This is a genomic window from Acidovorax kalamii, from assembly GCF_002245625.1.
In the GTDB taxonomy this organism is placed as follows: Bacteria; Pseudomonadota; Gammaproteobacteria; order Burkholderiales; family Burkholderiaceae_C; genus Acidovorax; species Acidovorax kalamii.
In genome coordinates this window covers 56,292-107,728 of record NZ_NOIG01000005.1, presented here as the reverse complement: position 1 = coordinate 107,728, position 51,437 = coordinate 56,292, and the positions used below count along the sequence as shown (strand labels likewise).

The 51,437-nt window shown below is 65.2% G+C and carries 68 protein-coding genes, 1 tRNA gene and 1 riboswitch (2 of these 70 cut by a window edge); of the genes, 51 read left to right on the top strand and 18 right to left on the bottom strand.

Annotated elements, in window-relative coordinates:
• The 5 genes from CBY09_RS08170 to CBY09_RS08150 all read right to left on the bottom strand — a co-directional run.
• Positions 1 to 837: the 5' portion of a DnaB-like helicase C-terminal domain-containing protein gene (locus CBY09_RS08170; protein ID WP_094288325.1), read on the bottom strand. It extends 129 nt beyond the left edge of the window; only the first 837 of its 966 coding nucleotides appear in the window; its start codon is at positions 835 to 837; its stop codon lies off the left edge, out of view.
• Entirely contained in the window at positions 825 to 1,178 is a 354-nt protein-coding gene (locus CBY09_RS08165; protein WP_094288323.1) for a hypothetical protein, read from the bottom strand. The genes CBY09_RS08170 and CBY09_RS08165 overlap by 13 nt, the downstream gene beginning before the upstream one ends.
• A complete protein-coding gene (locus CBY09_RS08160) occupies positions 1,175 to 1,867 on the bottom strand; it encodes a hypothetical protein (RefSeq protein ID WP_094288321.1) in 693 nt (230 codons plus the stop codon). The genes CBY09_RS08165 and CBY09_RS08160 overlap by 4 nt, the downstream gene beginning before the upstream one ends.
• 112 nt (positions 1,868 to 1,979) lie before the next feature.
• The gene (locus CBY09_RS08155; RefSeq protein WP_094288320.1) at positions 1,980 to 2,261 is read right to left on the bottom strand and encodes a hypothetical protein; all 282 of its coding nucleotides are present in this window, start codon (positions 2,259 to 2,261) and stop codon (positions 1,980 to 1,982) included.
• 282 nt (positions 2,262 to 2,543) lie between these two features.
• A complete protein-coding gene (locus CBY09_RS08150; RefSeq protein WP_094288318.1) occupies positions 2,544 to 2,750 on the bottom strand; it encodes a hypothetical protein in 207 nt (68 codons plus the stop codon).
• A gap of 136 nt (positions 2,751 to 2,886) precedes the next feature.
• On the opposite strand from CBY09_RS08150, the gene CBY09_RS08145 reads away from it, so the two are divergent.
• Positions 2,887 to 3,102 (top strand): hypothetical protein, encoded by a 216-nt coding sequence (locus CBY09_RS08145; RefSeq protein ID WP_133066257.1) that lies wholly within the window; start codon positions 2,887 to 2,889, stop codon positions 3,100 to 3,102.
• A gap of 47 nt (positions 3,103 to 3,149) precedes the next feature.
• Here the strand turns inward: CBY09_RS08145 and CBY09_RS08140 are convergent, their stop codons facing one another.
• Complete coding sequence (locus CBY09_RS08140) at positions 3,150 to 3,359, bottom strand: hypothetical protein (RefSeq protein WP_240515641.1); 210 nt, start codon at positions 3,357 to 3,359, stop codon at positions 3,150 to 3,152.
• A gap of 71 nt (positions 3,360 to 3,430) precedes the next feature.
• On the opposite strand from CBY09_RS08140, the gene CBY09_RS08135 reads away from it, so the two are divergent.
• From CBY09_RS08135 to CBY09_RS08110, 4 genes are all read left to right on the top strand, one after another.
• On the top strand, positions 3,431 to 4,123 hold the full coding sequence (locus CBY09_RS08135; protein ID WP_240515640.1) for a S24 family peptidase: 693 nt from the start codon (positions 3,431 to 3,433) through the stop codon (positions 4,121 to 4,123).
• 34 nt (positions 4,124 to 4,157) lie between these two features.
• Complete coding sequence (locus tag CBY09_RS08130; protein ID WP_094288314.1) at positions 4,158 to 4,769, top strand: hypothetical protein; 612 nt, start codon at positions 4,158 to 4,160, stop codon at positions 4,767 to 4,769.
• 304 nt (positions 4,770 to 5,073) lie between these two features.
• Positions 5,074 to 5,301, top strand: a complete 228-nt coding sequence (locus CBY09_RS08120; RefSeq protein ID WP_094288312.1) for a hypothetical protein — start codon at positions 5,074 to 5,076, stop codon at positions 5,299 to 5,301.
• Positions 5,302 to 5,756: 455 nt separating this feature from the next.
• A complete protein-coding gene (locus CBY09_RS08110; RefSeq protein WP_094288308.1) occupies positions 5,757 to 6,119 on the top strand; it encodes a hypothetical protein in 363 nt (120 codons plus the stop codon).
• A gap of 82 nt (positions 6,120 to 6,201) precedes the next feature.
• Here the strand turns inward: CBY09_RS08110 and CBY09_RS08105 are convergent, their stop codons facing one another.
• The gene (locus CBY09_RS08105; RefSeq protein ID WP_094288306.1) at positions 6,202 to 6,510 is read right to left on the bottom strand and encodes a hypothetical protein; all 309 of its coding nucleotides are present in this window, start codon (positions 6,508 to 6,510) and stop codon (positions 6,202 to 6,204) included.
• The gene (locus CBY09_RS08100; RefSeq protein WP_094288304.1) at positions 6,507 to 7,202 is read right to left on the bottom strand and encodes an SOS response-associated peptidase; all 696 of its coding nucleotides are present in this window, start codon (positions 7,200 to 7,202) and stop codon (positions 6,507 to 6,509) included. The genes CBY09_RS08105 and CBY09_RS08100 overlap by 4 nt, the downstream gene beginning before the upstream one ends.
• Positions 7,203 to 7,254: 52 nt before the next feature.
• On the opposite strand from CBY09_RS08100, the gene CBY09_RS08095 reads away from it, so the two are divergent.
• The 28 genes from CBY09_RS08095 (at position 7,255) to CBY09_RS23835 (ending at position 22,860) form a co-directional block, all read left to right on the top strand.
• A complete protein-coding gene (locus tag CBY09_RS08095) occupies positions 7,255 to 7,554 on the top strand; it encodes a hypothetical protein (RefSeq protein ID WP_094288302.1) in 300 nt (99 codons plus the stop codon).
• Between the two features lie 651 nt (positions 7,555 to 8,205).
• Positions 8,206 to 8,550: a hypothetical protein gene (locus CBY09_RS08090; RefSeq protein ID WP_094288300.1), complete on the top strand. Its 345-nt coding sequence runs from the start codon at positions 8,206 to 8,208 to the stop codon at positions 8,548 to 8,550.
• A 9-nt stretch (positions 8,551 to 8,559) separates the two neighbouring features.
• Positions 8,560 to 8,823, top strand: coding sequence for an Arc family DNA-binding protein (locus tag CBY09_RS08085; protein ID WP_108723913.1), 264 nt, complete (start codon positions 8,560 to 8,562; stop codon positions 8,821 to 8,823).
• On the top strand, positions 8,820 to 9,017 hold the full coding sequence (locus tag CBY09_RS08080) for a hypothetical protein (RefSeq protein ID WP_094288296.1): 198 nt from the start codon (positions 8,820 to 8,822) through the stop codon (positions 9,015 to 9,017). Before CBY09_RS08085 ends, CBY09_RS08080 begins: the two co-directional genes overlap by 4 nt.
• Positions 9,018 to 9,248: 231 nt before the next feature.
• Positions 9,249 to 9,704 (top strand): hypothetical protein, encoded by a 456-nt coding sequence (locus tag CBY09_RS08075; RefSeq protein WP_165773882.1) that lies wholly within the window; start codon positions 9,249 to 9,251, stop codon positions 9,702 to 9,704.
• Complete coding sequence (locus tag CBY09_RS23665; RefSeq protein WP_133066255.1) at positions 9,688 to 9,885, top strand: hypothetical protein; 198 nt, start codon at positions 9,688 to 9,690, stop codon at positions 9,883 to 9,885. The genes CBY09_RS08075 and CBY09_RS23665 overlap by 17 nt, the downstream gene beginning before the upstream one ends.
• Positions 9,882 to 10,244, top strand: coding sequence for a hypothetical protein (locus tag CBY09_RS08070; protein ID WP_133066254.1), 363 nt, complete (start codon positions 9,882 to 9,884; stop codon positions 10,242 to 10,244). The genes CBY09_RS23665 and CBY09_RS08070 overlap by 4 nt, the downstream gene beginning before the upstream one ends.
• The gene (locus tag CBY09_RS23840) at positions 10,241 to 10,414 is read left to right on the top strand and encodes a hypothetical protein (protein WP_165773881.1); all 174 of its coding nucleotides are present in this window, start codon (positions 10,241 to 10,243) and stop codon (positions 10,412 to 10,414) included. The genes CBY09_RS08070 and CBY09_RS23840 overlap by 4 nt, the downstream gene beginning before the upstream one ends.
• Positions 10,411 to 10,944 carry a MotA/TolQ/ExbB proton channel family protein gene (locus tag CBY09_RS08065; protein ID WP_094288292.1) on the top strand — a complete coding sequence of 178 codons (534 nt, stop codon included), beginning with the start codon at positions 10,411 to 10,413 and terminating at the stop codon, positions 10,942 to 10,944. The genes CBY09_RS23840 and CBY09_RS08065 overlap by 4 nt, the downstream gene beginning before the upstream one ends.
• On the top strand, positions 10,941 to 11,150 hold the full coding sequence (locus CBY09_RS08060; protein WP_094288290.1) for a hypothetical protein: 210 nt from the start codon (positions 10,941 to 10,943) through the stop codon (positions 11,148 to 11,150). The genes CBY09_RS08065 and CBY09_RS08060 overlap by 4 nt, the downstream gene beginning before the upstream one ends.
• Positions 11,147 to 11,503, top strand: a complete 357-nt coding sequence (locus tag CBY09_RS08055) for a hypothetical protein (RefSeq protein WP_094288288.1) — start codon at positions 11,147 to 11,149, stop codon at positions 11,501 to 11,503. The genes CBY09_RS08060 and CBY09_RS08055 overlap by 4 nt, the downstream gene beginning before the upstream one ends.
• 182 nt (positions 11,504 to 11,685) lie before the next feature.
• Entirely contained in the window at positions 11,686 to 12,573 is an 888-nt protein-coding gene (gene bet / locus CBY09_RS08050) for a phage recombination protein Bet (protein ID WP_094288286.1), read from the top strand.
• Between the two features lie 8 nt (positions 12,574 to 12,581).
• Positions 12,582 to 14,363 (top strand): YqaJ viral recombinase family protein, encoded by a 1,782-nt coding sequence (locus CBY09_RS08045; RefSeq protein WP_094288284.1) that lies wholly within the window; start codon positions 12,582 to 12,584, stop codon positions 14,361 to 14,363.
• A gap of 117 nt (positions 14,364 to 14,480) precedes the next feature.
• The gene (locus CBY09_RS08040; RefSeq protein ID WP_094288282.1) at positions 14,481 to 14,708 is read left to right on the top strand and encodes a hypothetical protein; all 228 of its coding nucleotides are present in this window, start codon (positions 14,481 to 14,483) and stop codon (positions 14,706 to 14,708) included.
• 130 nt (positions 14,709 to 14,838) lie between these two features.
• On the top strand, positions 14,839 to 15,243 hold the full coding sequence (locus tag CBY09_RS08035) for a hypothetical protein (protein WP_094288280.1): 405 nt from the start codon (positions 14,839 to 14,841) through the stop codon (positions 15,241 to 15,243).
• Entirely contained in the window at positions 15,240 to 15,893 is a 654-nt protein-coding gene (locus CBY09_RS08030; protein ID WP_094288278.1) for an HNH endonuclease family protein, read from the top strand. Before CBY09_RS08035 ends, CBY09_RS08030 begins: the two co-directional genes overlap by 4 nt.
• Entirely contained in the window at positions 15,890 to 16,180 is a 291-nt protein-coding gene (locus CBY09_RS08025) for a hypothetical protein (RefSeq protein WP_094288276.1), read from the top strand. The genes CBY09_RS08030 and CBY09_RS08025 overlap by 4 nt, the downstream gene beginning before the upstream one ends.
• A 75-nt stretch (positions 16,181 to 16,255) precedes the next feature.
• A complete protein-coding gene (locus CBY09_RS08020; RefSeq protein ID WP_094288274.1) occupies positions 16,256 to 18,013 on the top strand; it encodes a DNA cytosine methyltransferase in 1,758 nt (585 codons plus the stop codon).
• A 67-nt stretch (positions 18,014 to 18,080) separates the two neighbouring features.
• On the top strand, positions 18,081 to 18,761 hold the full coding sequence (locus CBY09_RS08015; RefSeq protein ID WP_094288272.1) for a hypothetical protein: 681 nt from the start codon (positions 18,081 to 18,083) through the stop codon (positions 18,759 to 18,761).
• A gap of 31 nt (positions 18,762 to 18,792) precedes the next feature.
• Positions 18,793 to 19,254 (top strand): phage N-6-adenine-methyltransferase, encoded by a 462-nt coding sequence (locus tag CBY09_RS08010; RefSeq protein ID WP_240515639.1) that lies wholly within the window; start codon positions 18,793 to 18,795, stop codon positions 19,252 to 19,254.
• The gene (locus CBY09_RS08005; RefSeq protein WP_094288268.1) at positions 19,251 to 20,162 is read left to right on the top strand and encodes a hypothetical protein; all 912 of its coding nucleotides are present in this window, start codon (positions 19,251 to 19,253) and stop codon (positions 20,160 to 20,162) included. Before CBY09_RS08010 ends, CBY09_RS08005 begins: the two co-directional genes overlap by 4 nt.
• Positions 20,162 to 20,530, top strand: a complete 369-nt coding sequence (locus tag CBY09_RS08000) for a hypothetical protein (protein WP_205734114.1) — start codon at positions 20,162 to 20,164, stop codon at positions 20,528 to 20,530. The genes CBY09_RS08005 and CBY09_RS08000 overlap by 1 nt, the downstream gene beginning before the upstream one ends.
• A complete protein-coding gene (locus CBY09_RS07995) occupies positions 20,523 to 21,071 on the top strand; it encodes a hypothetical protein (protein WP_133066252.1) in 549 nt (182 codons plus the stop codon). Before CBY09_RS08000 ends, CBY09_RS07995 begins: the two co-directional genes overlap by 8 nt.
• Entirely contained in the window at positions 21,055 to 21,312 is a 258-nt protein-coding gene (locus CBY09_RS07990) for a hypothetical protein (protein ID WP_094288264.1), read from the top strand. The genes CBY09_RS07995 and CBY09_RS07990 overlap by 17 nt, the downstream gene beginning before the upstream one ends.
• On the top strand, positions 21,290 to 21,430 hold the full coding sequence (locus tag CBY09_RS23950; protein ID WP_205734113.1) for a hypothetical protein: 141 nt from the start codon (positions 21,290 to 21,292) through the stop codon (positions 21,428 to 21,430). The genes CBY09_RS07990 and CBY09_RS23950 overlap by 23 nt, the downstream gene beginning before the upstream one ends.
• A 35-nt stretch (positions 21,431 to 21,465) precedes the next feature.
• Positions 21,466 to 21,672 carry a DUF4224 domain-containing protein gene (locus CBY09_RS07985; protein WP_094288262.1) on the top strand — a complete coding sequence of 69 codons (207 nt, stop codon included), beginning with the start codon at positions 21,466 to 21,468 and terminating at the stop codon, positions 21,670 to 21,672.
• Between the two features lie 8 nt (positions 21,673 to 21,680).
• Positions 21,681 to 22,706, top strand: coding sequence for a site-specific integrase (locus tag CBY09_RS07980; protein ID WP_240515638.1), 1,026 nt, complete (start codon positions 21,681 to 21,683; stop codon positions 22,704 to 22,706).
• A gap of 72 nt (positions 22,707 to 22,778) precedes the next feature.
• Positions 22,779 to 22,860 (top strand) — tRNA-Leu (locus tag CBY09_RS23835).
• A gap of 55 nt (positions 22,861 to 22,915) precedes the next feature.
• Here CBY09_RS23835 and CBY09_RS07975 read toward each other — a convergent pair.
• Positions 22,916 to 23,095 (bottom strand): hypothetical protein, encoded by a 180-nt coding sequence (locus CBY09_RS07975; protein WP_094288260.1) that lies wholly within the window; start codon positions 23,093 to 23,095, stop codon positions 22,916 to 22,918.
• A 97-nt stretch (positions 23,096 to 23,192) separates the two neighbouring features.
• Positions 23,193 to 24,074 carry a DUF6279 family lipoprotein gene (locus tag CBY09_RS07970; protein WP_094288258.1) on the bottom strand — a complete coding sequence of 294 codons (882 nt, stop codon included), beginning with the start codon at positions 24,072 to 24,074 and terminating at the stop codon, positions 23,193 to 23,195.
• Between the two features lie 366 nt (positions 24,075 to 24,440).
• Here CBY09_RS07970 and CBY09_RS07965 point away from each other — a divergent pair, with 366 nt between their 5' ends.
• Complete coding sequence (locus CBY09_RS07965) at positions 24,441 to 26,009, top strand: tetratricopeptide repeat protein (RefSeq protein ID WP_094288256.1); 1,569 nt, start codon at positions 24,441 to 24,443, stop codon at positions 26,007 to 26,009.
• A 67-nt stretch (positions 26,010 to 26,076) separates the two neighbouring features.
• Here the strand turns inward: CBY09_RS07965 and CBY09_RS07960 are convergent, their stop codons facing one another.
• Positions 26,077 to 26,292 (bottom strand): hypothetical protein, encoded by a 216-nt coding sequence (locus CBY09_RS07960; RefSeq protein ID WP_094288254.1) that lies wholly within the window; start codon positions 26,290 to 26,292, stop codon positions 26,077 to 26,079.
• An 87-nt stretch (positions 26,293 to 26,379) separates the two neighbouring features.
• Positions 26,380 to 27,324, bottom strand: a complete 945-nt coding sequence (locus CBY09_RS07955; protein WP_094288591.1) for a LysR family transcriptional regulator — start codon at positions 27,322 to 27,324, stop codon at positions 26,380 to 26,382.
• Between the two features lie 179 nt (positions 27,325 to 27,503).
• On the opposite strand from CBY09_RS07955, the gene CBY09_RS07950 reads away from it, so the two are divergent.
• Together CBY09_RS07950 and CBY09_RS07945 are read left to right on the top strand one after the other, a co-directional pair.
• The gene (locus tag CBY09_RS07950; RefSeq protein ID WP_094288252.1) at positions 27,504 to 28,700 is read left to right on the top strand and encodes an acyl-CoA dehydrogenase; all 1,197 of its coding nucleotides are present in this window, start codon (positions 27,504 to 27,506) and stop codon (positions 28,698 to 28,700) included.
• Between the two features lie 213 nt (positions 28,701 to 28,913).
• Entirely contained in the window at positions 28,914 to 30,188 is a 1,275-nt protein-coding gene (locus CBY09_RS07945; protein WP_094288250.1) for a CaiB/BaiF CoA transferase family protein, read from the top strand.
• A gap of 69 nt (positions 30,189 to 30,257) precedes the next feature.
• Here the strand turns inward: CBY09_RS07945 and CBY09_RS07940 are convergent, their stop codons facing one another.
• Positions 30,258 to 31,904 (bottom strand): ankyrin repeat domain-containing protein, encoded by a 1,647-nt coding sequence (locus CBY09_RS07940; RefSeq protein ID WP_094288248.1) that lies wholly within the window; start codon positions 31,902 to 31,904, stop codon positions 30,258 to 30,260.
• Between the two features lie 304 nt (positions 31,905 to 32,208).
• Between CBY09_RS07940 and CBY09_RS07935 the strand changes: the two genes are divergently transcribed.
• Positions 32,209 to 33,804, top strand: coding sequence for a methyl-accepting chemotaxis protein (locus CBY09_RS07935; protein ID WP_094288246.1), 1,596 nt, complete (start codon positions 32,209 to 32,211; stop codon positions 33,802 to 33,804).
• A 116-nt stretch (positions 33,805 to 33,920) separates the two neighbouring features.
• On the opposite strand, the gene CBY09_RS07930 is transcribed toward CBY09_RS07935, so the two are convergent.
• From CBY09_RS07930 to CBY09_RS07920, 3 genes are all read right to left on the bottom strand, one after another.
• The gene (locus CBY09_RS07930; RefSeq protein ID WP_094288244.1) at positions 33,921 to 34,481 is read right to left on the bottom strand and encodes a 6,7-dimethyl-8-ribityllumazine synthase; all 561 of its coding nucleotides are present in this window, start codon (positions 34,479 to 34,481) and stop codon (positions 33,921 to 33,923) included.
• 152 nt (positions 34,482 to 34,633) lie between these two features.
• Positions 34,634 to 34,804, bottom strand: a riboswitch (FMN riboswitch).
• 137 nt (positions 34,805 to 34,941) lie between these two features.
• On the bottom strand, positions 34,942 to 35,427 hold the full coding sequence (locus CBY09_RS07925; RefSeq protein WP_094288242.1) for a hypothetical protein: 486 nt from the start codon (positions 35,425 to 35,427) through the stop codon (positions 34,942 to 34,944).
• Positions 35,428 to 35,541: 114 nt separating this feature from the next.
• Entirely contained in the window at positions 35,542 to 36,516 is a 975-nt protein-coding gene (locus tag CBY09_RS07920) for a LysR family transcriptional regulator (protein WP_094288240.1), read from the bottom strand.
• A 156-nt stretch (positions 36,517 to 36,672) separates the two neighbouring features.
• Here CBY09_RS07920 and CBY09_RS07915 point away from each other — a divergent pair, with 156 nt between their 5' ends.
• From CBY09_RS07915 to CBY09_RS23465, 6 genes are all read left to right on the top strand, one after another.
• Positions 36,673 to 37,692 carry a TRAP transporter substrate-binding protein gene (locus tag CBY09_RS07915; protein ID WP_094288238.1) on the top strand — a complete coding sequence of 340 codons (1,020 nt, stop codon included), beginning with the start codon at positions 36,673 to 36,675 and terminating at the stop codon, positions 37,690 to 37,692.
• A 70-nt stretch (positions 37,693 to 37,762) separates the two neighbouring features.
• Positions 37,763 to 39,544 (top strand): IlvD/Edd family dehydratase, encoded by a 1,782-nt coding sequence (locus CBY09_RS07910; RefSeq protein ID WP_094288236.1) that lies wholly within the window; start codon positions 37,763 to 37,765, stop codon positions 39,542 to 39,544.
• Between the two features lie 51 nt (positions 39,545 to 39,595).
• Positions 39,596 to 40,825 (top strand): fumarylacetoacetate hydrolase family protein, encoded by a 1,230-nt coding sequence (locus tag CBY09_RS07905; RefSeq protein ID WP_205734112.1) that lies wholly within the window; start codon positions 39,596 to 39,598, stop codon positions 40,823 to 40,825.
• A gap of 27 nt (positions 40,826 to 40,852) precedes the next feature.
• The gene (locus tag CBY09_RS07900) at positions 40,853 to 41,422 is read left to right on the top strand and encodes a TRAP transporter small permease (protein ID WP_094288234.1); all 570 of its coding nucleotides are present in this window, start codon (positions 40,853 to 40,855) and stop codon (positions 41,420 to 41,422) included.
• A gap of 33 nt (positions 41,423 to 41,455) precedes the next feature.
• Positions 41,456 to 42,736, top strand: a complete 1,281-nt coding sequence (locus CBY09_RS07895) for a TRAP transporter large permease subunit (RefSeq protein WP_094288232.1) — start codon at positions 41,456 to 41,458, stop codon at positions 42,734 to 42,736.
• 178 nt (positions 42,737 to 42,914) lie between these two features.
• Positions 42,915 to 43,613, top strand: a complete 699-nt coding sequence (locus CBY09_RS23465; RefSeq protein WP_108723912.1) for a CPBP family glutamic-type intramembrane protease — start codon at positions 42,915 to 42,917, stop codon at positions 43,611 to 43,613.
• Between the two features lie 55 nt (positions 43,614 to 43,668).
• Here CBY09_RS23465 and CBY09_RS07885 read toward each other — a convergent pair whose 3' ends face one another.
• Entirely contained in the window at positions 43,669 to 44,310 is a 642-nt protein-coding gene (locus CBY09_RS07885; RefSeq protein WP_094288228.1) for an NAD(P)-dependent oxidoreductase, read from the bottom strand.
• A gap of 110 nt (positions 44,311 to 44,420) precedes the next feature.
• Here CBY09_RS07885 and CBY09_RS07880 point away from each other — a divergent pair, with 110 nt between their 5' ends.
• The 7 genes from CBY09_RS07880 to CBY09_RS07850 all read left to right on the top strand — a co-directional run bounded on the left by CBY09_RS07880 (position 44,421) and on the right by CBY09_RS07850 (position 49,817).
• Positions 44,421 to 45,323, top strand: a complete 903-nt coding sequence (locus tag CBY09_RS07880; protein ID WP_094288226.1) for a LysR family transcriptional regulator — start codon at positions 44,421 to 44,423, stop codon at positions 45,321 to 45,323.
• Positions 45,324 to 45,473: 150 nt separating this feature from the next.
• Positions 45,474 to 45,878, top strand: coding sequence for a nuclear transport factor 2-like protein (locus tag CBY09_RS07875; protein WP_094288224.1), 405 nt, complete (start codon positions 45,474 to 45,476; stop codon positions 45,876 to 45,878).
• 29 nt (positions 45,879 to 45,907) lie between these two features.
• A complete protein-coding gene (locus CBY09_RS07870) occupies positions 45,908 to 46,786 on the top strand; it encodes a LysR family transcriptional regulator (protein WP_094288222.1) in 879 nt (292 codons plus the stop codon).
• Between the two features lie 44 nt (positions 46,787 to 46,830).
• A complete protein-coding gene (locus CBY09_RS07865) occupies positions 46,831 to 47,133 on the top strand; it encodes an antibiotic biosynthesis monooxygenase family protein (protein WP_094288220.1) in 303 nt (100 codons plus the stop codon).
• Positions 47,134 to 47,264: 131 nt separating this feature from the next.
• Positions 47,265 to 48,224, top strand: coding sequence for a chemotaxis protein (locus CBY09_RS07860; RefSeq protein ID WP_063462613.1), 960 nt, complete (start codon positions 47,265 to 47,267; stop codon positions 48,222 to 48,224).
• Between the two features lie 344 nt (positions 48,225 to 48,568).
• A complete protein-coding gene (locus CBY09_RS07855) occupies positions 48,569 to 49,111 on the top strand; it encodes a hypothetical protein (RefSeq protein WP_094288218.1) in 543 nt (180 codons plus the stop codon).
• Between the two features lie 55 nt (positions 49,112 to 49,166).
• Positions 49,167 to 49,817: a DUF4124 domain-containing protein gene (locus tag CBY09_RS07850; RefSeq protein WP_094288216.1), complete on the top strand. Its 651-nt coding sequence runs from the start codon at positions 49,167 to 49,169 to the stop codon at positions 49,815 to 49,817.
• Here the strand turns inward: CBY09_RS07850 and CBY09_RS07845 are convergent.
• Positions 49,805 to 50,788 (bottom strand): NAD-dependent epimerase/dehydratase family protein, encoded by a 984-nt coding sequence (locus CBY09_RS07845; RefSeq protein ID WP_094288214.1) that lies wholly within the window; start codon positions 50,786 to 50,788, stop codon positions 49,805 to 49,807. The genes CBY09_RS07850 and CBY09_RS07845 overlap by 13 nt on opposite strands.
• A 49-nt stretch (positions 50,789 to 50,837) precedes the next feature.
• On the opposite strand from CBY09_RS07845, the gene CBY09_RS07840 reads away from it, so the two are divergent.
• Positions 50,838 to 51,437, top strand: the 5' portion of a protein-coding gene (locus CBY09_RS07840; protein WP_094288212.1) for a CDP-6-deoxy-delta-3,4-glucoseen reductase. Its footprint extends 465 nt past the window's final position; 600 of the gene's 1,065 nt are visible here — the first part of the coding sequence; the start codon lies at positions 50,838 to 50,840; its stop codon lies beyond the right edge, outside the window.

The window sequence follows — 51,437 nt, the reverse complement described above, 5'->3', positions numbered from 1 at the left end:
GATCAGCAGGGCGTCGGGCTCCTTGTCCTCGACGGGCTTGCCCTCGTCGCGCTTCTTTTCCTTGGCCTTGTTGCGCCACACGCTGATCACGTTGTCCACCTGGTCGGTGATGGCGCCAGTGCCCTTGTAGTCGTACTTGCTGGGCTTGTGGTTCTCGTCCGATGGCTTGCGGATGTGGTGCACCAGGTGGATATGGATGCCGTGGTCCCGCGCAATGGCAGTCAGCTCGTCCACGAACATCTTCTGGCCGTTGTAGTCATCCTCGCTGGCCACGCACTTCATCAGGCTGTCCACGAAGAAATGGGTGATGCCCTTCTCCTTCGCGCAGTAGCGAACCACGGCGGCCACCTGGGTGGCGGTCACGGTGCCCTGCTGGTCGTACAGCCAGAGGCGGCCATTGGTCCACTCCTTGAATTCCTCGTAGACCTTGATCAGCTCCATCTTCGCGGCCGTGCTGCCAGCGAAGGCGGGATCGTCAGCGTTGAAGCCGGAATACTGGCGGCCCATGCGCTCCAGGGTCTTGGCGGGCTTCATCTCGAAGGAGGCAATGCACACCTTCTCGTCCTGGGCGATCAGGCTCAGCGCGATCTGGCCTGTAACCAGGCTCTTGCCGTTTCCGTTTGCACCGCCCCATACGGTCACCTCGCCCTTGCGAAAGGCCACCATGCTGTGGGTCTTGCGCCATGGCATGACGGCGCGCGGCTCCTTGATCGGGTTGTTGATGCGGTCGATCAGCTCCTGCACCCATTGCGATGCGGGCTTGACCTTCTGCTTTGCGTCCGTCTCGCGCTCGTACTTCGCGAAGTCGATTTCGTCCTCGTAGATCACCTGGGCCATGTCAAAACTCCTTGCGTGTCGGTGATGCGAACAACCGTCGAGGACGGGCGGCCCAGCCAGTCCATCTTTTCGCGGTTGATCAGGTGGGTGGATGCGATGACGCGCTTTGCGTACTCGGCGCAGGCGGAGGTGATGCGCTCCACGCGCCCCGGGTCTTCCCCGGACACCATCACCTGCAGGCCGACCAGAAAGCGCCAGTCCTGCTGCTCCGGAACGTCGCGTGCGGCCAGAGTGACGTGCGTCCCATCGTTCAGGCAGGTGGCGGCGCAGTCGTCAACCCACACATAGCCGGGGGATTTGCCGTTGCGGCGCATGTTGAGGATTGCGTCCTGGCCGGTCATACGAAGCTCCCGATGCTGGATTCGCCTCCGACCTCGGCCAACTCGGCTCCCTCCCAACGCCGGTTGTTCAGGTAGACCAGCGGGGCCGGGATGAACTGACCGCCTTTGTCACGCCAGCCCGCTGAGGTTTTCAGGGATTCGACGTGGGCCAGGATCAACGCAGCATCACGCTCGGCGTGAGCCTTTTTCCAAGCCTCCAGGCATTTGCCCTTGGCTTGTTTCCGGTCGTTGGATGGCCAGGTCTTCCAGAATTCGGTGAAGCCGGGGGGCTCATCCGGACGCGACGCGTCGGGTGTTCCTTTCCCTTCCTTCCCTTCCCTTCCTCCCTGTGCGTCACTGTCGAGTGTTTGACGCGTAGCGACGCGTGGCGACGCGTCAGGCTCCGGCAGCTGCGAAGCGCTTTCGCGTGGGTTGATGTGTTGATGCGCGCCGAACTTCGGGATGTAGGCCAGGCCGTCGCCGTACAGCACCACCAGCTTCGCTTCCACCAGCTCCTGGCAAAGAGCCTTGATGTCGCATTCGTCGCCAGGGAAGTAGCGCAGCTTGAAGGTCAGCGGCTTCCAGGCAAGGCGGCCTTCCTTGTCGGCTTCGCACCAGGTGGCCACGTAGAGCAGGCGCGCCAAGGGCGACAGGCTCACGATGTCCTCGCTGGTGAAGAACTCGGGTTTGATCGTGCGGATTCGCGCCATCAGACCCCCAGCCGATCAGCAATAGCACGCATGGCCGCGTCGTATTGCTCAGGTGTTGCGCCGGGGTGCGCAGCGATCCATGCGCGTTTCGCGGCTTCGTAGGCTTGATAGCTCATACCGCCTCCCAAACCCGCGCACCACCACGGATCAGGTCCATGCCGCCACGCTGCACAACCTGGACACGGCCAGCCCTGAGCAATTCAGGTAGACGGCGGTCGATCTGCACCACGGTCAATCCGGTGATGCTCTGCAGTTCGTGGGCGGTGGCCTGGCGGCCGTTGGACAGGGCTGACAAGATGCGGTCGCAGTGGTTGCCTGCGAACTTGATAGCGGCCTCGGCGGCGAGAACGCTGGAGAGGGGATCGCTGGCGCGAACCAGGTGTTGGGCTTGCATGTGTGCGCCTTTTCCGTAACGCAAAAGTTCAGCCGCCGCAGCGGGCGGATTTACTTGGCGCGAGGTGTGAAGTGGAGAACCCGAGCAGGGGCCTTGGCACGAACGAATCGCGCCTGTATGCCCTGCTGGGTCAATTGCGTGCAGGCTTGCTCCAGCGTCAGCCCGTTCTGGTCCGCGTACTGCTGGACCATGCGCGCGTCTGCCTCCGACAGCTGCACTGTCGTGGGTTTGTTGGTGTGCACAGCTGCTCATTTCCGTTACGAGGTTGGAACGGGAGAGGAACTAAGCAGTTGCTCGCATTTCGGTAGCAGCGGCACCAGAATTCGCCACATGCATCTGCTTCGCCAACGCCTCCATCAACAGCTCACGAATGAACGTGCTGGGCTGCATGTTGTTGATCTCGCTCACAGCCTCGATCACGCGCATCTCTGCAGCGTTGAGGCTCAGATTGACTCGCTTGACACGAATGGCTGCTGGGTCGGCGTACATGGTGGAAAACTCCCGGGGTTTGTTTTGGTTGGGTTGGTGGAGATGGCGGCGTCAAGCTGCCAAAAAGGAGGGGGTGTCCGCCCTCTTCCGGCATACATTGGCGGCTCCTACACAACCAATGCCGAAAGGGGCAGAAATGGAAATCGACAACACACGAGCCATTGCACTGGCGTCGTACACGCTGTTGGGGAAATTGATTGCGGTCATGAAGCGCGACGCTTTGATCAACGACCAGCAGATCGCAACAGCCGTCCAGTCAGCACGTCGAGTGCTCGAAGAAGACGGGGACCCGACCGGAGTGCAGGCAGGGTTGTTTCTGGAGGGGTTGCAAGAGGGGCTGCTTGGCAGTTGAGCGCAGCTTTCACCGCGCAAAAGTTCGCATTGCCCACGTTGATGCACTCAGCCATGTGCGGCCTCCTTGGTCTTGCGGGCCTTGGTGCGTTGTTGCTTCTGCCGATACAGAGCCGCCTGTACTCGGTCGCGCAATGCGGGCGTGAGTTGATCAGGCCAGCCAGAAATGGCCTGAGACGTGACTCCGATTGCGGCAGCTGCGCTCTTGGCTGTACCGCCGAGAAGTTCGATGGCTTGTGTTTTCAACATGAGCGCCATTAAAGCATTCTTTAAGACATGCCGCAAGCATTCTTTTTGCACAAACAGCGAACGCGTGAAAGACTGCTTTCATGAATACATATGGCGAAAGGCTTGAAGCCGCCTTAATGGCGAAGCGGCCCGCAGACAAAGCCGCCCGTCAGTGGCTTGCGGACCAGCTCGAAATCTCGGTGCAGGCCGTTGGGCAGGTCATCGCCGGGAAGACCAAGGCGCTGACGGCCGAGAACCATGAGAAGGCGGTCCAAGCCCTGGGGTGCTCCGGTCTATGGCTTGCAACAGGCCAAGGCGAACTGATTCCAGTGCAGCCCCTAACGCCAGCGCCCCAGCCAGGCCAGCCAGTGGTCCATGTTCCACTGCTCGCCAACGCAGGCAGCATGGGCCCGGGCACCGACATCCAGCACGACGACATCCTGGTAGGGCAGATCGCTCTGTCAGAGCAGTGGGTGGCCAGGCGCCTGCAGCCCACCAACCTCAACGCCCTGCGGTTCATCCACGCCTATGGCGACAGCATGAGCCCGACTTTTGAAGACGGAGACATTCTTTTGGTGGACACCGGGATCAAAGATCCCAAAATCATCGACGGCGTCTATGTCATGGCCGCCAACGACCGCGTTTACATCAAGCGCGTGCGCCAGCGCATGGACGGAGTTGTGGAGATCAGCAGCGACAACGCCACGGTGAAGACGGTGGATGTGCTCAACGGTGACCACCGCATCGACATCCTGGGCCGGGTGGTGTGGTGCTGGAACGGACGAAAACTATAGCCAACGCCAAGGGCGTTTCAATTGGGAGAGATGGATGAAGAAAATTTTGGCGATTGCGCTGTGCGCTACAGCGCTTGGAACTGCGCAAGCGAGTCTCAAGGAGGCCGCGAAGGTGGGTACGTTTGGCAATTGGACGATCCTGCGCGATGTGGACAAGATGACAGACAAAGTCACCTGCACCGGCATCTATCAACAGGACTACGCAAAACAGCTTTCCGACGAAGGTCTGTATATCTCGGTCAAGGGTGGAATTTCATCGGTCACTTTGCGGTTCGATGACCTCCCTCCGAGGCCAATGCGTCTCGCTGGAAAGATTGAAAAGGATGTACGCGCGGTAATGCTGGAAGGCGCCGAGTACGATCTAGCCATCTCCTCCTCCAGGCTGCGGGTCCAAGTGTTGACACTGATCTCTGGCGTCCAAAATTTTGAGCTTGATCTTGCAGGGATCAAAGATGCGGTGGCAAACATGAAGGCCGGATGCCCTATCCCCCAGCCCGTCGCTGCTCCACCAATTGAGCCAGCAGCCTCACCAAATCTCGCCCCCCAAGAGCAGCCAGCATGCAGCCCTGATCTGTTGAGTCGAATGAAGGCTGCCAAGGTAACTCCAGCCCAAATTCAGAAGATTTGCGCCTCTACAGGAACGTAGTGGCAGTGGCGCCGCCTGGCCCCATCCTCTGCCTCGTCATCGCCCTACTGGCAGCAGCCCCCGCCGAGGCCAGAACAGAACGTGACCGCGCCCAGGTGCGAGCATTCCGCGCTGAAAACCCCTGCCCCGCCACCGGCCGCACGCGCGGGGCCTGCCCTGGGTGGCATGTGGATCACGTCATCGCCCTGTGCGCTGGCGGCGCCGACCGGCCCAGCAACATGCAGTGGATCACTCGGGAAGACCACCGGTTCAAGACGCTGGTGGATGTGAGGGAGTGCCGCAAGGCGCGGACAAAGGAGGCTCCATGACGAACGCTGCTCGCCTGAAATTCACCAGCGTGCGGACCCGCCTGGTGAATGGTCGCCCCCTCATCGGCCTCAAGCACACGGCCACGGCCGCCGGGGATCTGCCTATATCCACAGCCTGGGTAAAGATGCCCCCAGAGGATGTGGCCAAGCTGATCAAGACGCTGCAGGACACCCTGGCTGAACTTGATGCCAAGCCCGAGGGGCATGAGGTGGGCAACGGCTGATGCCCCCACGGGCTGGCCGTATTGAATGGGGGGCGGAATGTACGGCTATTGCAACCACCATTGGGCGCCACAACCTACGCGATACAATTGGATGAACTTACAACAGTAGTACAAACCACGTATATACACGGTTATTAAATAGACCTCATAATTCATGCCATGAGGAATCTAGTCATCTCCCAAGCGATGCTTGAAAAGCTGGCCGACAAGCACAGCGTGGACAGGCGAGAAGTTGAGCAATGCTTCGAAAACATCAGCGGACCATTGCTTGTTGACAACCGTGAAGAGCACAGAACAGATCCACAGACTCTTTGGTTCCTCAGCAAGACGAACAAGAATCGACTGCTCAAAGTTGCGTATATACAAAGAGGTCAACAGGTCTACTTGAAGACCTGCTATGAACCCAACGAAGACGAAATCCAAATTTACTCAAGTCACCTCAAACGGAGAATTTAATGACCAAGATCGCAGGCACTGAAGAAGCATGGGAGTCTCGCGCGCTCGGCGCGAGTGCGGACCACGCGGAAGTTGCCAGCGCTGAGCACCTGGCGGCGCTGGATGATGCGCTCGGGATGCAATCCATCTCGATCCGCATGCCCAAAGGGATGATCGATGCGTACAAGCTGATTGCGGCCCACCATGGGGTCGGGTATCAGCCATTGATGCGAGACATCCTGCAACGATTCATTCCAGAAGGGATGAAGGAAGTTCTGGAGCATCACACGGCAAAGGCGGACCAAGCAGAGCATCGCATTGAGGCCCTGAAGAAAGCTGACCCCGAAGAGCCAATGCCAGAAGAGCTGAAGAAAGCAGCCTAGGGCGCGCATATAGATAAACCGCCCTTCGGGGCGGTTTTCTTTTGCTCTACCAGCCACCTCCGGGTGGCTTTTTCATGCCCACTCACAGGAACCGCGCCGGATCCTCGCCGTCTTCGATCCTGAAGAAGTAGACCGGCTCCCCTGCGGCCTGGGCGGCGGCGTCCATCATCTGGTCGTATAGCGCCATCCGCTCCTCATGGAAGGGCTCGAACGACTCCTCCGGGTCGCCCTCTTCAATCTCGGCCCGCCTGATGATCTCGTCCATGGCCAACATGGCGTTGTCGAAGGTGAACCGGCTTTCCGCCAGTACGGCGCTCAGGGCCTTCTCAACAGCCTCATGCTGCGCGGGCGAAGCGTCGCCGCCAATGTGTTTCCGTACGACGAGTTTCATGATGCTGGTCCTGCGTTGAAGATTTTGACTGGGGGAACGCGAAGCAGCGCGGCCACCTCCTGCTGGGTGCCAGCCAGCCAGGTGTCCACGTCCGCCAGCTCGATAGGAATCACGCTGCGCTTGTCCTGCTGCTCCAGCGGCAGCGGCTCCTTGGTCTTGGGGTCCAGTTCGTTCTTGTGCATGCGCCCCATCAGCGGGTGGCCGTCGGCGTTGATGGTCAGCATCGTGTAGCTCTCGTGCACCTCGCCTGTCGTCTTGTCGGTCCAGGTGTTCCACAGCCCGGCCAGGCCCCAGGGGCGACCATCGGCGCGGCGGAAGCGCCACCACTCGCATTTCTTGAACTGGGCGTCGTAGGGGCCCCAGTACGGCTCATCGAACGAATCGGCCGGGATGATGCAGCGCTGCCCGCGCGCCCAGGGCAGTTTGAAGCTGGCCTTGGCCGCCAGCTCCTCGCTGCGGGCGTTGTTCGTCTGGTACGCCAGCTTTGCCTCCTTGGCGAACCAGGGGATCAGCCCCCACTGCCCGGTCACCAGTTCTCGGCTGTACCCGGCATCGTCCCGCGCGCGGCGAATGAATGCGCCAGTCCCTCTCGGGAACAGCACTTCATCCCACCACCGAATGGGGTTGCGGCTGCCCACCGACCACTCTCGCTCAATGGCAGCTTCTTCTGGCGACACGTACCGATTGCACATGGGCTCAACTCTACACCCAATCGCTCAAACACTGTATATTTATCCAGTATTTATGTCGCCGCTCCACATCTCCCACCCCGTCAGGGCCACCATCCTGCAGCTCTACTGCAAAGGTGGTCGGCGGCCGTTCGCCAGCAAGATGCATGAGTTCTCTGGTGACCTGACCGTGGTGCGCATCGAAGGCCGGTTCGGCACCGTGCCCGCCCTGCACCTGTCCTGCTCCTCGCCGAAGCGCCTGTTCGAGCCGCGCATCGTGGACATGGTGGCCGGGGAGCTGGAGGTCCATGGCATGGAGAAGACGCCAGAGGGCAACTGGGTGGCCCAGGCCTGGAGGTTGCGGATCGGCGACTGACCCCATGACGGGGTGCCGTCTGACAAGTGCCCTCCCTCCATCGCCCTACGATGGAATTGCCGCCACCCCCTCTGGCGGCGCCCTCCCCTCCTCGTTGCAAATGCGAGGTTCAAGCCCACCCACTGCGGTGGGCTTATTTTTTGTCTGTGCGGTCCTACGTATTCGGATAGGTAGTTTTAGTAAAGCATATTTGAAAGAATGCTTTGCTTCTTTTATGAAAGAATGCTTTAATCCACCCATCGCAGCAAAACGCAGCGACAGGGTGAGCGGATCGGCGGTCACCACGGAAGGCTCCTTAAAACCGTGAGTGGATGAATAGCCGTAACCCGCCGTGAGGCGCGTGGCCTGCCCCATCGACCTGTCGGCAGAAGCAAAAGACAGAGAGCGCATGAACCAATACCTGCGACTCAGAGGCCCTGCTGGGCTAGGTCAAAAAAGCATTCGCCACGGGTCGGACACCCGGAACAACCAGGCAGCCCAGCGCTGCGAAGGAGAACAAATGACCCCCAACTTAGCCGGAAGACCCGGCCTGAATCACCGTCAGAACTTCCCGCAGTGGACCCGGATTGAGTAACCGGGGGAGGCCTTCAACAGAGGGCCGAAACCTGAGCCGCGTGACAGGCGGTTGAGGTTTTCAACAGGAGAGACAGCATGGACGAACAACTCGAAATCCCCGGCGCGCGGCCGATGAAATGCATGGTTCCGCAGAAACGTGCGCACAAACTGCTGCTGGACACCGGCGCCACAGTGGCGCTCGAACGCGTGCAGACAGAGCTGGAAGATATGCGCAAACAGCACCCAGGCGTTGCTGGCCTCACGCTCGCCATCGCCGTGGTTGCGCGCCACGCCGCCGAGCGGCAAATGGAGTCCTCGCGGCAAGTGCTGATGCATGCGGCCCAGGTCGGGATGCCCATTGAGCGGCACGCCATTGCCTTGTCTTTCGACGATGACGGCCTGTATCTGCAGGCGACTGCCGGGAAGTTTGAGGGCGAGTAGGAGTCTCACATGTCCTATTCAGAAGCCCGAGATGCCCAATTGCCTCTGCGCATGTCCAAGTCATTGAAGGGGATGCTGGTGGATGCCGCAAGGAAGAACAACCGAAGCGTCAACGCTGAAGTTGTTCTCCGGCTGGCCAAGTCTTTCGGCGACGAGGTGGCGGCAGTAGAAACGGCATATGGGCCATCTGCACTCCACGAAATGGCCGCCGATATCCAGGCGCTGCGCGAAATGGCCGAGGCGTTCATGAAAGCACGGGCGCCAAGGATATGACCTGTATCGACTGCGGCGGCGCCGTGACGGTGTTCTCGCCGGGAAAGCCGCACGAACGCAGCCACTGCCACCAATGCGGGGCCCAGGTGTTCAAGGGCTTGCGCATCAACCGCAAGGACTGGGACCGCTGGATCAACGGCGAGGCCGAGGAGCTTGTCGGGCGACAGGTGGTTGAGCAGCTGGTTTTGATATGACCACCGTCCCGGACCAGCGCCGGGGCCATCACATCACGGGCGCCCCGCGCGAAAGCGCAACCAAAGCCGGGCAACCGGTGCGCCCACCCTCTCCCTCCCCTCCTGCCTTGCGCAGGGGTTCGCCCACCTCGCGTGGGCTTTTTTACACCTGCATCGCTATCGCATTGATAGCTACACGCGCTCACTCATCAAGCGCCGCGCCCTGATTTCACTCATTCCCTGGAGAGCACCATGGCTGCAAAGACAACGCACGGCATGACCAAAACCCGTGTTTATGAGATCTGGGTGTCGATGCGTAAGCGCTGTCACAGCCCGGGCGGCAAGACGTTTCAGAACTACGGCACACGCGGGATTTTTGTCTGCGAGCGGTGGCGAAACTCTTTTGAAGCTTTTTATGCAGACATGGGCGATCCGCCAGATGGCATGTCTCTTGAGCGCATAGACAACAACGGTCCATATGCGCCGGATAACTGCCGCTGGGCCACTACCAAAGAGCAGCAGCGAAACAAGCGAAACACCATCCGCCTGACGCTTGATGGCATCACAAAGCCGCTCGCGGCATGGGCGGAAGCCATTGGCATAAGCCCCATCACCCTGTCCACGCGATGGAAGCGTGGGTGGACAGATCAGCAAATCCTGAAAACACCAGTTCAAAAAAGAGGTGGCCCGTATGAACGCGCACGTTAATCCCGTGATGGTCGAAGCCCTGCGCGGGCACTGGCCGCACATCGCCCCCGGCACGCCGCCCGAAGAAGCGCAGCGCGTGGCGGCAGACCTGGAGCACCAGCAGCACCGCGAGGCCAGCCGCTGCCACCGCGCGCTGGCCGATCAGGTCCAGCACAACGCGCACATGGGGGTGTGGTCGTGAACAAAACCGAACTCGCCCTGGTGGAGTGGTATCGCGCCAAAGCAGCGGTTGCAGCGATGGACAAGCAGATCGGGGAAGCCCTCAGCGACAGCCTTATGGCCGCCCCTGACGGTGACAAGTGGGAGGGAAGGAACAAGTGGCTCAAGCTCGCCTACGAGCAGAAGTACGCGGGGCCGTACGAGGGCTGGTACTACGTGAACCACGAAGACGACATAGAGGGCTTTCTCGCGGAGAACTGCCCTCACGCCCTACGCGCGCACCAGCTCATTCAGGAGCGCAAGCCCATGCGCAAAGCGCTGGGCGCGGCCAAGCGCCGCGTTTCGCTGATCGCCAACCGATTGGCAAAGGAGGCAGCGTGACCGACCCCATCCAAGACCACACAGCCCGCGTCCTTGCCTTCGCTGCATCCCAAGCAGCCCAGGCCGAGACCAAGCGCCACAACGAGGCGGCCGCCCAGCGCCAGCGCGAGGCTGCGGCCATCGGCGCGGGGCTGGACCCAGACGCACTCGAGCAAGGAGAACCGCTATGAGCAGGAGCGGATACACCGACGACTACGGCGAAGACGATCCCCTGGCCATGGGCCGCTGGCGCGCCGCTGTGAACAGCGCCATCAACGGCAAACGCGGCCAAGCAGCGCTGCGCGAGGTGCTGGCCGCGCTGGATGCCATGCCGGAGAAGGCTCTGATTGGCGAGTCCCTGGTTACGGCAGATGGCGACTACTGCACGCTGGGTGTGCTTGGCGCCAAGCGCGGCCTGGACATGACCACCGTTGACCCGGAGGACTGGGATGCAGTGGCTGCCCTCTTTGGCATTGCTCCCGCGATGGTCCGTGAAATCGTCTGGGAGAACGACGAGGGCACCAGTACTTACGAGTACGTGGACGTGGTGATCTGCGGGCCCATGCCCCCGGACCACTTCCGACCGCCCTACTACAAAGAGCGCCACAACCGCACCGTGCGCGTCGAGATCGACCAAGCCATCGTTGCCCGGCGCCGATGGGAACGCATGCGCAACTGGGTTGCTTCACATATCAAGCAGCCCGCAGGAGAACCCACATGAAAGTAGTGATCGTCTGGATCTTGGGCCCGCTGATCGCCTTCGGCATGGCCGCAGTGGCGGGCACCACCTACGAGGACCGCGCAGAGCCCGAAGAGCTACAGCGGCAGGCCCAGAACTCCCGGGACTTCGCCGCCCGCAAGGTTTGCCAAGGGCAGGCCTTCGAGTGGCAGGGGGATGTGCTGGTTTGCTACCGGGAGCGGCCGTGAGTACGCACAGGGTCAAGTTCCCGTTTGTCCGCCATGAGTACAGCGGGCCCATTGACGGTGAGTTCGTTGACGCAGTGCAGACCTGGAAGCCGGGCACCCGCTGCGAGTACGGGGACTACGAATTCTCAGACGAGCAATGGGTGGCAGATGGCGAGGGCTTCATGGTGCTGGAGGTGCTTGGCGTCTTCAAGCCTGGGAAATACCCAGAGCGCACCTTCTACCTGCGCAGCTTCATCGACCCTGATGGCCGCCAGTTCGGCAAGCCGAAGGTGCGCGTTATGGCCTCTACCGCATTCAAAAGGATGCTCAAGGGCTATCGCCATCCGTACATCTTTGCCGGAGAAGAACCATGAACCCCTTCGAACTCCGCACCACAGAGATCGCCCTATGCGTGCTGATCGGCTTGAGCCTCGGGCTCTGCATAGGGATCAATCTGTGAAGGCCGCCATCGCCATCGCCGCCTGGATCGGCACCACATCCGCAGCCCTGGCCCTGTATCTGGCCTGGGTGCATCAACCTTTTCTTTGAGCACGACATGAGCAACGCACTTACCACCCTCACACGCACCCTGGCCACCAAGCTCGACATGGGCGACGGCGCCGACCTGATAGGAACCCTCAAGGCCACAGCCTTCAAGGGACAGGTCAGCGACGCGCAAATGACGGCCCTGCTGGTGGTTGCCAACCAGTACGCGCTGAACCCGTGGACGAAGGAAATCTACGCATTCCCCGACAAGAACAACGGCATCGTGCCCGTTGTCGGCGTGGACGGCTGGAGCCGGATCATCAACTCGCACCCGCAGTTCGACGGCATCGAGTTTGAGCAAAGCCCAGAAAGCTGCACCTGCATCATCTACCGCAAGGACCGCAACCGGCCTATCAAGGTGACGGAGTACCGCGAAGAGTGCGCCCGTGGCACTGGCCCGTGGCAGTCTCACCCAAAGCGCATGCTGCGCCACAAGGCCATGATCCAGTGTGCCCGCCTGGCCTTCGGGTACGGCGGGATCTATGACCAGGACGAGGCCGAGCGCATCGTAGAGGCTACGCCAGCCCCGAAGGCAATGGGCATGGTCGAGGTTGTGGACCCAACTGCGCCGCCGACCTGGCCCGATGACTCGTTCAAGGCCCGGTTGCCCAAGTGGCAGGCCGCAGTCAACAGCGGCTCCGATGTCGAAGAGATCGTGAAGTTTGCCCGCAGCAAGGGCGCACTCACAGACGAGCAGGAAGCAGCCATCCGCGCGCTCAAGCCGCAGGACCAACAGCAGGGGCCGACGTTCGACCAGGTTGCACACCAGATGCGCAGCGCGGTGGACGCCGACGCGCTCAACGTGGCCGCCGACCTGATCGGCTCCATCACCGACCCGGCCCAGCAGGCAGAGCTGAACGCCATCTACGAAACCCGCATGGACGAAATGTCCGCCTGAGGAACAACATGACCATGATCGTTCACGACGTGCAGCAAGGCACGAACCAATGGCACTCGCTGCGCGCCGACCACTTCACGGCCAGCGAAGCCCCCGCGATGATGGGCGTTTCGCCTTACCTGTCCCGCGACGAACTGCTCAAGCAGAAGGCGCTGCGGCTGGTGGATGCCGAGATCGATAGCCACAAAGCGGCACTGTTCCAGGCTGGGCACGACGCCGAGGCGGGCTACCGACCCATCGCCGAGGCACAGATCGACGACGACCTCTACAACGTCACCGGCACCCGTGATGTGGATGGCCTGCCGCTGCTGGCAAGCTTCGATGGCCTGACCATGGACCGCACCATCGGTTTCGAGCACAAGCTGTGGTCCGGCAAGGTGGCGGCCCAGCTTGCGGATACCGGAGAGCCCGCGCCGCACCACTACTGGCAGCTGGAGCAGCAACTCCTGGTGTCAGGCGCCCGGCGCATCATGTTCGCCACCAGCGACGGCACCGACGCGCGCAGTGCCTGGGTCTGGTACGAGTCCAAGCCCGAGCGCCGGGCCGCGCTCATCGCAGGCTGGAAGCAGTTCGCTGCCGATCTGGCCGCCTGGGCGCCTGCCGAGGCGAAGCCCGCACCCGTGGTTGGCAAGACCCCCGACAACCTGCCCGCCCTGCTGATCCAAGTGACCGGCGCCGTGACGGCCAGCAATCTGCCCGAGTACAAGGCCCACGCGCTGGAGGTGTTCAAGGGCATCAACCGGACGCTGTCCACCGATCAGGACTTCGCAACCGCAGAAAGCACGGTGAAGTGGTGCGCCGATGTGGAAAGCCGCCTGGCCGCCGCGAAGGAGCATGCCCTGAGCCAGACGGCCACCATCGACGAGCTGTTCCGCACCATCGACGACATCAGCGCCGAAGCACGCCGCACGCGCCTGGAGCTGGACAAGCTGGTGAAGGCCCGCAAGGAAGAGATCCGCGGCGAGATCGTGGCCGGTGGCATCGCCGCCCTGCGCGAGCACATCGCCCTGCTCAATGCGGCCATGCCGGTGAACTACATGCCCCAGGTGCCCGCCGACTTCGCCGGGGCCATCAAGGGCAAGCGCACCGTGGACAGCCTGCGCAGCGCGGTGAACGACGAACTGGCCCGGGCCAAGATCGCCGCCAGCGAGATCGCCAACCGCATCCACGCCAACGTCAAAACGCTGCAGGCCAGCGGGCTGGTGGTGCACGATGCCGCCGCCCTGGTGCTCAAGGCGCCTGACGACCTGGCCGCGATCATCGCCAACCGCGTGACGGCCGAGCAGCAGCGCCAGGAAGCCGATCGCGAGCGCATCCGCAAGGAAGAAGCAGACCGCGCCGACAGTGAGGCCCGCGAGAAGCTGGCCGCCGAAGAGCGCGCTGCACAGGCGGCCATCACCCAGGCGGCGAAGGCCGAAACGCTGCACCCTGCTGTGGCTGCCGACCTGGGCACCCTGGTGCGCGAGCAGCACGCCGAGGCCGTGGCTGGGCTGGATGCGCAGCAGGTGATCGGGACCGCGCAGCGCGCGGCAGCGGCTGGGCCTGTGGTGGTTCCGCTGCCCGCCGCAGCGCCAGCAGACCGCGCAGGCACGCCAACGCTCAAGCTGGGATCGATCAATGAACGCCTGGGCGGCGTGCTCACCATCAGCGCGGATGGGCTGCGCGCCTTGGGCTTCGAGGTTGTGGCCCGCGAGCGCGGCGCATGCCTGTACCACGAGGCCGACTTTCCGCTGATCCTGGCCGCTCTGGTGCGCCACATCGAGGGCGTACAGGCCAGGGCAGCTGCCTGACCCACCCAGCAACCCAACCCCCAAGCCCGCCCAGTGCGGGCTTTTTCATGGAGTCCACACCATGGCCGCTCACCCCCCCCGCAAAAACCACGCCTGAACCCAAAGACCCTGCGCGTGATGCGCAAGCGCCGCGAATGGCGATGCCGCGCGCTTGAGGCCTCCGTGGCCTTCGCCACCTGGCCCGCCGGGAAACCAGGCCGGGAAGAAATCGAGGCCGAAACCATCAAGAGCCTGAACAAGGTTCGCCAGTGGTTCCGCGCGCCAGAGGCGCAGATCGTCGTGCAGGCCATCCAGCGCCGGGCCGTGGCGGCATTTCGCAATCAATTTAATAGCGACAAACCATGACACAACAAGCACCGCAGCCTGAAACAACCCCAAAACCAGAAGACAGGCGCTGCATCTGGTGCGGACGCATGCACCCCGTCAACCCGGACGGCACGCCCGTGGGCGGCGCCCTGCCCTGCGGCCACTGACCATGCCAAATCCTCCCATCACGCGCGACGCCATCACCGCAGCGCTGAAAGAGTGCGGGCCCATGACCGTTCCGGAGCTTGTCGAGTACCTGGGCTGGTCGCGCAACCGTGTGAACACGGCCATGACCACCGCGAGGAATAACCACCCCGGCAAGTTCTTTCGCATCGTCCGCTACCAGACACGGCACGGCAGCAAAGGTCGGGAGACGCCGGTCTATGTCGCCGGTCCTGGTCCTGACGCGCCGCGCCCAGAGTTTGGCGCCCAGCACAAGCGGGATCGTGATCGCAGCTACTACCAGAGCAATCGCGCGCTTTGGGCGGCCAGGCGCAAGGCTCGCACCGGTCAGACCACCGCCAGCCCGTGGGCAGGGTTGGTGCCCATGCAAAGAAGGCAGACGACACCATGAATCGCAGAACCTGGACCCCTGAAGAAAACGACTACCTGCGCAAGCACTACGCCGACAGTACGCCGGAGGAACTGGAAACACACCTCGGGCGCTCGCGTTCGTCCATCTACCAGCACGCCATAAGCGTAGGGCTCAAGAAGTCACCGCAGTATTTCAAGACGCATGTGGCGGGCCGGTTTTTCAAGGACGGCAGGCACAACGGGCAGCGCTTCGCGCCCGGAATGACGCCGTGGAACAAGGGCCGCAAAGGGTGGGTTGCGCCGGGCTCCCAGGCCACCCAGTTCAAGCCAGGCGGAAAGCCTATGCAGACCATGCCGGTGGGCTCCTACCGCATCACAAAGGACGGAGCCCTGCAACGCAAGATCGGTGAAGAGCCGGGATGCAACAGCAAGCGCTGGCGTAGCGTCTCAGAACTTGTCTGGGTTGAGGTGAACGGCCCAGTACCGCCAGGGCATATCGTGGTGTTCAAGCGCGGCATGAAAACCGCCGCGCTGGAAGAAATCACCATCGACAAGGTGGAGTGCATCAGCCGAGCAGAGAACGCCCGCAGGAACCACGCCAACAAAGACCCGGAGCTTCGCAAGCTCTACCAACTCAAGGGCGCCATCACGCGCCAGGTCAACCGAATCGTCAGAGAGCAAGCCACATGAGCACACCACACATCAATGAACTGCGCGAACACCTGATGGGCACACTTACCAGCCTGCGGGACCGTGATAACCCCATGGAACCAGATCGCGCCCGCGCCGTGGCCCAGGTGGCTGGCGTGCTGGTGGACACGGCCCGGGTCGAGGTGGAGTTCCTGAAAGCTACAGGCGCCGACAAGTCGAAGTTCCTTGGGGACCAGCAGGATGCTCCAGCACTGCCAGCGCCTACGGGCGCGCCCACCGCACACAACCCGTTCCCGAACGTGCGGCGGCACACGCTGCAGGACTGATCACCCCACCACACAGAGCCCGCAACACGCGGGCTCTTTCGTTTCTGGCCCGCCCAAGCCCCAACCGGAACAACCATGCTCACACCCCAATTCATCCTGGCCCTGTCCGCCAAACTGGTGATCGACCTCTTTGCCGGTGGCGGCGGCGCCAGCACCGGCATCGAGCAGGCCATCGGCCGACACGTCGATGTAGCGATCAACCACGATGCCGACGCCATCGGCATGCACGAGATCAACCACCCGCAGACCCGGCACTACCGGGAGGACATCCGCCGGGTAGATCCTCTGGCCGTCACGCGTGGCGAGGCCGTGGGCCTGCTGCATGCATCCCCCGACTGCACCCACCACAGCCAAGCGCTGGGCGGCCAGCCGCGCAGCCAGGAGATCCGCTCACTGGCCTGGATGGTGCACCGCTGGGCGGGCAAGACCCGGCCCGATGTCATCACGCTGGAGAACGTGGAGCAGATGCTGCAGTGGTCCCCGCTGGTGGCGAAGCGCGACCCGGCCACTGGCCGCGTCATCACGCTGGACAAGATCCTGGGCGCCAACGGCAAGCCCACCTACCGCGTGGCCGACCCGGGCGAGGTGGTGCCCCGGGGCAATCAGTTCCTGGTGCCCGACCCCACGCGCAAGGGCCACAACTGGGACCACTTCGTGGAAGGTCTGCGGGCCATGGGCTACAAGGTCGAGTGGCGGGTGATCTGCAACGCCAAGGTGGGCTGCCGCAGCACCCGCACGCGGCTCTACATGATCGCCCGCTGCGATGGCCTGCCCATCGTGTGGCCCGAACTGACCCACGCCAAGAACCCCACGGGCAAGCTCAAGCCGTACAAGCAGGCCGCCGAATGCATCGACTGGAGCATCCCAGGCACCAGCATCTTCGGCCGCAAGAAGGAGCTGGCCGAGGCCACCATGCGGCGCATCGCCTATGGCATGAAGCGTTTCGTTCTGGAGAGCGACAACCCGTTCATCGTTCAGGGTGCGGCCCGTACTCTGGTGCAGACCGGCTACGGTGAGGCAGTGGGCCAGGCCCCGCGCGCCATGGACATCCAATCCGCCATCGGCACCATGGTGGCGGGCGGCATCAAGCACGCGGTTGCGTCTGCCTACCTCGTGCAGGCAGGCCACGGCGAAGGCTCCGGCGACAGCAAGCGCCGCAGCTACGGGGTGAACGATGTCACCGGCCCCGTGGGCACTGTCACTGCCAGCGGCGGCGGCCAGAGCCTGGCGACGGCCTTCATGGTGCAGGTCAACGGCGGACACAACACTGTGCACGCCCGCGACCTGCGCGACGGGGTATCGACCATCACCACCAGCGGCAGCCAGCAGCAGCTGGCCGTGGCCCACCTCACCACGCTGCGCAAGCACAGCATCGGCCGCGATGCGCGCGACCCGGTGCCCGTTGTCTCTGCCGGTGGCGAGCACCACGCCCTGCTGCAGTACGAGCTGGGCAAGGACGACGAGGCGGGCGCCCTGCGCTGCGCGGCCTTCCTGATGCGATACCACGCCAGCGGCGGCCAGTGGGCAGACCTGCGCGACCCCGTGACCACCATCACCACGCACGACCGCCTGGCGCTCGTCACGGTGTGGCTCAAGGGCGAGCCCTGGGTGATCGTGGACATCACGCTGCGCATGCTGACCCCGCGCGAGCTTTACAACGCCCAGGACTTCCCGCCGGACTACGTGATCGACCGCACCTCCAGCGGCAAGAAGCTCACGAAGACCGCCCAGGTGCGGATGGCGGGCAACAGCGTCAGCCCCCTGCCCATGCGGCTGATCGTGGCCGCGAACTACTCAGAGACTGCCAGCGGCGTGATGCGCAAGGCCGCATAGCGCTACGCAATTGATAGCTACCAGCGCTTTGCCATCAAGCGCAGAGCCCGTTTATTTAGGATTCCCCATGACCGATAAAACAGACAGCAAGGAGCGCGAGGCGCTGACCGCGTATCTCAAGGACTGCGACGAAAACGCCATCGTTCCAGACGTAGGTGGCGCCTGGCACGCAGCATTCCAAGCGGGCCGCGCCTCCATGCAATCCTCCGGATTCGATGCTGCCGACATGGCAACAGCAAGCGCCCAAGGCTTCAGGGATGGTGTCGCCTCCATCGCAGCAAGTGCTGGGAGTGAGCCAGTGGCGTTCCTTGTGTGCACTGAGGAGGGCGATCCAGACATGGTGTTTCTGAGCCAACACGATGCTCAGCAGTACCTTGAAGACCATGAGCGGCCAACTCCCCTCTACACCCACCCCTCTCCCCCAGAGGGAATGGTGGGAGGGCTGCAGGTCTATCGCTGCAAGATCAAGTCCCGCAAGCAGATCGACAGAGAGATTCCCAGAGAGCAGCAGGGCTGGTGGGCGGATGTTGCCGCAGGGCAGAGGCTGCTGCTCAGGCAGGCCGTGCAGTCAGACCTTGACAGATGCAACCTTGGCGGTAAGCGCAGCAGGAATCCCGCCGACTACATGTGCGAAACGCACACATATGGGTCGCTGGTTTCCAAGGTTGCCTTGGAGTACATGAACCCGGAAGAAAACGTTTTCGCCGCCCCACCCACCACTTCCGCTGGTAGCGGAAAGGGGGAGTGATATGGGATTGTCCGGGCATCAATCAGCCGCCATGAAGCACGATGAATGGCTGACCCCGCCGGAGATCCTGCGCCCACTGGGTCAGTTTGACCTGGACCCATGCGCCCCAATCATGCGCCCTTGGGACACGGCGGCGAAGCACCTGAACGTGAACGACGATGGCCTAAGCCAGCCATGGCAGGGCCGGGTGTGGTGCAACCCGCCCTTCGGGCGCGAGGCCGTGAAGTGGCTCAATCGGCTTGCGCAGCACGGCAACGGCATCGCCCTAGTCCCGGCCAGGACGGAAACCGCCATGTTCTACGCCTGCGTTTGGGGCGTGGCGGATGCTGTCCTGTTCATCAGGGGGCGCCCTCATTTTCACCACCCATCGGGCGAGCGGGCCGCGTTCAACAGCGGGGCCCCAATCTGCCTGATCGCCTACGGAAAACACAACGCTGACGTGCTGCGGGCTGCTGGGCTTGGGCATGTCGTCAATTCGAAAGACCCATCATGACAAACCAACAAGGGGCGCCAGAAGCGCTGCGCACCATCACCCGTTACGAGGTTGTTGACTGCATCGACAGCAAACACGTTCCTGCCGTCATCCCGAACAAAGACGGGCCGTGGGTGCGCTACGAAGACCACCTTGCCGCCCTGGTAGAGGCACAGCAGCCCGCCCCATCGGCTGCGGCAGGCATGGACGAACTGCTGGCGATTGCCAAGCGGCTGGCGGTCGCAACCGATGAGGGCGATGACCAAGCGCAGGGAACTCACTACGTCGATAAGCAGGGGCTCATACGGTGCAAGGGTTCTTTCCTGTCTCTGATAGAAGACGCCCGTGCCGTCATCTGCTCTGCAGCACCCCAGCCCTCCCCCACGCCCCAGGCAGACAGCCGGCCAGCGCCCGTGCTGGGCTACCCGCAGTTGCCCGAGCCGCAATATCAAATGGGCGGCAAGGGGCACAGCGATGCCGCCATGCGCGCCTACGTTGACGCCGACCGCGCAGCCCGTGCCCCGGCAGACAGCGTGACGGCACCAGCGGGTGGGGTGGTGGATGGATGGAAATTGGCACCGAAAGAGCCGACTTTGCACATGGGCTGGGCGTATCTTGACGCTGCAAAGGAATCGGACCCGCTAAGGACGCACACGTTCAACCACGCAGGCTACCGGGCCATGCTCGCCGCAGCCACCACCCCACCCGCCCAGGCGGCAGACAGCGTGCTGGAGGATGCGGCACGGCTGAAAGAAGCTGTTGGCTTGCTGGAAGAGCTGGCCGAGCACGATAACTACAGCACCGAATACGACGGGCGGATGCTTTACATCTGCCCCGAGTGCGGCGAACAGGACGGTGAACACCGGGCCAACTGCGCTTTCGTCCGCGCCAAGGCCTTTCTCGCAGCCCGCAAGCAAGGAGGTGTGTGATGCAGTTCTGGGAAAGAGTAAAAAGCGCCAACCGGGAGCAGGACGATCCCTACTACGGCGTCATGCGCCTCGCTGGCGATGGAATGGAAGCTCTGCGCCAGTTGTTCCCCGATGGGGCTGCAAACGATCTGAATTTCGTCTTGTTTTCCACAAGCGGAGTTCACGGCACATATTGCACGCTGGAGGCCGCCGAATCCGAAGGTTGCGACGTTACGTTTCTCGTCGTCCAACCAAGGATTGTTGGCTTGCGGTACGGCAACTGCACCCCGAAGACGCAGGACGATTTTCAATTTCTTCGCAAATTGCGCGAGTCCAGTCATTTGGCAGTGGGTTCAATTGGGTGCAAGCAAGGAGCAAACCATGACTGAGCCGACACGACCATGCGGCACCTGCGGGATGCCGTGCACGCCAGGCGAGTACCACCCATACGCAGCGTGCCTGATGTTCAAGGCGTGCCACGACTCCGAGACGGTGCGCGCGAATCTGGAGGCTGTACGGGGCACGCCGCCAGCAGTGGCGGGGGAGCCGTGGGGCGCCTGTGTTGGCGGCCGCGTGTTCGTCGGCGGGTTGCCTGAGCATGCGCGCAAGCTGGCCGAGGCAGAGAACCTACCAATCCAATGGCTCTACACCACCCAGGCGCAGGCCGGGGCGCCATGCAGGAGAAACCCGTTCTACCATGGGCCGCGCAATTGCAGCCGTGGGACTGTCGGGTGTTGCGAAGACCATGGCGCCAAACCACAGGCGCAGGCCGGGGCGGTGCCGCTGACGGAGCATCAGATCGTGCACGACGGCTTGATGATGACGCCGAATTCCGTGTTCAAGGATGGCGCTGCGTTGTTTGAGGCTGGTGTGCGCTTCGCAGAGCGGCACCACGGCATCAAAGGAGGCCAGCATGGCGCTGACACCTGACAAAGTCCAAGCCCTTGCCCATCAAGCCAGCACCTACGCCTGCCAAGCTCTCCTGAGCAATGACCGCTGGCAGGAAGTGCGGGATCAGAAGTTCGCGGAGCTGGTGGAAGCGGAGACGCTGCGGCGGTCTGCGGAGCCGGATCTCACGAAGCTCACCGAGCGCGGTGCAAAGGCCTGGGCAGGGGTGGATCCACAGAAGCTGCGCGAAGGAGAACCACATGGCGTCCCGCCGACTACGTGAGCGCGGCGACAAGCGCGAGCGCTGGGACTTCCAGCCCGACTGGCGCGATGAGCGCGACCAGGATGAAGAAGAGCTACCGGAGCGCGAAGAGCCGGAGCCAATTCCCACAACCCACTAGCCCCGCCAAGGGGCTTTTCTTTTTGGAGGTCAGGAATGAGCGAATATCTCAGCAATGCTGAGCTTCACCAGCTCACAGGCTACGCCCGCAGCGCGGAGCAGACGGCCTGGCTCAAGTTCCGCAGCATTCCGCACAAGCAGGACGGCTCGCGGGTGATCGTGTCGCGCGTCCATGTGCAATCGTGGCTGGAGGGCAAGCCCGTGCTGGCCCGTGCTGGCATGAACGTGGCCGCAATCAGGTAGGAGGGCCCATGGCCAAGATCACGAAGTACCCACGCCTGCGAACGAAGGTCTACCGTGGCAAGGGTGGGCAGGCCTATGTGTACTACGTGTACGACATGCGGCCTGAAGGAAAGCCAGATGTGCGCCTGGGCAAGGACTACGCCCGGGCGATTGAGCAGTGGGAGCAGCTGCACAACAAGCGGCCGCAGACCATCGGGCGCATCGAGGAAGCGCTCACGCGCTTTGAGAACGAGGTGCTGCCGGCATACGACAGCGACGAGACGCGCAAGGGCTACACCAAGAACCTGCGCGCGCTGCGGCCCGTGTTCGGGCAGATGGTATGGGATGAGGTGGATTTGCCCGCGCTGCGCTTCTACCTTGACCACCGCACCGCAAAGACCCAGGGGAACCGGGAAATGTCGCTGCTGCGAGTGGTGTGGGGCAAGGCCCAGCTGTGGGGAATGACGCGCCTACCGTGGCCAGCGGCCGACGTGAAGGGCTGGAAGAACCCGGAGAAGGCCCGGGAGTTTGAGGTGACAGGGGCCATGTTCGCCGCCGTCTATGCGCAGGCCGACCAGGTGCTGCGCGACTGCATGGACATTGCTTCTGCCACGGGGATGCGAATAACCGACGCGCGCACCGTGCGCATGCCAGTCGATGGCGTCATCACCCACCGAGCGAGCAAAACAGGCAAGCAGGTGCGGTTCGTTGTAGCAGAGTCGCCCGTGCTCACGGCGCTGGCGGCCAGGCGCGAGGCGATGCGGGCGCACAGCGTCATGCTGTTGACCACCGCCACCGGGAGGCAGGTCTCACCGACGATGCTGCGGGACCGCTGGGACGATGCCCGGGACCGCGCCGCGCTGGAAGCCGAGAAGGCTGGGGACAAGGAACTGGGCGCACGGATCAGGGCGATGTACCTGCGAGATATGCGTTCGCTCGCCGCCGACCTGGCGCAGGATCTGGAGCAGGCGGCCAAGCTGCTGCAGCACAGCAGCAAGGCTCTGACAGAAAAGCACTACCGGACAAAGCCCCAGACACTGCGGGCGGTGAGGTGAAATCGTAGGCGCAAAAACTCCGCCATCCTGCGAACAAACTCCCGACTCCATGCGCCAAAAATAGGCCCGCAGGCCGCGCCAGCGCTCGTTTCTGGTGGGGACTCAAAATCCCCCGCCGCAAGGCGTGCCGGTTCGATTCCGGCCCCGGGCACCACGAACAAGTCCGCAAGAGCACTGCCTCTTGCGGACTTTTTTATTGGCCTGGGTGTCTACCCCCTGCGCCGCTGCGCAGCGCGCAACTCCTCCAGCGCCTCCTCCACAGCGCGCCGGTACTCCGGCGTCAGCCCTTCGCTCTTGAGTTCCCGCTCGTGAAACGACACGCGGCGCGGGTTTTTGATGAGGTCCTGGATCACGATGCCCTTGAGCTTCAGATAGACAGCCTGGTTCATGGGGGTCTCCTGCAGGTGCCAAGAGCCCCGATGATCCCTCCAATGGGCGGGCAATGCCATCGGTTTGTTGCCCGGTTGCCACCCTGGCTGCACCCAGTCAGGGCGCCACGCGCTGCGCCGCCAGGGCGATGAAGTCCTGCTCATAGGCCCCGATGGAGGCCACAGCCTGCAGACGCTGGGCGGGGGTCATGGCGCTGTGCACCAGTGCAAACCCGGCGCAGCCTTCGTCCACCAGCGTGGCGGCGTAGCGCTGGTAGGCGGCATCGGGGGATGTGTTGAGGCGGGCCAGGTAGCCGCGCAGCAGGGTGCGGGCCTGCTCGGTGTTGCCGCGCTCTGCGGCGATCTTGCGCAGCACCTGCACCAGGTCTTGCTGGCGGCGTTGGCGCTCGGCATAGGTGCGCTGCGGGTCAAAGGATGACCGGGCGATGTAGCTGCGCAGCGCGGCCTTCTGGGGCTCTTGCAGGGTGCCGTAGAAGTCTTCGGTGCGCGACAGCAGCAGCTGGTAGCGGTGCTCGCGCAGCTTGTCCGGGGGCAGGTCCAGCCACTCTTTTTTCCAATCGGCATTGCTGTCGGCCTGCTTTTTCTGCAGGCTGCGGATCTGGGACTCGCTCAGGTCCGAGGCCAGCCACACCAGCGAGGGCTCGGCCCGGGCCAGCAGCTGGTCGATCTGGGTTCGCAGGTCGGCATAGGCGCGGCAGGCCTGCTCGGCGGACATGGGGGCGGGCAGCTGCTGACGCAGCTTTTGCAGCAGCCCGGCGTGCTCGGGCAGCAGGGTGTCGCGGTGCCAGCGGTGCAGGTCGGCCAGCTCGTCGCGCACCCGCTCGGCCTGCGGCTGCGTCAGGTCCAGGTACCGGTTGAGCTGCCACGACAGCAGCTGTGGGGCCTGGTTGTAGGCCAGCTTCACGGTGCTGCAGCCCGCCATCAGCAGGCCGGCCAACACCAAGCCAACCACACCCAGGGTGGTGCGAAGAGGAAACATGCGCAGACCTCGCAAAGAAGGCCGCAGGATAGAGCGAGAACCCGGCGGCTGCCCTGCCCTCGCGAATACCCCGGCAGGTGCCACTGAATTGGGCACTGTGCGCCGCCCCGCAACCGCACCCACCACGCCCTCGCCAAAACAGGGGGCGCAAAACATCTGCTTACCAATCCAGGCCCTCTGGCGGGCTGCAACGGGCCAACAGCCTCTATAAACAGCGCGCGCCATCTTGCCGCGCCCAGAGCACAAGACCAACTACCAGGGAACGCTGAATTCGCCCCCTTACGCAACCCCTCCCCCCCGGACCAGGGGCTGCGACCCAAGGGATGCACTCAGCGCCACGCCCATCCGAGAGGGAACTCCATCGCCATGACCACCACCGCCACACCCGCAACGGGCGAACTTCAACAATTGCTGGCCACCCTGATGGCGGCCGACGACATCGACGACCACGACCTGGAGCTGGCGGACTCTATCGTCCAGCGCTTTCCAACGGCCTGCGAGGCCCTGCAGGCCCGCGCTCGCATCCACCTGCGGCTGGAAGATGCAGAGGCCGCGCGCAGCGACCTGCAGGCTGCCCAGGCACTGGACGCCACACACTGGGGCAATGCCTGGGTGCGCTGCCTGCTTGCACATGCCGAAGGCGGGGCCGCGCTGCAGGAGGCGCTGACCCTGGGGCAACAGGTGCTGGCTACCCACCCCACGCACCTGGACACGCTGATCACGCTGGGCAAGGTCCACAAGGCGCTGGACGCGCCCGAAGAAGCCGCCGCCTGCTACCGGCAGGCCTGCCAGGCCCACCCCGCAAGTTTTCGCGCGCACAACCTGCTGATGCAGGTGTTGTGCGAGCTGGGCCGCGAGGACGAGGCCATTGCCCTGATCCGCGCGGCGCAGGTGCCCATGCACAGCTACCACATGGCCATCGAATACAACCTGGGCACGCTGCTGATGAAAAAGAGCCCCAGGAAAGCCATCGAGTTTCTGGACATTGCGCGCCAGAAGATGGGGCGCATCAACAACGTGCAGCACAACCGGGCGGCCTGCCTGGAGAAGCTGGACCGCTACCAGGACGCCATCGACGAGTGGAGCGACCTGCTTGAGCGCGAACCCGACTGGGACTGGCCCCGCGCTGGCCGCGCCCGCTGCTACCGCGACCTGGAGCAGTTCGACGCCGCGCTGGCCGACCTGCAGCGGCTGAAGCAGGCAGACCCCACATCCACCCAGCACCTGACGCTGGAGGCCACGATCCATTTCGACCGCGCCGACTACCCCGCCGCACTGAAGGCCCTGCAGGCGCTGGAGCAGGCCAACGAACTGCAAGGCGAGTTCCTGACCAATCTGCTGGGCGCCACCTACAAGAACATGGGCGAGCTTGACGCCGCCCGCCCCTATTTCGAGCAGGCCATTGCCGACGACCCCGAAAGCTACCGCGCCCTCAATAACCTGGCCTTCTGCCTGCTGCACAACGGACGCCCCAACAAGGGCGAGGCCACGCGCGCACTGGCCGTGGCAGAGGTCGCCATGGCACTGCAGCCCGCGCAGTGGGCGCCTCGCGAGCACCGTGCGCGTGCGCTGCTGGCGTTGGACCGCACCAAGGAGGCGCTGCAGGTGTTCGACGCCTGGTGCGCCTCCCACCCCGACGACGGCACCGTGGCCCTGAACTACGCCACCGCGCTGCTCGACGCCGGAGACCATGCGCAGGCCGCGCAGCGGTTTGAACAGTTGATTGCGCGGGGCATCAGCGTGCCCTATTGCCACTGGGGCCGGGGCAAGGCGCTGGGCCGGCTGGGCAAGAAGGAAGAAGCGCGGGCCCTGCTGCTCAAAGCCCAGCACCTGTACACGCTGGAGGGGCAAACCAGCAGCGCAGAGACCTGCGCCGAAACCCTGGCCGATCTGGAAAAACCAAAGTCCTGGCTGCGGCGGCTGATGGGCGGGTGATATCCGGCAGAGAACGGGCGCTGCCAAAGGCAGGGCCGGGCTGTTGAGGACCGCCCCCGCAAAAAACCTAGTTGTCCTGCCGCCGAATCAGTTGGCGGCCGCTGGCCGTGATGGACAGCTCTCCCCCAGGTCCCTTGGTGACAAACCCCCACTCCAGCAGGCGCCCGGAAACATGGTCCTTGAGCGCGTGGGGCAGCGTGATGACTTCGCCCATCTCAAGTTGCTTGAGGGTTGCGATCTCGTCCACGGTGGGATCGAAATGCGGAGCGTGGTAAGTGGTCATGGTGGTCGCTCTCCAACGGGGTTGGTGAAAGAAAGACTGACTTCCGCGCAACCAGATTAGTTCAGCGCCAGGGGCAATGCAAGCGCGTCATCCCGCAACCGGGGCACCACCCGCTTCGGCCATGTGCTGCAGCCAGCGCGCAAAGGTGGCCAGCACCGGCGGCTGGGCCTGCGCGGGGCTGATGAGGTAGTAGGCACGCTCGCCGCGCAGGGGGCGGTTGCAGGCCACCACCAGCTCGCCGCTGGCGAGTTCGGCCTCGATCAGCAGCGGCGGGATCAGCGCCACGCCCATGCCGTGCGTGGCGGCCACGGCCAGCATGGAGAACAGCTCGTAGCGCGGGCCATCCAGCGCGTGCGGCGCATCCACCCCCATCGCATCAAACCACTGCCGCCAGCCATACGGGCGCGTGCTTTGCTGCAGCAGCGGCAGCTCGGCCAGCGCCTCAGCGGCCACGGGCTGGTGGGCGCGGCCCCGGCCCCGGGGCGCGGCCGATTCGAGCAGGCGCGGGGCACACACGGGCACCACGTCCTCGTGCATCAGCAGTTGCGCCTGCACGCCGGGCCAGTTGCTCACCTGCTCGGGCGTGCCCGCGTACAGCGCGGCATCAAACGTGGTGTCGGCAAACAGAAAAGGCCGCGTCTGCGTGTCGATGTGCACCACGATGTCGGGGTGCGCCTGTGCCAACTGCGGCAGGCGGGGGATGAGCCAGCGCGTGGCAAAGGTGGGCACTGCCGCCAGCGTGATCGTGCCGCCCTCGCCCTGGTGGGCCATCACATCGAGCGTGTCGCGCTCCAGCCCCTGCAGCCAGCGCGCCACCTGGCGGCCGTAGTGCGCTCCGGCGGGCGTCAGCACCACGCCGTGGCGCGTGCGGCGAAACAGCGCCACGCCCAAAAACTCTTCCAGCGCCTGGATCTGGCGCGACACCGCGCTTTGCGTGAGCGACAGCTCCTGCGCGGCGCGGGTGTAGCTCTCGTGGCGGGCGGCGACTTCAAAACAGGCCAGGGCTTGGGTCGATGGAATGTTGCGGCGCATGATGAAGAGGAACTTGTAAAGAAGCCACCAGCCCTTGAAGCTAGCTGCGGCAAGTATTCCATACATTCCATAAACGCATGTCTGGATGAAAAGAACTCGCTTGCAGGCCACTGCCCCCAGGCCTACGATGCGCCCCAGATTCGTTTTTTCCTCACCCCCTTTCCGACCTGGAGACACACATGGCCCACGCCGCTTTTCAATGGGATGACCCGTTCCTTCTGAGCCAGCAACTGACCGACGACGAGCGCGCCATTCGCGACGCGGCCGCAGCGTATTGCCAGGACAAGCTGGCACCCCGCGTGCTGGACGCCTTCCGCCACGAAAAGATGGACGTGAGCATCTTCCGCGAGATGGGCGAAGTGGGCCTCTTGGGCCCCACCATCCCCGAGCAATACGGCGGCCCCGGCCTGAGCTATGTGGCCTACGGCCTGATCGCCCGCGAAGTGGAGCGTGTGGATTCGGGCTACCGCTCGATGGCCAGCGTGCAGTCGTCGCTGGTGATGGTGCCCATTTATGAATTCGGCAGCGAAGCCCAGCGCCAGAAGTACCTGCCCAAGCTCGCCAGCGGCGAGTGGATCGGCTGCTTCGGCCTGACCGAGCCCGACCACGGCTCTGACCCCGGCAGCATGGCCACGCGCGCCTACAAGGTGGACGGCGGCTACAAGCTCAAGGGCAGCAAGATGTGGATCACCAACAGCCCCGTGGCCGACGTGTTCGTGGTCTGGGCCAAGGAAGTGTCCGAAGGCGGCGCGGTCGGCCCGATTCGCGGCTTCGTTCTGGAGAAGGGCATGAAGGGCCTGACAGCCCCTGCCATCCACGGCAAGGTGGGCCTGCGTGCGTCGATTACCGGCGAGATCGTGATGGACGACGTGTTCGTGCCCGAAGAAAACGCCTTCCCTGAAGTGCAAGGTCTGAAGGGCCCGTTCACCTGCCTGAACAGCGCGCGCTACGGCATCGCCTGGGGTGCCTTGGGTGCGGCCGAGTTCTGCTGGCACACCGCCCGCCAGTACACGCTGGACCGCAAACAGTTTGGCCGCCCCCTGGCCGCCAACCAGCTCATCCAGAAGAAGCTGGCCGACATGCAGACCGAGATCGCCATCGGCCTGCAGGCCTGCCTGCAGTTCGGCCGCATGAAGGACGCGGGCACGGCCAGCGTGGAAGGCACCTCCATCATCAAGCGCAACAGCTGCGGCAAGGCGCTGGACATTGCCCGCCTGGCGCGCGACATGATGGGCGGCAACGGCATCAGCGACGAGTTTGGCGTGGCCCGCCACCTGGTGAACCTGGAAGTGGTGAACACCTACGAAGGCACGCACGATGTGCACGCGCTGATCTTGGGCCGCGCCCAGACGGGCATTGCTGCGTTCTCGAACTGAGGTATGGAACTCCCCTCTCCCCTCGCGGGAGAGGGGCAGGGGGAGAGGGGGCAGCGACGCATACGTTATGCCTCATCGCCCCTCTCCCCAACCCTCTCCCGCGAGGGGAGAGGGAGCGTTCAGGGCGCATCGCCGCAAATTCCCAGTACTTTAGGTCGCTAGCGCTTATTGGATAAGCACTGGCAGCTATCAAATTCATAGTTCATCAAAACCATGACCACCTCCCCCTCCAACGCTGGCGCCCTCGCAGGCATCAAGGTGCTCGACCTCTCCCGCGTGCTGGCCGGGCCGTGGTGCACGCAGATCCTGGCCGACCTGGGCGCGGATGTGGTCAAGGTAGAGCGCCCCGGCGTGGGCGACGACACGCGCCAGTGGGGCCCGCCCTTCTTGAAGGACGCGGACGGCAACGACACCAACCAGGCCAGCTACTACACCGCCTGCAACCGCAACAAGCGCTCCGTCACCATCGACATGGCCTCGCCCGAGGGCCAGGCGCTCATCAAGCAGATGGCGCTGGAGGCGGACATCGTGGTGGAGAACTTCAAGGTCGGTGGCCTGAAGCAATACGGTCTGGACCATGAAAGCCTGCGCGCACTCAACCCGCGCCTCATCTACTGCTCCGTCACCGGCTTTGGACAAGACGGGCCTTACGCCGAGCGCGCAGGCTACGACCTGATGGTGCAGGCCATGACGGGCCTGATGAGCATCACCGGCCAGGCAGACAACCAGCCCGGCGGCGGCCCGATGCGCGTGGGCGTGGCCGTCATCGACCTGTTCACCGGCCTGTACGCCAGCAACGCCATCCTGGCCGCACTGCACGTGCGCGACAACGCGGTGAACGGCACGGGCCAGGGCCAGCACATCGACATGGCCCTGCTCGACGTGGGCATGGCCGTGCTGGCCAACCAGGCCTCGGGATTCCTCGCTACGGGCAAGGCGCCCGGGCGCATGGGCAACAGCCACCCCAGCCTCGCGCCCTACCAGGACTTCCCCACCGCCGACGGCAACATGCTGCTGGCCATTGGCAACGACGGGCAGTTCCAGCGCTTTTGTGCCGCCGCCGAGCAGCCCCAGTGGGCCAGCGACCCGCGCTTTGCGACCAACACCCTGCGCGTGCAAAACCGCACCGCGCTGATCCCCGCCATGGAGGCCGTGACCCGCACGCGCACCACAGCCGAATGGATCACGCTGCTGGAAGACAAGGCCGTGCCTTGCGGCCCCATCAACACCATTGCCCAGGCGTTTGACGACGCGCAGGTGCAGGCCCGTGGCCTGGCCGTGACGCTGCCGCGCTGGAAGGACGGCGACGCCGCCACCGACAAGGTGCAGCAGATCACAGGCGTGGCCAGCCCGCTGCGCCTGTCGGCCACGCCGCCGGTGCTGCGCAATGCGCCGCCTGCGCTGGGGCAGCACACCGATGAAGTGCTTGCAGAGATGGGACTGGATGCGGCGCGCATTGCCGCGCTGCGGGCCCAGGGCGTGGTGTAGCGGCACGCTTTTCCATCCACGCCACAACGCCCCGCGCCGACAGGATGCGGGGCGTTGGTGCTTCCGGGGTTATTGCACGGACTGCGCGGACTGCACCGGCAGTTCTGCCGCCGCCAGCAGGCAGTCCGTCACCTCGTCAGAGAAGTGCATCAGGCGGCCGTCCAGCCAGACGGCATCCGATCCATTCGGGTCCGGCGCAGCGGGGGGCAGACCGTGGTCCAGCAACGCCTGTGCGCAGCCTGCCCAGTCGCCGCCTGGCTCCGGTGTGTTGATGGAACCCCAGGAGAGCGCACCGCAGGCGTTGTCCTCAAAACCGTGCTGCGCCTGCCAGCGCGCGCCATGCTCCAGCACAAAGCGGGTGAGCGCCGCATCGCCCCGGAAGATGGCATGGTGTAGCGCCGTGCCCGCCCAGTCGCCACCCGGCGTGTCGATAGGCCAGCCCAGACGCACCATCAGCCGCACGGCATCGCCGCAGTCCGGCTGCGCGGCCAGCTCGGGCAGCAGGCGCTGATGGGCGGGCGACAAGCCCTGCACCAGGCCAGGCTGCGCGGCCAGCAGTGCGCGCGCCTGGGCTTCGTCGCCTTGCGCACAGGCCGCTACAAAACGCTCGTCGGCGGGAGGCGCTGCCACGCCCAGCACGCCACGCAAAAAAGCCGCCACATCCGGCAAGCCGTAGCGCAGCGCCTGCAGGTGCGCGGGCGTGCCTTCGGCCGTGCACACCTGCGGGTCTGCCCCGGCTGCCACCAGCGCCTGCACATGCGCGAGCGACCGGCGGCGGCGCAGCGCCCACAGCAGCGGCGCGGTGCCGGGGGCGCTGCCGCCCAGGGGTTCGTTGGGGTCGGCGCCATGGGCCAGCAGCAGCTGCAGTGCAGGCAGGTCGTCCATGTCGAGCACGCGGTGCAGCGCGTTGGTGCCCGGCACGCGCGCACCGGCCTGCAGCAGCAGGCGCGTGCACTCCAGGCTGCCCAGCGCGTGGTACAGCGACTCGCCATCGTTGGGGCTGGCGCCCGCATCCAGCAGCAGCCGGGCGATGCCCGCGTGGTGGTGGGCACCGGCCGCGCCGTACAGGGCCGACAGCGGGTGCGCGGCATCGGGCGCATGCAGCGATGCGGGCGGCCAGCGGCTGCCCACGCGCTGGTTCGCATCGGCGCCTGCCTCCAGCAACAGGGCCACGCAGGCCTGCAGCCGGTCGGCAAACGCGGGCAGCCGCGCCAGGCTGGAATGGGTGACGGCGAGCAGCGGCGGCAGCTGCAGCGGCCCGCCGGGCTGGTGCACCCAGGCGGGGTCGCGCGCCACCTGGTCGCGCAGCCGGGCCACATCGCCCACGGCACAGGCCAGCCAGATGTCCTGCTCCGCCTGCGGCACGGCGCCCTCGGCCCAGAGCTGCTCGGCCAGCGCGGGCCGCGCCGTGTGGTTGCCACCGGCGATGTCGCCTGCGTAGACTAGGCGCAGCCACAGCAGCACGGCACGTGCGGGGTCGTCTGCCAGCGCACGGCGCGCCAGCACAAAGGCCTGGAACTGCGGCCACGAGGCAAAGCCGTGCTCACGCGCCAGGCACCACTGCGCGTGGTGCAAACGCAGGTCGGTGCCTGCGGGCAAGGCCAGTGGCGCCAGGCGCGCCAATGCGGCGGCATCGCCTGCGCGGGCCTCGGCCAGCAGGGTTTTGGCTTGTTTCTTGAGATGGCCCAGGTCGGGCCGGGGGGGAAGACGTTTCACGAGTACCTCCGTGCATCGAACGCCGACGGCCTGCAGTTCCGGCAGCACAAAGGGGAAGTGATGAACAAACTCAAGGAGTTAGTCGGCAAGTGGGTTGCACCCTGTCCGCAGGCCCGGGCGCGGCTTGCTTCCGCGCAGGGCGGGATCTTACCCGCGCCGCCCAGCAAAATGTTTGTACAAAAAATTACAAACGCTCCACAATGCGGTGAAGCCCCCATTTCGCGGCCCCAGCGGCGTTTTTGGTGCCTATCTGCAGTCTTCTTCACTCCCCCACGCTGGTTGCCACAAAACCAAGGAGTCCGCCATGAAGCTCAGCCTCAAGCTCCCCCTCGCCTTCACAGTGGCCTTGCTGCTGCTGTTTGCGGCGGCGCTGTTTGGCATCAGCCGCCTGAACCAGGCCCTGGACACCTACCAGACCACGGTGGCGCAAAGCTATGAAAACGAGCGGCGGGCCTCGTCCATGCTCAACAGCTTCAAGGTGCAGGTGCAGGAATGGAAAAACGTGCTGCTGCGCGGCAAGGACCCGGCCCAGCTCACGCGCTACTGGACCGCATTTGAAAAGCAGGAAAAGGCCATCAAGGACGAGGCGCAAAAGCTCATGGCCGCCCTGCCCCCTGGCGACGGGCGCGAGCGCGTGAGCCAGTTTGCGCAGGCGCACGAGCGCATGGGTGCGGCCTACCGCAAAGGGCTGGAGGCCTTCAAGGCCGCCGACCACGACCCGCAGGCGGGCGACAAGGCCGTGGCGGGCATGGACCGCGAGCCCTCGCAGCTGCTGGACCAGGCGGGCGACCTGATTGCCAAGGCCAGCAGCGAGGTGGCCGAACGCGCCGCCGCCACCGCGCAGCGCGCCACCACCATCAGCCTGGGCGTGATGCTGGTGGTATGCGCCCTGGGCATTGCGGGGGCCGTGGCCTTCAGCCGCACGGTGGTGAACCCGCTGGACAACGCGGTGCGCGTATCGCAGGCCGTGGCCAGCGGCGACCTCACCGTGGCCGCACATGTGCAGGGCAAGGACGAGATTGCGATGCTGCTCAACGCACTGCATGCCATGCAGCAAAGCCTGTCGCGCGTGGTGAGCAACGTGCGCAACAACGCCGACAGCGTGGCCGCCGCCAGCACCGAGATCGCACAGGGCAACAACGACCTGAGTGCGCGCACCGAGCAGCAGGCCAGCGCGCTGGAAGAGACCTCGGCATCCATGGAAGAGCTGAGTTCCACCGTGCAGGCCAATGCCGAAAACGCGCGCCAGGCCAACCAGCTGGCGGTGAGCGCCAGCACCGTGGCCGTGCAGGGCGGCGACGTGGTGGCCGAGGTGGTGACCACCATGAAGGGCATCAACGACAGCAGCAAGAAGATCGCCGACATCATCAGCGTGATCGACGGCATTGCCTTCCAGACCAACATCCTGGCGCTGAATGCCGCCGTCGAGGCGGCCCGGGCTGGTGAACAAGGCCGGGGCTTTGCCGTGGTGGCCAGCGAAGTGCGCAACCTCGCGCAGCGCAGCGCCGAAGCCGCCAAGGAGATCAAGGGTCTGATCCACGCCAGCGTGGAGCGCGTGGAGCTGGGCACCACGCTGGTGGACAAGGCGGGTGCCACCATGACCGAGGTGGTGGCCTCCATCCGCCGCGTGACCGACATCGTGGGCGAGATCAGCGCGGCCAGCAGCGAACAGAGCGCGGGCGTGGCCCAGGTGGGTGAAGCGGTGATGCAGATGGACCAGGCCACGCAGCAGAACGCGGCGCTGGTCGAACAAAGTGCAGCCGCCGCCGACAGCCTCAAGGTGCAGGCGCAGCAGCTGGTGCAGGCGGTGGCAGTGTTCCGGCTGGCAGAGACAGATGCCCCGGCCCTGGCACACCCCACGGCACCCATGGGCCGCCAGCCCCGGCTGGCCGCGACCTGAGCGGCTTTTTATGGATAAAAAAGGCCGTTACCGCACGTCCACCATGCCTATATAGCTATATATTTAATAGCAATACGGCGTTAGCAGGCGCGGCAGTGGTGCGGTGCCAGGCCCGCTCAGGCAGCCACGGCCTCAACCGCCGCAGGCGTGGCCTGCTGGGGGGTGGCCAGCGTGGGCGATGCCAGCTTGCGCAGGTAGGCCATGGTCTGCAAGCAGGCTTGGGCCACCTCGGTGCCCTTCTTCACAAAATGCTCGCGGAAGAAGCGCACATGGTCTTCGTGGTCATGGAAGTCGCGCGGCGTGAGCACGGCCGACATCACGGGCACCTCGGTGTCGAGTTGCACGCGCATCAGGCCGTCGATGACGGCGGTGGTCACAAACTCGTGGCGGTAGATGCCGCCGTTGACCACCAGCGCACAGGCCACGATGGCGTCGTAGCGCCCGCTGCGCGCGAGCTTGCGGGCCAAAAGCGGAATCTCGAACGCACCGGGCACGTCGAACAGCGCCACCTGCGCGGGCGGCAGGCCGTGGCGGTCGAACTCGGCCAGGGCCGCGTCGCGCGCCTGGTGCACGATGTCCTGGTGCCAGCTGGCACTGATGATGGCCACGCGGGCGCCACGGTGGGCGGCGACGGGGGCCAGGGGAGAGACGGAAGAAGTAGCAGAAGACTGATTCATGGGTTCCTCAAAACAGGTCGTACCAGAATCAGGGCGCGCGCGAGCACGGCACCTGCACAGGGCGGCGCAGGCCTCAGGCGCTTGCACGCGGGCTTTGAAAACACGCAGGCAAACACCATAGGCCCAGCCACCCATGGCGGGAGCTGTGGGTTTCGCGATCTCTTTCATCCGGACTGTGACCGTCGGCTCTGGCATCGCACCAGATCTGCTGACCCTGCAGGCCTGTTCCGAAAAACGGCACCGCAGGCGCTCGCGGGCTCTTGCGGGCTTTTCAGCCAACAAATACCGCCGGTGGGGAATTCCGCCCCGCCCTGAGAACGCTGTCGGCCCCGAAGGTCATCCGGGGCCGACAGGTGGGATTTTAGGCGGCGGGCACGCAGCACGCCGTCACGCAGGCGATTGCCTGCACTGGCAGTGCCGGTTTCTGCGGCGGTGGGCTGTATTGAATGCCGAAGTCTGCTCAGCGCACGCGCTGAAACCCGCCTTCGGCCCAGGCCGCTGCGCTGGCGGGTGTGAGCTTGAAGGTGGGCGGCGCGGACGCACGGGCAACCTCTTCACCCAGCTCGTCCTGCGCGCTCAGCGTGGCCGTGGCGCCTTCTTCATCGGGCACGATGGCCAGCGCCACGCGCAGGCGCTGGCCGTCTGCGGTGGTGACGTGCACGCTCTTGTTCAGCTGCGCGTGCAGTTGCTGCTCATGGCGGCGCACCACCTCGCTCGCGGTCTTGACCAGGGTGTGGAAGGCCGACACATCGAGCGGCTTGGGGTTCTTCTTGTCGCGGCCCATGGTCCAGGGGCCCACCAGCGCGGGTTCGGCCTCGCCCTTCAGTGTCATGGCCACGGCCCAGCCGTCGTCGTCTTCGTTCTTGATGACCTGCGCCGTCCAGCGCCCATCGCTCCAGCAGCGGGGTTCCTGGATGGTGTCGGGCATGTCGGGTGCGTCGGTCATGGAGAAAAAGGCCTGGATTGCGGGAAAGGGCGCAGAGCATAACGGCAGGGCTTGGCGGCCCCAATTTTCAATAACCGTTGGTTATCGAAAAGACCATGCGTCGCCCGGGCCGGGTCACTCCCCCAAAACGTCCGGCGCCACGCCCGCCGTCTCGCGCAGCACGTCGATGAAGGCCTGGGCCGAGGGTGTGAGGGGCTCGCCCAGGCGGGTGATGAGGCCATAGCTCGGCATGCGGTCGGGCAGCTCGACGGGGATGCGCGAGAGCAGGCCCCGGTCCACGTATTTCTGGATCAGCGCGGCGGGCTGCAGCGACATCATGTGGGTGGTGTTCATCAGCTCCAGCGCAAACAAAAAGGACGGCGTCTCCACCACCCCCGCCGTGAGCGCCAGGCCCGCGCCGCCAAACAGGTCGTCAGACACCTTGCGTACCGCCGTGGAGGCGGGGTACAGAATCCACGGCCAGTGCGCCAGCTCGGTGAGCGACAGGTCGGTGGCGCCGCGCAGCGGGTGGTGCTGCCCGCCCACCACATGCAGCGGCTCGGCCGACAGGTGCTCGTAATGGAACTGGCTGCGCTGGTCCTCGGTGGTGAAGCGGCCGATCATCAGGTCGATCTTGCGTTCGGCCAGCCAGGCGATGAGCTGGTCGCTGCTCTGCTCCAGGATCTTGATGACCAAGAGGGGCCGCAGGCGCTGGATCTCGACCACCGACGCCACCAGCACGTGCGCGGCCGAGCCGGTGATGGCCCCCACCGTCAGGTGCCCGTGGCCGCCCTGCTTGAGGGCGTTGAACTCGTCCACAAACTTGCGCTGCCCATCGAGCGCTGCGCTGGCGTAGCGCAGCGTAAAAAGCCCCAGCTCGTTGGGCCGCATGCCGCGCGAGAGGCGGTCGAACAGGCGCGCCTCCAGGATCTCCTCGATGTCCATCAGGATCTTGGTGGCCGCAGGCTGCGTGACGTGCATCTGCTCGGCCGTGAGCCGCAGGTTGCGCGTGCGGCCCAGGATGTCCAGAAACTGCAAATGCCGAAAGCGCAGCCGCGCGCAGGCCTGCGCCAAAGACAAGGGTTTACCCGGAAATTCGTCTGGACTCATAAGCGATTGGAATGGATTGTCGCAAAACATTCAGTGGACCGGCCGGGGCGTGAAACCTAACCTTCGCTCTGCGTCGATAACGGCTGGCCCCAAAAAAGCCGCAGGCGCCGAAGGCCTCGCCAACGGGGTCAGCCATTCCAACGGAGACAAGACACCATGCAATTCAATTCCCTCGCCAAATCCTTGGCGCTTGCCGCTACGCTGCTGGCCGCCCTCACCGCCCCCGTCGCGGCCCAAGTCAAGGAACACACCTTCAAGGTCGGCATCGGCCTGAGCGACGACCACCCGCAGGCCCAGGCCGTGCGCCACTTTGCCGAGCGACTGCAGGCCAAGAGCGGCGGCAAGATGAACGCCAAGCTGTTTGCCAGCGGCGCCCTCGGCAACGACGTGAGCATGACCTCGGCCTTGCGCGGCGGCACGCTGGAGATGACGATTCCGGACTCTTCCACGCTGATGTCGCTGATCAAGCCCTTTGGCGTGCTGAACCTGCCTCTCACTTTCAACACCGAGGCCGAAGCCGACGCCTTGCTCGACGGCCCCTTCGGCCAGAAGCTGCTGGCCATGCTGCCCGATAAGGGCCTGATCGGCCTGGGCTTCTGGGAAAACGGCTTCCGCCATGTGACCAACTCGCGCCGACCCATCAACACGGCCGACGATCTGGCGGGCCTGAAGCTGCGCGTGATCCAGAGCCCCCTGTTCCTCGACACCTTCAACGCGCTGGGCACCAACGCCACGCCCATGCCGTTCACCGAGCTGTACACCGCCATGGAACAAAAGGCCGTCGACGGCCAGGAAAACCCGCCCGCCACCATCCTGGCCAGCAAGTTCTATGAAGTGCAAAAGCACCTGGTGCTGTCGCGCCACATGTACAGCGCCTGGGTGCTGCTGATGTCCAAGAAGACCTGGGACGGCCTCTCGGCCGACGAAAGGAAGATCGTGCAGGAGGCCGCGCGCGAGGCCACGCTGTTTGAGCGCAAGACCATCCGCGCCTTCAGCGAAACCGCCCTGGGCGAGCTGAAGAAGGCCGGTATGCAGATCACCGAGCTGCCCGCCGCCGAGCAGGCCAAGCTGCGCACCAAGCTGCAACCCGTGCTGGCCAAGTACGGCAAGGAGTTTGGTGAAGAGACCACCAGCGAGCTGATGGGCGAGCTGGCCAAGGCGCGGGGCGGCAAGTAAGCCACTGGTTTGTTACCCGGGGCGCAGTGTCCGGCTGCGCCCGGCCCTTCTTTTGCGACGCTCCGACCCCATGACAAAAACACCCCGCCGTCCCTTCCGCTCCCGCGACTGGTTTGCCGCACCCGCGCGCTCGGACATGACCGCGCTGTACCTGGAGCGGTTCATGAACTACGGGCTCACACCCGAAGAGCTGCGCTCGGGCCGGCCCATCATCGGCATTGCGCAGACGGGCAGCGACCTGTCGCCCTGCAATCGCATCCACCTGGACCTGGCGCGCCGCGTGCGCGACGGCATCCGCGATGCGGGCGGCATCCCAATGGAGTTCCCCGTCCACCCCATCTTTGAAAACTGCCGCCGCCCCACCGCCGCGCTGGACCGCAACCTGGCCTACCTGGGGCTGGTGGAGATCCTGTACGGTTACCCCATCGACGCGGTGGTGCTGACCACGGGCTGCGACAAGACCACGCCGGCCGGCATCATGGCCGCGTCCACGGTAGACATCCCGGCCATCGTGCTGTCGGGCGGACCGATGCTCGATGGTTGGCACGAAGGGCAGCTGGTGGGCTCGGGCACCGTGATCTGGCGTAGCCGCCGCCAGCTGGCTGCGGGCGAGATCGACGAAGAAGAGTTTCTGCAGCGCGCCTGCAACAGCGCGCCCTCGGCCGGGCACTGCAACACCATGGGCACGGCCTCCACCATGAACGCGGTGGCCGAGGCGCTGGGCCTGTCGCTGCCGGGCTGCGCCGCCATCCCGGCGCCGTACCGCGAGCGCGGGCAGATGGCGTACGAGACCGGGCGCCGCATCGTGGAAATGGCGTATGAAGACCTGCGCCCCTCGCGCATCCTGACGCGCGAGAGTTTCCTGAACGCGCTGTCGGTCGTCAGCGTGGCGGGCGGCAGCAGCAACGCGCAAGTGCACATCATGGCCATGGCGCGGCACGCGGGCGTGCAGCTGGACGCGCAGGACTGGACCGACCACGCCTACGACCTGCCCCTGCTGCTGAACATGCAGCCTGCGGGCCAGTTTTTGGGCGAGCGTTTCTTCCGCGCCGGTGGCGTGCCCGCGCTGATGTGGGAGCTGCAGCAGGCGGGCAAGCTGCACGGCGACTGCGCCAGCGTGACCGGCAAGACGGTGGGCGAGAACCTGCAAGGCCGCGAGACCCATGACCGCGAGGTGATCCGCCCGTTCAGCAACCCGCTCATGCACAAGGCGGGGTTCATGGTGCTCAGCGGCAACCTGTTCGACTTCGGGATCATGAAGACCTCGGTGATCTCCGAAGCCTTCCGCCAGCGCTACCTGAGCCGCCCGGGGCAGGAGGGCATCTTCGAAGCCCGTGCCGTGGTGTTCGAGGGCGCGGACGACTACCACGCGCGCATCAACGATCCAACTCTGAACATCGACGAAGGCTGCATCCTCGTGATGCGCGGCGCGGGTCCCATCGGCTGGCCCGGCTCGGCCGAAGTGGTGAACATGCAGCCGCCCGACGCACTGATCCGGCGCGGCGTCAACACCCTACCCACGCTGGGCGACGGGCGCCAGTCGGGCACGGCAGACAGCCCTTCCATCCTCAACGCATCGCCCGAGAGCGCCGTGGGCGGCGGGCTGAGTTGGCTGCAAAGTGGCGACACGATCCGCATCGACCTCAACACCGGACGCTGCGATGCGCTGGTGTCACCCAAAGAGATCGCGCGCCGACAGCGCGACCTGCCCGCCCCACCGGTGCCCGCAAGCCAGTCGCCCTGGGAGGCGCTGTACCGCGAAAAAACAGGGCAATTGGCCGACGGCGCCACGCTGGACTTTGCGCTGGCATTTCAGCGCATCTCCGAAAAGACGCCGCGCCACAACCACTGACAACCAACGGGCGGGCCACCGGCGCTCGCCCGTTTTTTCGAAGGACTCACCATGAACGATATGACGGCAGCGGCAGTTGCCGAACGGGCCCGTGCGCCCCAGGCAACATTGCAAGTGCTTCCCGACGACGGCTTGCAAGGCACGCTGGTGGGCAGGGTGTGGGTGCCCAGTGGTGCCGCTCCTGGCCCTGCGGTGGTGGCACTGCGGCCTGAAGGCGTGTTCGACCTGAGCGCGCACTACCCCACCGTGAGCACGCTGCTGGACACCCTGGCACCGGCCGAAGCTGCGCGCAGCGCCACCGGCCAGTACCTGTGCAGCGTGGAAGACCTGCTGGCCAACAGCCTGCCCGGCGCGCGCGACGCCACGCGCCCCTGGCTGCTGGCCCCGTGCGACTTGCAGGTGGTGAAGGCGGCGGGCGTGACCTTTGCCGCCAGCCTGATCGAGCGCGTGATCGAAGAACAGGCGCGCGGCGACGCCACCCGTGCACAGGGCCTGCGCAGCCAGGTCATCGGCCTCATCGGCGAGAACCTGGCGGACATCCGCCCCGGATCGCCCGAGGCCATGCGCCTGAAGGCGCTGCTGCAGGACAAAGGCCTGTGGTCGCAGTACCTGGAGGTGGGCATCGGCCCAGACGCCGAGGTGTTCACCAAGGCGCCCGTGCTGGCCTCGGTGGGCTGTGGCGACGACATCGGCATCCGCTCCGATTCGGCCTGGAACAACCCCGAGCCCGAGGTGGTGCTGGCCGTGAACAGCCGGGGCCAGATCGTGGGCGCCACGCTGGGCAACGACGTGAACCTGCGCGACATCGAGGGCCGCAGCGCCCTGCTGCTGGGCAAGGCCAAGGACAACAACGCATCGTGCGCTTTAGGCCCGTTCATCCGCCTGTTTGACGGCAGCTTCGGGCTGGAACAGGTGCGCAAGGAGACGGTGCACCTGCGCGTGGCGGGCGCGGACGGCTTCGAGCTGCGCGGCATCAACACCATGGCCAGCATCAGCCGCGACCCCACGGACCTGGTGGCGCAGACACTGGCCGCGCACCAGTACCCGGACGGCTTCATGCTGTTCATGGGCACGCTGTTCGCGCCCATCGAAGACCGCGATCAGCCGGGCAGCGGCTTCACCCACAAGCTGGGCGACCTGGTGTCCATCCAGAGCGCCTGGCTGGGTGGCCTGCACAACCGCGTGGCGCACAGCGAGGCCGCGCCGCCGTGGCGCTTTGGTCTGCGTGCCTTCATGGCCAACCTGGCGCAGCGCGGACTGCTGCAGGGCTCAACGCTCTGACGCCCCAAAGAAAAACAGGAGACAAAGATGCTGAACGCCTTCATCGACCGCTGCTGCCGCGCCATCAACCTGCTCATTGCCCTGGCGCTGGCCGTGATGGTGGTGATGGTGTTCGGCAACGTGGTGCTGCGCTATGCGTTCAACTCCGGCATCGCCATCAGCGAGGAGGTCTCGCGCTGGCTGTTTGTGTGGATCACTTTTTTGGGCGCCATCGTGGCGGTGCGTGAGCGGGGCCACCTGGGCACGGACTTTTTGCTGGCGCGCCTGCCGCCGCTGGGCCAGCGCATTTGCTTGGGCCTGAGCTACGCGCTGATGATCTGGTGCACCTGGCTGCTGTTCAGCGGCGCGCTGGCGCAGGCGCGCATCAACTGGGATGTGGATGCACCGGTCACGGGGGCGTCCATGGCCATCTTCTATGCGTCGGGCGTGGTGTTTGCCGTGGCCGCGGGCTTGCTGCTGGCGCTGGACCTGTGGCGCATCGTGTCGGGCCAGATGCCGGACGGCGAGCTGGTTCGCATCGCCGAATCCGAGGAGCTGGCGGCCGTGGGCAGCCAAGTGCCCCACGAGGCTCCGGCGCCCATCGCATCGCGCAAGTGAACCCTGCACCGCAATGACCTGGAGAGCCCACCCATGACGGTATTCATCTTCCTCGGCTCCCTGCTGGCCGCCATGGCCATCGGCGTGCCGATTGCCTATGCACTGCTCGTGTCCGGCGTCGCCCTCATGTGGCACCTGGATCTGTTCGACGCACAGATCCTGGCGCAGAACGTCATCAACGGGGCCGACAGCTTTCCGCTGCTGGCCGTGCCCTTCTTCATGCTCGCCGGCGAGATCATGAATGTGGGTGGGCTGTCGCAGCGCATCGTGCGGCTGGCCCTGGTGCTGGTGGGCCACCGGCGCGGCGGGCTGGGGTTTGTGGCCATCCTGGCGGCCTGCCTTTTGGCGGCGCTTTCCGGCTCGGCCGTGGCGGACACCGCTGCATTGGCGGCCCTGCTGCTACCCATGATGGTGAAAGCCGGGCACGACAAGGCGCGCGCGGGCGGGCTGATTGCCTCGGCTGGCATCATCGCGCCGGTCATTCCGCCCTCCATCGGCTTTGTGGTGTTTGGCGTGGCGGCCAACGTGTCGATCAGCAAGCTCTTTCTGGCGGGCATCGTTCCGGGTCTATTGATGGGCCTGGCCATTGCCATCACCTGGTACTGGGTGTCTCAGCGCGAAAACGTCACGCCGCCGCCCAAGGCGTCCAGGGCCGAGAAGCTGCAGGCGCTCAAGGAATCGACCTGGGCGCTGTTCCTGCCGGTCATCGTGATCGTGGGCCTGAAGATGGGCGTCTTCACGCCCACCGAGGCTGCGGCGGTAGCTGCGGTGTATGCCCTGCTGGTGGCCACGCTGGTCTACCGCGAGCTGCACTGGCGCCAGCTCACCGACGTATTCATCAGCGCCGCCAAGACCACGGCCGTGATCATGTTCCTGGTGGCCGCCGCGATGGTCAGCGCCTGGCTCATCACCGTGGCCGACATCCCGCGCCAGCTGGTGGGCCTGCTCAAGCCGCTGATGGAACACCCCACGCTGCTGCTCATCGCCATCATGGTGCTGGTGATGGCCGTGGGCACCGCGATGGACATGACGCCCACCATCCTGATCCTGACCCCGGTGCTGATGCCGGTGGTGAAGGCCGCAGGCATCGACCCGGTCTACTTCGGCGTGCTGTTCATCATGAACAACGCCATCGGGCTGATCACCCCACCCGTGGGCACGGTGCTGAACGTGGTGGCAGGTGTGGGCAAAATGCGCATGGACGAAGTCACGCGCGGAGTGATCCCCTTCATGGCAGCGCAGTTCGCCATGATGTTCCTGATGGTGCTGTTTCCGTCGATCGTGCTGGTGCCAATGCGGTGGTTTATCGGGTGAGAGATCCCGCCGAACGCGCCTGCAGATGTATCTGGGGGGCGCATTGGGGACTATTTCACGCCCAGGTGTTCGGCGATGCGGCTCGGCCATCCGGCGGCGGAGAAGATGATCCTCCCCGCACCGGTCAAAGCTTTCCGAGACAGGTGAACGGGATGCCCCCCCCACCAGGACCCCGGAGATGCGCTTGATCTCGACATTGAAACGGCCGTTTTTTCTCACTACCAGGCAACAGCTGCTCGTGGGCTGGTCCCTGATCCCGGTGCTGCTCGTCTGGCAACTCAATGGCTTTTACCTACCGGCCCTGGGAAGCCGGGGAGCACCGACCTTCTGGGCGGTTGACGGGCTTCAATGGATAGTGCTTCCGGCTCTCTTGCTGGGGCTGCTCGCCCACAAAGCCGCATTGCGCCCATCACACTACGGACTCGTGCCGCTCGGAAAAAACCTGTGGCCGCTTACAGGTCAGGGGCTGATGGTGTTCGTCACCGCAGGGCTGGCCTTTCTGGTGGCGAGAAACCTGTCGTGGCGGGTGCTCGGCCCGTCGCCTGGCAGCTTCCAGTTGGTGCAACTTTTCCCTCAGGGCCTGGCGGGTGCGGCGTTGCAAATCTATGCGGCAGTCAGCGCAGGGCTGGTGGAGAGCATCTTTTTCATTGGGCTGCCATGGCTGCTGTACGCCAGTGCCCGCCAACATCCTTCAGAAATGCGCTTCACACTCTGCGTATCAACCATTTTCGCGCTGGCGCACTGGGAGCACGGCAGGCACGGCGTGATCGCGGCCTTCTTTGCGCATGGGGTGATGTGCCGCTGGTTCCTGCACTGGAGAACCCTGTGGCCCATAGTGCTGGGCCACACACTGATCGACCTGGCGGCTTTTTCCTGAAGTAACAAAAAAAGGCTGCGCCCACTGGGCGCAGACCCTGTCAATCCGGAAAGGCTCAGTTCGCCACCGTGAACCGCTTTTGCACATGGCGCGGCGTTTCCAGCTCGTCCACGATGGCCACGGCCAGGTCGGCCACGCTGATGCTGCCGGGCTGCTCGCCGTTCATCAGCGGGGCTTCGTCGCCCAGGCGGTACTGGCCCGAGCGCTCGCCGGGCTGCAGCAGGATGGGGGGCGAGAGGAAGGTCCAGTCCAGCGTGTTTTCGGTGCGGATCCAGTTCAGCGCCTCGCGGGCGGCCAGGGCGCCCTGCTTCCATTCGGCGGGGAACTGGGGCGTGTCCACCAGTTGCAGGCCCGGCGCCACAAACAGGCTGCCTGCACCGCCCACCATCAGAAAGCGGCGCACGCCGGCCTGCTTGGTGCCGTCGATGGTGGCGCGGGTGCCCTTGAGGAACTGGTCGTGGATATCGGGCACCGTCCAGCCGGGGTTGTAGGCGCTCACCACCGCGTCGTGGCCTGCGGCGGCCTGGGCGACCTGGGCAGCATCTTGCGCGTCGGCAGCCACCACCGTGAGGCCCCCGCGGGTGGTGAGCTTGCCGGGGTTGCGGGCCAGCACAGTCACGCGGTGGCCGCGTTGCAGCAGTTCATTCAGCACGGCCGAGCCGACAAAGCCGGTGGCACCGATCAGGGCGATGTTCATGGGGTTTCCTGGGGTCAAAGTTGCGATGGGGTGAGATTACGGGCTTGTCAAAGTGCGCGGTAGAGGGCTAAAAATGCCTTCTCCTTGAAGCTGTACTTCACAATTACCCCATGGAAGACCTCAAACGCATGGCCGTGTTTGCCGCCGTGGTGCAACACGGATCGATGAGCGGCGCCGCGCGTGCGCTGGGCATGAGCACCTCGGCCGTGAGCCAGCAGGTGCGCAAGCTCGAAAGCGATGGCGGCGTGACGCTGCTGCACCGCTCCACCCGCAAGCTGGCGCTGACCGAGGCGGGCCAGCGCTATCACGCGCGCTGCGCCGCCATGTGGGCCGCCGCCGAGCAGGCGCGGGCCGAGCTGGCGGCCTCGCGCGACGAACCCAGCGGCGAGCTGCGCCTGTCGGCCACGGTGGGTTTTGCGCGCCACATTGCGCCCGCGCTGGGCGAATTGCTGGCCGCCCACCCGGCGCTGCGCCTGCGGCTGCTGGTGGACGATTCCCCCATCGACCTCATCAATGCGCGCATCGACCTGGCGGTGCGCTTCGGGCGGCTGTCGGACTCGACCTGGGCGGCGCGCAGGCTGTGTGGCATGCAGTGGTACCTGGCGGCGTCGCCGCAGTGGCTGGCGCAGCATGGCGCGCCGCGCGACCCCGATGCGCTGCTCACCCACAGCTGGCTGGGCTTTGCGCGTGAAGGGGGCGGGCTGCTGCTGGACCTTCGCAGCCCGGCGGGCGAGCCGCGCGCGCTGCGGGTGGAGCCCCGCATTGCCAGCAACAACCAGCTGTCCATTCAGCAGATGTGCGAGGCCGGGCTGGGCCTGGCGCTGGTGGGCAGCATGGACGCGCACGAGGCACTGCAGGCCGGGCGGCTGGTGCGGCTGCTGCCCGAGTGGTCGTTTGGCACGCTGGACATCTGGGCCGTGACGCCGCAGCGCGATGCGCAGCCCGCCAAGGTGCGCCAGTCGATTGCGGCACTGCATGCCTATCTGCGGCAGGTGCCCGGGATCTCTGACTGAGTGCCAGTCTTGGCCGCCTTCCCATTGGTTTTTTATCGCCCAGACCCACAAATTCCATCGTTGTGTGGGCGCCGGGCTCTGCCTACAGTGGCGGCTCCCTGGCCAGGGTTTGTTTGATGGATTGACCCCACCACCCACCGGAGACCTGACATGACGACCAACCCGCCGCTCACCTTCCCCATCGACCGCGTGCTGACCGCCTTTGAACAGCAGGACGTGCCCACGCTGCTGGCCACCATTGCCGATGATGTGGACTTCCGCATCGACCACTACCGCGACGATGCCGACACCAGCTGGCAAATCGCCCGCAACAAGGCCGAGGCGATGGCCGTGGTGCAGCGCCTCGGGGTGGAGGTGTTCCCGCGCGGCACGAAGATCCTGCACACCCACAGCCAGCCGCTGGGCAACGACTGGGTGCTCACGCACTTTCACCAGCGTTTCTTTTATGCGGTACAACAGCGCGAAGTGGAATCCGTGACCTGGATCACCAGCCATTCGCGCGATGGCCAGGTGGACTACTTCCGGGAAACGGTCACCACCATCACCCCGGTCTGACAACCTGATCCAAGAAAGGCCCCGCCACCATGCTGTTTGACCTGCGCGCCCTGGGCTACTTTGTGGCGGCCTATGAAGAGCGCTCGGTCACTGCCGCATCGCGCCGCTGTTTTGTGGCGCAGCCGTCTATCAGCATGGCTATCAAGGGGCTGGAGGATGCGCTCGAAACCACCCTGTTCGAGCGCAGCCGCCAGGGCCTGGCGCCCACGCCCGCCGCGCACCGGCTGTATCCGCGCGCCTGCAGCCTGCTGGCCCAGTCCAGCGCCATGGTGCGCGACTTTCGCGATGCACCGCGCGAAACGCTGGGCATCTTCCTGCAGGACGACCTGATGGTGCAGCCCGCTGCCCCCCTGTTCACACAGATTGCGCAGGAGTGGCCCCACACCATGGTGCGGCTCACCGCCAGCGCACAAGAAGCCCGGCTGCGCATGGTGGCCGAGCACTGCAAGCCGCCTGGCGACACCTTTGTGCCGCTGTGGTACGAGCCCTATGTGATGCTGGTGCCCGAGCAGCACCCGCTGCGCTTCAAGAAGCGCTTTGGCCTAGCAGACATTGAGAACCTGCCCCTCATCGAGTGGCCGTATTGTCCGCTGCACCAATCCTTCATCCGCCTGCTGGCAGAGCGGGGCATTGCGCTGCAGGTGCAGGCCAGCGCTGCGCGCGAGGAGCTGCTGCTGCACATGGTGGACGCGGGCATGGGCCTGGCCGTGGTGCCGCAGTCGCATGCAGCCCAGGCGCGCCGCGCGCTCACCCGCCCGCTGGACGGGCCCCTGGCCTTTTCGCGCCACATTGGCCTGGCCTGCGACGCGTCGGACGCGCCCCTGCTCGGGCTGCTGCACCGCCTGGCGGACGGAATGAAGGCCGCCGCTGCCCAGCCCGAACCCATGCAGCGCAGCAATGTGGTCTGATCCCCCGCCCCATCCACCCCTGTTGCAACCCCTCTGGCCACCCCATGATTCTGGAAATTGCCCACCTCACCGTCCGCCCCGGCCAGAACAGTGCGTTTGAACGGGCTTTTGCCCAGGCGCAGCGCATCATTGCCTCCATGCCCGGCTACATCTCCCATGAGCTGGGTCATTGCCTGGAGCGGCCGCAGGACTATGTATTGCTGGTGCGCTGGGCCACCCTGGCCGACCACGAGGTGGGGTTTCGAAAATCTCCCCAGTACCAGGAGTGGAAGCAGCTGCTGCACCATTTCTATGACCCCTTCCCCACGGTTGTGCACTTCGAGCCCGTGGCGCTGGCCGGTATGTGACGGCGCCACCACGCCCGCATGCTGCGGCGCACTATTCGGGTATTGCCTGAAGATTTAGCGCACTGCACACGCCGTTTGGGTCCTAGAATTTGTAAAAGCGCGTATCTTCATTTCTGCGCGAAGGACCCATCATGAAAGCCATCCAGCAGGACATCGACGAGCGGACCAACCTCACCAGCACCAACAAGTTTGAGCTGCTGCTGTTCCGCCTGGGCACCGACACCGCCTTGAACAAGTCCGAGCTGTTCGGCATCAACGTCTTCAAGATCCGCGAGATCGTGGCCATGCCCAGCATCACCCCCATTGCAGGCACCACGCCCCATTCGCTCGGGGTGGTCAACCTGCGCGGCCAGGTGATCCCGGTGCTGGACCTGCCCTCCATCGTGGGCTGCAAGCCCCAGACGGGCCTGAACATCATGCTGGTGACCGAATACGCACGGACCACCCAGGCGTTTGCGGTCGAATCGGTGGAAGACATCGTGCGGCTGGACTGGAAACAGGTGCTGTCGGCCGAAACCAGCGGCGCCAAAGGCAAGCTGGTCACCAGCATCGCCCGGCTGGACGGCAACACCGACGAGTCCCGCCTGGCACAGGTGCTGGACGTGGAAGCCATCCTGCAGATGGTGTCGCCGTCTGACGGCCATGAGGTGACCGAAGAGAAGGTGGGCGCCAAGCTCAAGCTCAAGCCCGGCACCATCGTCCTGGCTGCAGACGATTCGTTCGTGGCCCGCTCGCTGATCGAGCAGGAACTCAAGGTGCTCAACGCCCCCTACGAGATGGTCAAGTCGGGCAAGGAAGCCTGGGACCGGCTCAACGCCATCGCCAAAAGCGCCGAGGCCGAAGGCAAAACGGTGCTCGACCGTGTGGCCATGGTGCTGACCGACCTGGAAATGCCGGAGATGGACGGCTTCACCCTGACCCGCAACATCAAGCAGGACGCGCGCTTCCATGGCCTGCCGGTGGTCATTCACTCGTCGCTGTCGGGCTCGGCCAATGAAGACCATGTGCGCAGCGTGGGCGCCGACGGCTATGTGGCCAAGTTTGTGGCCGAAGACCTGGCAGACACGATCCGCCGCGTGCTGCCCAAGTAAGCCCGGCCGCCGCCCTGCTGCCCGCCACCACGCCCGCGCACGGCGTGAAGGGCAGTAGGCAGACGCATGTTTCGATGTTTTTTGGCCGTTTGCGCGCGTCCAGCATGCCTTTTAAGCTATCAATTTTGATACCCACACAAGGCAGCGAAGCGTTGGACCCGGTGCGGGCCGAGGTACCGCCCGGCAGGCGCCCCGGAGCGGTCAACCAAATGGCGGCGCCAAACGCTAAAGGGCTTGGCACAGCCCACGCCTGCCTTTGAAATTTGTAACATCCCACCGGGGTGTTTTTCAGGGGCTTTACGGACCCGGGTGGAACGCGCACCCCGGGCCGGAGTCTGAACACCATGACCTACACACTCGCCCGCATCCTTTCTGCCTCGGCCCTGGGGGTTCTTGCAACGGGGTGCGCCACCGTGCCAGGCGATCCGTACTACGAGCCCCCGCGTTACCAGGTGTACGAACAGCCGGGGTACATCTACAGCGCCCCACCGCCGGTGTACCAGGCCCCGCCCGTATACCGCGCGCCCGGGGTGATCTACTCGCCCCCGCCACCGCCCCCCGTCTACTACGGCGGGCGTGACCGGCATGACAACCGCTGGGACAGGGACCGCGACCGCAACGACTGGCGCGAACGGGAGCGTGACCGCGACCGTGCCGAACGGGACCGTGCGGCCCGCGAGCGGGACCAACGCGAACAACAGGCCCGCGACGCCGACCGCCGCGCCCGCGAGCGCGACCAGGCCCGCCGCGAGCAGGCCGAGCGCGACCGCCGCGCCGCAGAAGACCGGCGCAACCGCAACCCCGGGCAGTTGGCCCCCGGTAGCTACACGCCCCATCCGCAGGACTGGCGCTCGCGCCAGTTCTCGAACAGCCAGGAACAGCCCTGAGCCGCGTCGCCTGGCTTTGGCAGTCGAATGAACCCACTTTTTGAGCGGTGCCCCCATGACCCGAGCCCAGCATCTCCTCGCATGCCTGTGTGTGGCCTGGATCGGCACCGCCGCCCAGGCCCAGGTGGTGCGCTGCACCGACCCCGCCACCGGCAAGGTGACCTACACCGATGGCAAATGTGCAGGCGGCGCCACGGCGCGTGAGGTGGAAGCACGCAAGACGCCGGAGGAAATCCAGCGCGAACGTGAGCAGGCCGCCGAAGCACTGGCGCTCAAGCAAAAACGCCAGGAGGCCGAGAACAAGGCCGCAGAAACCGAAGCCCTGCGAAATGCCCAGCGCGACAGCGCCCGGCCCGCCACCCCGGACTACGCGCGGTCGCCCGAATGTGCACGCTCACGCCGCAATCTAGATGTGGTGCTGAGCAGCAGCGGGGGCAGCTACGAACAAAGCCAGCGCGTGGAGGCCGCCCAGCGGCAGATGGACCTGGACTGCCTGGGCCCTGCAGGCTACGCAGAGGTGGAAAAGGCCCGTGCATCGCGCCCCACCACGGTCAACACCACCCCGGCGCCGGTGGTGGTGGTCGTACCACCCCGCCACCCAGTGCGCCCCACCCCCCAGCCCGCTCCGGCCCCGGAGCCGAAAAAATTCACGCACTGCAACGTGTTTCGCTGCTACGACAGCCAGGGCAACGTCTACCCGCGCTGAGCGCCTGCCGATACATCCGCCACGCGCAAACCCCGCAGCCCCTGCCCCACGCTGGGGTAGCGCAGCCGCACCCCCAGCTCCTGCAACATGCGCCGGTTGTCCAGTCGGCGCGACTCGCCCATGAAGCTCAGCAGCATCAAGGACAACTGCTCCTGCGCCGTGCTGCGCGGCACCCTGGGCGGGCGCGGCAGGCCATACAGGTCGGCCGCCAGATCGAAGTAATCACCCATCTTCATGTGGGTCGCATCGCTCACGTTGTAGGCGCGTTGCGGCCGCCCCTTCCACAACGCGGCCACGCTGGCGCGCGCCAGATCGTCGGCGTGGATGTGGTTGGTGAACACATCGTCCTCGGGCACCAGCACCGGCGTTCTGCGCCGCAGACGGGCCTCGGGCGTGCCCCCCTCGCGGTCGGGGGCATAAATGCCCGGAATGCGCAGCACGCTGGCGCGTACCCCGGCACGGCCCAGGTGGCGCACAGCACGTTCGGCATTCACCCGGCGCTGCGCACGGGGCGTGGCGGGGGCCAGGGGCCGCGTCTCGGGCACCAAAGCGCCCTGGCAATCGCCATACACCCCACTGGTGGACGCATACGCCAGCGACACCGGCAGGCTGCGCAGCCGCAACACCCGGGCCAGTGCCACGGTGCGCGGGTCGGCCCACCAGGCAGCGCCGCCTGCGCCTTCACCGGGCGGCGGCGCCAGGTGCAGCACCCGCGTGGCCACGCCCGACAGGCGGCGCAGCGTGGCGGCATCGTCCAGGTTGCCGAGCAATGGCCGCGCGCCCAGACGGCGTAGCCCTGCCACGCGGGACGGGCTGGAGGTGAGCGCCAGCACCTGCAGGCGCCCCGCACCCGGGCCGGTGTTCAGGTCACGCACCACACGTTGACCCACGTCACCACAGCCCACGATGAGCAGGCGTTCACGGCGAAAGCGCGCCGGCAGGGCGCCAAGGGGGTTTTGGTTTGAAGGCAAAATCGGGGCCGTTTGCTTGGATAGAACACGTCCCGAGGATACCCACAACATGACCAGCGCCGAGGCTGCCACCACCGCAGCGTTCCAGATCACCGTGCAGCCAAGCGGCCGCGCTTTCAGTGCCACTACAGGCCAGACCATCCTGGGCGCCGCCATCCAGAACGGCGTGGGCCTGCCCTATGGCTGCAAGGACGGCGCCTGCGGCTCGTGCAAGTGCAAGAAGATCAGCGGCACGGTGCGCCACGGCGAGCACCAGCCCAAGGCGCTCAGCGCCGACGAAGAAGCCGCAGGCCTGGTGCTTACCTGCTGCGCCGAGCCGTTGTCGGACGTGGTGCTCGAATCGCGTCAGGTCACCGACGAAAGCGCCTACCCCATCAAGAAGATGCCGGTGCGCGTGTCCACGCTGGAGAAAAAGTCGCCGGACGTGATGCAGGTGCGCCTGCAGCTGCCCGCCGCCGACACCTTCCGCTACCACGCGGGCCAGTACATCGAGTTCATCCTGCGTGATGGCGCGCGCCGCGCGTATTCGATGGCCAACGCCCCCCACACCCAGACCGAGGCGCCCGGGGTGGAACTGCACATCCGCCACATGCCGGGCGGCAAGTTCACCGACCATGTGTTCGGCGCGATGAAGGAAAAGGAAATCCTG

What these genes read in the sequence shown, in the direction of transcription:
- CBY09_RS08145 (WP_133066257.1), top strand. Translation starts at nt 2,887, where the DNA reads ATGGAAATCGACAACACACGAGCCATTGCACTGGCGTCGTACACGCTG.
- CBY09_RS08025 (WP_094288276.1), top strand. Translation starts at nt 15,890, where the DNA reads ATGAGCACACCACACATCAATGAACTGCGCGAACACCTGATGGGCACA.
- CBY09_RS08010 (WP_240515639.1), top strand. Translation starts at nt 18,793, where the DNA reads ATGAAGCACGATGAATGGCTGACCCCGCCGGAGATCCTGCGCCCACTG.
- CBY09_RS07960 (WP_094288254.1), bottom strand. Translation starts at nt 26,292, where the DNA reads ATGACCACTTACCACGCTCCGCATTTCGATCCCACCGTGGACGAGATC.
- CBY09_RS23465 (WP_108723912.1), top strand. Translation starts at nt 42,915, where the DNA reads ATGCGCTTGATCTCGACATTGAAACGGCCGTTTTTTCTCACTACCAGG.
- bet (WP_094288286.1), top strand. Translation starts at nt 11,686, where the DNA reads ATGAGCAACGCACTTACCACCCTCACACGCACCCTGGCCACCAAGCTC.
- CBY09_RS08000 (WP_205734114.1), top strand. Translation starts at nt 20,162, where the DNA reads ATGCAGTTCTGGGAAAGAGTAAAAAGCGCCAACCGGGAGCAGGACGAT.
- CBY09_RS08065 (WP_094288292.1), top strand. Translation starts at nt 10,411, where the DNA reads ATGAGCAGGAGCGGATACACCGACGACTACGGCGAAGACGATCCCCTG.
- CBY09_RS08160 (WP_094288321.1), bottom strand. Translation starts at nt 1,867, where the DNA reads ATGGCGCGAATCCGCACGATCAAACCCGAGTTCTTCACCAGCGAGGAC.
- CBY09_RS08140 (WP_240515641.1), bottom strand. Translation starts at nt 3,359, where the DNA reads ATGGCGCTCATGTTGAAAACACAAGCCATCGAACTTCTCGGCGGTACA.
- CBY09_RS07955 (WP_094288591.1), bottom strand. Translation starts at nt 27,324, where the DNA reads ATGCGCCGCAACATTCCATCGACCCAAGCCCTGGCCTGTTTTGAAGTC.
- CBY09_RS07970 (WP_094288258.1), bottom strand. Translation starts at nt 24,074, where the DNA reads ATGTTTCCTCTTCGCACCACCCTGGGTGTGGTTGGCTTGGTGTTGGCC.
- CBY09_RS08095 (WP_094288302.1), top strand. Translation starts at nt 7,255, where the DNA reads ATGTCGCCGCTCCACATCTCCCACCCCGTCAGGGCCACCATCCTGCAG.
- CBY09_RS08005 (WP_094288268.1), top strand. Translation starts at nt 19,251, where the DNA reads ATGACAAACCAACAAGGGGCGCCAGAAGCGCTGCGCACCATCACCCGT.
- CBY09_RS07925 (WP_094288242.1), bottom strand. Translation starts at nt 35,427, where the DNA reads ATGACCGACGCACCCGACATGCCCGACACCATCCAGGAACCCCGCTGC.
- CBY09_RS07900 (WP_094288234.1), top strand. Translation starts at nt 40,853, where the DNA reads ATGCTGAACGCCTTCATCGACCGCTGCTGCCGCGCCATCAACCTGCTC.
- CBY09_RS07985 (WP_094288262.1), top strand. Translation starts at nt 21,466, where the DNA reads ATGAGCGAATATCTCAGCAATGCTGAGCTTCACCAGCTCACAGGCTAC.
- CBY09_RS07930 (WP_094288244.1), bottom strand. Translation starts at nt 34,481, where the DNA reads ATGAATCAGTCTTCTGCTACTTCTTCCGTCTCTCCCCTGGCCCCCGTC.
- CBY09_RS08045 (WP_094288284.1), top strand. Translation starts at nt 12,582, where the DNA reads ATGACCATGATCGTTCACGACGTGCAGCAAGGCACGAACCAATGGCAC.
- CBY09_RS08120 (WP_094288312.1), top strand. Translation starts at nt 5,074, where the DNA reads ATGACGAACGCTGCTCGCCTGAAATTCACCAGCGTGCGGACCCGCCTG.
- CBY09_RS07995 (WP_133066252.1), top strand. Translation starts at nt 20,523, where the DNA reads ATGACTGAGCCGACACGACCATGCGGCACCTGCGGGATGCCGTGCACG.
- CBY09_RS07855 (WP_094288218.1), top strand. Translation starts at nt 48,569, where the DNA reads ATGACCTACACACTCGCCCGCATCCTTTCTGCCTCGGCCCTGGGGGTT.
- CBY09_RS08035 (WP_094288280.1), top strand. Translation starts at nt 14,839, where the DNA reads ATGCCAAATCCTCCCATCACGCGCGACGCCATCACCGCAGCGCTGAAA.
- CBY09_RS08040 (WP_094288282.1), top strand. Translation starts at nt 14,481, where the DNA reads ATGCGCAAGCGCCGCGAATGGCGATGCCGCGCGCTTGAGGCCTCCGTG.
- CBY09_RS07950 (WP_094288252.1), top strand. Translation starts at nt 27,504, where the DNA reads ATGGCCCACGCCGCTTTTCAATGGGATGACCCGTTCCTTCTGAGCCAG.
- CBY09_RS08105 (WP_094288306.1), bottom strand. Translation starts at nt 6,510, where the DNA reads ATGAAACTCGTCGTACGGAAACACATTGGCGGCGACGCTTCGCCCGCG.
- CBY09_RS07870 (WP_094288222.1), top strand. Translation starts at nt 45,908, where the DNA reads ATGCTGTTTGACCTGCGCGCCCTGGGCTACTTTGTGGCGGCCTATGAA.
- CBY09_RS07945 (WP_094288250.1), top strand. Translation starts at nt 28,914, where the DNA reads ATGACCACCTCCCCCTCCAACGCTGGCGCCCTCGCAGGCATCAAGGTG.
- CBY09_RS07975 (WP_094288260.1), bottom strand. Translation starts at nt 23,095, where the DNA reads ATGAACCAGGCTGTCTATCTGAAGCTCAAGGGCATCGTGATCCAGGAC.
- CBY09_RS07920 (WP_094288240.1), bottom strand. Translation starts at nt 36,516, where the DNA reads ATGAGTCCAGACGAATTTCCGGGTAAACCCTTGTCTTTGGCGCAGGCC.
- CBY09_RS07935 (WP_094288246.1), top strand. Translation starts at nt 32,209, where the DNA reads ATGAAGCTCAGCCTCAAGCTCCCCCTCGCCTTCACAGTGGCCTTGCTG.
- CBY09_RS07865 (WP_094288220.1), top strand. Translation starts at nt 46,831, where the DNA reads ATGATTCTGGAAATTGCCCACCTCACCGTCCGCCCCGGCCAGAACAGT.
- CBY09_RS08150 (WP_094288318.1), bottom strand. Translation starts at nt 2,750, where the DNA reads ATGTACGCCGACCCAGCAGCCATTCGTGTCAAGCGAGTCAATCTGAGC.
- CBY09_RS07850 (WP_094288216.1), top strand. Translation starts at nt 49,167, where the DNA reads ATGACCCGAGCCCAGCATCTCCTCGCATGCCTGTGTGTGGCCTGGATC.
- CBY09_RS07980 (WP_240515638.1), top strand. Translation starts at nt 21,681, where the DNA reads ATGGCCAAGATCACGAAGTACCCACGCCTGCGAACGAAGGTCTACCGT.
- CBY09_RS08130 (WP_094288314.1), top strand. Translation starts at nt 4,158, where the DNA reads ATGAAGAAAATTTTGGCGATTGCGCTGTGCGCTACAGCGCTTGGAACT.
- CBY09_RS08020 (WP_094288274.1), top strand. Translation starts at nt 16,256, where the DNA reads ATGCTCACACCCCAATTCATCCTGGCCCTGTCCGCCAAACTGGTGATC.
- CBY09_RS08165 (WP_094288323.1), bottom strand. Translation starts at nt 1,178, where the DNA reads ATGACCGGCCAGGACGCAATCCTCAACATGCGCCGCAACGGCAAATCC.
- CBY09_RS08015 (WP_094288272.1), top strand. Translation starts at nt 18,081, where the DNA reads ATGACCGATAAAACAGACAGCAAGGAGCGCGAGGCGCTGACCGCGTAT.
- CBY09_RS08030 (WP_094288278.1), top strand. Translation starts at nt 15,240, where the DNA reads ATGAATCGCAGAACCTGGACCCCTGAAGAAAACGACTACCTGCGCAAG.
- CBY09_RS07875 (WP_094288224.1), top strand. Translation starts at nt 45,474, where the DNA reads ATGACGACCAACCCGCCGCTCACCTTCCCCATCGACCGCGTGCTGACC.
- CBY09_RS08080 (WP_094288296.1), top strand. Translation starts at nt 8,820, where the DNA reads ATGACCTGTATCGACTGCGGCGGCGCCGTGACGGTGTTCTCGCCGGGA.
- CBY09_RS23950 (WP_205734113.1), top strand. Translation starts at nt 21,290, where the DNA reads ATGGCGTCCCGCCGACTACGTGAGCGCGGCGACAAGCGCGAGCGCTGG.
- CBY09_RS07915 (WP_094288238.1), top strand. Translation starts at nt 36,673, where the DNA reads ATGCAATTCAATTCCCTCGCCAAATCCTTGGCGCTTGCCGCTACGCTG.
- CBY09_RS07860 (WP_063462613.1), top strand. Translation starts at nt 47,265, where the DNA reads ATGAAAGCCATCCAGCAGGACATCGACGAGCGGACCAACCTCACCAGC.
- CBY09_RS08090 (WP_094288300.1), top strand. Translation starts at nt 8,206, where the DNA reads ATGGACGAACAACTCGAAATCCCCGGCGCGCGGCCGATGAAATGCATG.
- CBY09_RS08075 (WP_165773882.1), top strand. Translation starts at nt 9,249, where the DNA reads ATGGCTGCAAAGACAACGCACGGCATGACCAAAACCCGTGTTTATGAG.
- CBY09_RS07905 (WP_205734112.1), top strand. Translation starts at nt 39,596, where the DNA reads ATGAACGATATGACGGCAGCGGCAGTTGCCGAACGGGCCCGTGCGCCC.
- CBY09_RS08060 (WP_094288290.1), top strand. Translation starts at nt 10,941, where the DNA reads ATGAAAGTAGTGATCGTCTGGATCTTGGGCCCGCTGATCGCCTTCGGC.
- CBY09_RS07965 (WP_094288256.1), top strand. Translation starts at nt 24,441, where the DNA reads ATGACCACCACCGCCACACCCGCAACGGGCGAACTTCAACAATTGCTG.
- CBY09_RS08085 (WP_108723913.1), top strand. Translation starts at nt 8,560, where the DNA reads ATGTCCTATTCAGAAGCCCGAGATGCCCAATTGCCTCTGCGCATGTCC.
- CBY09_RS07880 (WP_094288226.1), top strand. Translation starts at nt 44,421, where the DNA reads ATGGAAGACCTCAAACGCATGGCCGTGTTTGCCGCCGTGGTGCAACAC.
- CBY09_RS07910 (WP_094288236.1), top strand. Translation starts at nt 37,763, where the DNA reads ATGACAAAAACACCCCGCCGTCCCTTCCGCTCCCGCGACTGGTTTGCC.
- CBY09_RS07990 (WP_094288264.1), top strand. Translation starts at nt 21,055, where the DNA reads ATGGCGCTGACACCTGACAAAGTCCAAGCCCTTGCCCATCAAGCCAGC.
- CBY09_RS08110 (WP_094288308.1), top strand. Translation starts at nt 5,757, where the DNA reads ATGACCAAGATCGCAGGCACTGAAGAAGCATGGGAGTCTCGCGCGCTC.
- CBY09_RS23665 (WP_133066255.1), top strand. Translation starts at nt 9,688, where the DNA reads ATGAACGCGCACGTTAATCCCGTGATGGTCGAAGCCCTGCGCGGGCAC.
- CBY09_RS08100 (WP_094288304.1), bottom strand. Translation starts at nt 7,202, where the DNA reads ATGTGCAATCGGTACGTGTCGCCAGAAGAAGCTGCCATTGAGCGAGAG.
- CBY09_RS07885 (WP_094288228.1), bottom strand. Translation starts at nt 44,310, where the DNA reads ATGAACATCGCCCTGATCGGTGCCACCGGCTTTGTCGGCTCGGCCGTG.
- CBY09_RS08155 (WP_094288320.1), bottom strand. Translation starts at nt 2,261, where the DNA reads ATGCAAGCCCAACACCTGGTTCGCGCCAGCGATCCCCTCTCCAGCGTT.
- CBY09_RS08135 (WP_240515640.1), top strand. Translation starts at nt 3,431, where the DNA reads ATGAATACATATGGCGAAAGGCTTGAAGCCGCCTTAATGGCGAAGCGG.
- CBY09_RS07895 (WP_094288232.1), top strand. Translation starts at nt 41,456, where the DNA reads ATGACGGTATTCATCTTCCTCGGCTCCCTGCTGGCCGCCATGGCCATC.